Genomic DNA, 57,671 nt, shown 5'->3' on the forward strand with positions numbered 1-57,671 from the left:
ACTATTTTTAATAAAGAAACGTTGAAATAAATAGGAAACCTTTATATATGCTATGATTAAAAATAGATTTACTACTGTAGTAATCATATTGGTATTGTTTTCTTGCTTCTTAAGCTATTCACAAACTAATAAAAAAGAGTTTCACTCTTTTAATTCCTACAGTAATTGGGGAATTTCAATTACCCCAGTTTTTTTTAAAAAAGCTTCTTCTAATCCAAAATTTGGGAATATTAATTTGAATAATACTCCCATGTTAAGCGGACAGTTGGGTTTTAAATACAGGTTTTTTAAATACAGGAAATTAAACTTTAATGCGGGTTTGAAATTTAACCTATTGCCATTAATGAATTCTAATTTTAAATTATCTAATGAAGATGTTTATGAAAGCTTCAACGGTTTTCAAGAATACATAAAAGAATATAGCAGAATATATTTGTCAATACCTATAGAGGCAGAGTATAAAGTTAAAATTAATAGAAGAATAATTTTTAATTCCAGTATAGGAATAGACGTATTCTATTTAACCAGATCAAGAGATGAATTTTCAATTCAGATTTCGTCCGATGAGCTTAATGAAACTAGAGAAATTTTTGCTACTTATCAAGAAACTCAAAATAATCAATTACAAGTAAGTAGTTTTTTTGGTGCAGGAGTATATTTTTTGTTTAATAAATTTATGCTTCAAGTCAATATAATTTATAACAAGAACTTTCAAAATTTATTAGAAGGGGAATATCAATTTGGGAACTTGTTGGTTTCAGAACCTACAAGAGGAGATTATAAAGTTTCAGGAGATTTTATAGGGCTTTCAACAACTATTTATTTCAAGAAGAGAAAAAAGAAGTGAAAAGAGTAGTTTTAATAGTACTTCTATGCACATCATTTATTTCTAATACTCAGAACGAAGAAATAGATTTTTATGATTATTTTGATTTATATAGTGATTGGGGTTTTTCAACATCTATAATTTCTTATAGAAAACCATTTTTTCAAGGAAATAATATTACCGAAATAATTGGCGATAACTACAAAGGAACACAGTTAGGTATTAGATATCATTATAAAAAAAATAAGGAATGGAGTTTTAATACGGGGTTATTATTCAATTATATGATGCCTTCAAAAATGTATTTCATATTAGATAATAATGCCTTAAATAACATTCATGGAAATTTTAATAGTGAATTAAAAGGCAAATTTTATGTGCAACTGCCAATAAGTGCGGAAATAAAGAAAAGATTAGGGTATAATATTCATTTCAATTTTAATATGGGATTTACATTTTCATACTTTAATGAGGGCGATCACCGCATAACATTTGAAGATGAAAATTCTAATACATTAGAAACAAATGAGGTTTTTACTATGGATTATAATGATGGTAGCTTAATTCATGTGAGTGCTCTATTTGAATCAGGCATATACTGGATGTTTAAAGGCTTTATGATTAAAACTAATTTAATATATAATAAGGCTTTTGAAAATACTTATACAGGTAATTACAGATTTAAAAACTTGAGTGACAATGAAAGTGTAGATCGAGAATTTAAAACCTCTGGAGACTATTTTGGGTTTTCTACAACAATATATTTTAAACGTAAAAACTAAGATTTATGCTTTATTTTCTCCCAATTTGTATCTGCTTTTTTAACCAACTCATTGGGCTTTTCTTTTAACCAACTATCAAAAGTATTCGTAAAAAACTTATCATAAAACAGATATAGCTTACCATTTCGTATTTCAAATGTTTTTGGATTGATGGTGACTTTTTCTCCTTTATCTGCCATAGCATAGGCACACCAACCACCATATTGAGGAATGTATTTTTCAGGGTTAGCTTTAAAAATTTCTAGATTAGCTTGCGATGAAAATTTATATCTCGCATTATCGTAAGTAAAAACGTAACCTTTCTTACCCTTTATAGCTTTATTCGAAAAATATGCTACCACGTCGTAACCGTTAGCGACATATCCTGTTTCTTTATTATAATCTATCTGTTGGCTAAAACCTAAACTTGAAATAAATAGAAATACAAATGATACCAAAATATATTTTTTCATAATAGAACATGTTTAAAAGCTTTGACGGTTATTTATAATTAATATTACAATTAAAGTATCTTTTAATCTATAAATTTAAACCCGCGTAATTAATTCCAGATAATTTATGCATTTCATAATCAAAAGTCGATAAGTCATTATGATTGAATTTAGAAATATCGTCATAACCACAAGCTCTTGCGATGACCTTAATTAAGTTATTAGTTGCATCAAAATAATTATGTAGCTGTTTTGCTGATGATTCTATGATCAAGCGACTTCTCAGAGATTCTTTTTGCGTTGCTATACCCACAGGACAATTATTAGTACCACAAGCACGCATACCTAAACATCCAATAGCTTGTAAAGCCGAGTTAGAAACAGCAATTGCATCTGCTCCTAACATCATTGCTTTCGCAAAATCTTCGGCGATACGTAATCCTCCAGTGATAACCAGTGTAATATCGGTTGCTCCAACTTTGTCTAAATATTTTCTAGCTCTTGCTAATGCAGGAATGGTTGGTACGTTAATATTATCTCTTAAAATGGTTGGAGCGGAGCCTGTTCCACCACCACGACCGTCTAAAATAATATAGTCGATGCCCACATCGAGTGCAAACTGAATGTCTTTTTCAATATGACTTGCCGCAATTTTAAATCCTATTGGAATACCTCCAGTACGCTCTCTAACTTTCTCAGCAAAATCTTTAAAGTCTTGCACATTCTTAAAATTAGGGTTTGCGGCAGGAGAAATAGCAGCTTCTCCTTCTTTTAATCCGCGAACTTTTGCTATTTCTGCACTTACTTTATTACCTGGTAAATGCCCACCAGTTCCTGTTTTTGCACCTTGACCCCCTTTAAAATGAAATGCCTGTACATTATCTAATTTATCCCAAGAAAAACCAAATTGTGCCGAAGCTAACTCGTAAAAATATTTTGAATTACTTGCTTGTTCTTGTGGTAACATTCCGCCTTCACCAGAACAAATTCCTGTTCCTGCTAGTTCTGCACCTTTAGATAAGGCGATTTTAGCTTCACGTGATAAAGCGCCAAAACTCATATCACTCACAAATAGTGGAATATCGAGATGCAATGGTTTTTTAGCTTTTGGCCCAATTACTACTTTCGTAGTGACTTCTTGGTGATCTAACAGTGGTAAAGTTGCTAATTGTGCAGGTAAAAACTGAATATCACTCCATTTAGGTAATGTATTTCTATCTACTCCCATAGAAGCAGAAAAACCGTGATGGCCTAATTTTTTTAATCCATTTTTAGCAAGCTCTTTAATGTATCCTGTATAAGGTTCAGTATCTTCAGGATGCGTATCAGCATACGAACCTAAATACTCATTTCTATTAAAAGGTTGTGGATGTTCAATTTCAAAAGCTACTATTTCATTTTCGTCTATCAAAAGTGAATCACCTTCTATGTATTCTTGAAATTTATGAAGCTGCTCATCATTATTATATTCGCTTATTCCAGTGTCATAGCGGTAGTCCCAACCATGTACACCGCAAATAAGATTTTGCCCATCAATGTGACCATCAGCTAATAAGGCACCTCGATGATGGCATCTACCATAAAGCACAGAAATGCCTTTCTCATGTTTAATGATTACTAGATCGGTGTTTTTTACTAAAGCGTAAGCAGGTTGCTTTTCTTGAAGGTTAGAAACTTTAGCAATTTCAATTTTAGTAGTTGTCATAAAGAGGTATTTAGTTAGAACAAGAGAACTTCTAATTTACAACTTTAAGACGAAATGTAGTTTAACTAATTACAAATGGAATTATTAAACCTAAAACAATCCGTGAATTTCGGCATCTATTTTATCTATCACAACACCTAAGTCTTCGGGTTTATCAACAAAGTTTAAATTATCTACATCAATGATTAATAACTTTCCTTTTGTATATGTCGTAATCCAAGCTTCATAGCGTTCATTTAAACGACTTAAATAATCGATGCTAATGGTATTTTCATACTCTCTACCTCGCTTATGAATTTGCCCAACCAATGTTTGAATATTAGCTCTCAAATAAATTAGTAAGTCTGGTGGAGCGACTAACTTTTCCATCAATTCAAATAACGAAGAATAGTTGCTAAAATCACGATTTGTCATTAAGCCCATGGCATGTAGGTTGGGAGCAAAAATATGAGCATCTTCATAAATGGTTCTATCTTGGATAATATTTTTACCACTTTCTCGAATCTCTAAAATCTGTCTAAAACGACTATTTAAAAAGAAAATCTGAAGATTAAATGACCAACGTTCCATTTCGGCGTAAAAATCATCTAAATAAGGATTTTCTTCAACAGATTCAAAATGTGGTTTCCATTTATAGTGTTTGGCTAAAAGTTTTGTGAGTGTGGTTTTTCCGGCACCAATATTTCCGGCAATTGCGACGTGCATTCGTAGTGTTTTAGTTAGTTTAGTTTATTTGAGAGCCTAAATTTAGTCATTTTTTTAAAACTTCATATTTGTACACTGTATTTGTGTCAAAAAAATAAGCTTTATTGTTTTTGACGTACATATTTATTGTTTTATGATTCGGAGTAAAGTTTTCTAAATGTTGAATACGATCTCTATTTGCATAGTACAAGCTATTTTCTTTGAAATAAAAATAGCCATCATCGTAAAGATAAATATTCTTAGCTGGTAGGAAGGAGCTCCTTATAAAACTTCCAAATTCATTAAAGGTTAACTGTTGATTTTCAGAAAAAAGGTAACAGAATTTATAATCACTTTTTATATAACTTACTTCGAAATTATCGTTAAAAAAAGATAAAGGTTGTGACTCGAAAATTAGTGTATTATCTTCATAATTCCATAAAGAAAGCGTATTATCGTCATTACTAAATAACCATATATTATTATTTGATGATATACCGACAAAATTTACATTTTTTGAAAATTGTTCAGTAGTAAGATTAATAGCATCTATGTACTCATTTAGCCGATTGTCTAATAAAACAATCGTATTAAAACCTCTATAAAAAACGATTATTTTTAACGGATTTGTAATATCAATCGAAGTAATTGTTCCTAAAGAAGTGTTTGTATATGAATAAACTTTTTCGGATGTCTTTTTGTATAATGTGTTTTTATTTTGGTAGTAATAATTTTCAAAATCATCTACGCCAATAAACTTTTCAGCTTTAAGCGAAATAGAATCTAAAGATTTTAACTCAAAATCTTGAGCAATAACAGTTTTAAATGTTAGTGTGAAAATGAAAATTAATAATCGCATTAAGGCAAAATACTAAATTTTAGCAAATAAGCTTGTATCCATAACCGCGAACATTTAAAATTTGTAGTGAAGAATCTTTTTTTAATTTTTTACGGAGCTTTGTTATAAATACATCCATACTCCTTGCATTGAAAAAATCATCATTACCCCAAAGTCTTTTAAGTATAAATGATCGATCTAAGACTTCGTTTTTCTTCTGAAACAAATGAAATAATAGTTCTGATTCACGATGTGTTAAGTGTTGTTTATGGTTTTGAAAATAGAGTAATTGATTTTTATAGTTAAAAATATATTTACCGATATTTATTTTTGACAAATCCTGTTGTAAGCTAATTCTATTTAATAATGATCGAATTCTAACAATAAGTTCCTCCATAGAAAAAGGCTTTTTAAGATAGTCATTCCCTCCATAATTAAAACCTTCAAGAACATCTTTAGTTTGTGATTTAGCGGTTAGAAAAATAATTGGAATAGTAGGATTCTCTTCACGAATCTCTTTTGTCAAAATAAAACCATCTTTTTTAGGCATCATCACATCTAAAACCAAAACATCAGGGTCATTATTTTTATATAAGCTGTAAGCTTCCTCACCATTTTTTGCTAAAAAAACTTCAAAATTTCTAGTTTCAAGGCTTTCTTTTACAATTTGCCCTAGGCTAGGTTCATCTTCAGCTAATAGTATTTTTATAACCTCACTCATTTGGCAATGAAATTTTAAAAACGGTATTATTTATTTTTGATGTAACACGAATAGAACCTTGATGTTTTTCAATGATTTTTTTGGTATAATACAAACCAATACCAAAACCTTTTACATCGTGAATGTTGCCTTTTGGAATGCGATAAAATTTATCAAAAATTTTATCTAATTGATTCTTATCTATACCTGAACCATTATCAGCGACAGAAATTTCGATTGTATTTAGTAGTGAAGTTATATTCACCTCTATAATGTTGCCTCCATACTTAATGGCATTATCAATAAGATTTGAGATAGCGTTTTCAAAATGGAAGAGATCAATTTTTATAAAGAGTTCTTTCACATTAGTTGAAAAATTTAGGTTTTTGTTATCTGCTAACATTCTGCGTCTATGAACCAATTTTTCAATTAAATTTACAAGATTCTCAGGTTCTTTATTTAATAATAATTTTTCACTGTCAAGCGTTGCGGTTTCTAACAATTTCTCTACCATGTCGTGCAACTTAGTAAGCTGAAGGGATGAAATTTTCAAATAGTTTTTCGTTTTTTCCTTGTCGTCAGTCACGTTAAAATTTTCTAAAGCTTCAACAGCAGTTGAAACCGTAGCAATAGGTGTTTTAAATTCGTGTGTAATATTACTTATTAAATCATTTTTAATTTCTGCTAATTCTTTTTGTTGATTTATGATTTTTAACAAATAAAACAAACTAGAGATAACAGCTAATGAAAATATTAATGATAACAAAATACCAGTAGAACTTCTTTTCAATGTTTCTATTGTTGGGTCATTATATAGTAGTTCTAAGCGTTTTTCATTATTGAAATATGTAGATTTTGAATCGGTTTTGAGTGTTTTTACAACTTCTTTTGTTAGATTATAACTGTAGTAAATAGTATCATCCTTGTATAAATTAAAACCATAATCTATAGCTATTTTTTTATTAGATAGTTTTGATTTTAGTAATGAATCAATTTTTTCAAAATCTAATGAATCGTTATGAATGGCAATAAAAACTGTTTGTAAACCTTTAATGAGTTTTAAACTATCGACAGATTTTTGACCTTTAAATATTTGATTGCTAGTTATTTTGTTATTCGTAGCACCAATTGTTATACCTGCTTTTTTATCATTAGAAAATTGATTGAATTCTGTAATTCTTTGGAAAGTATCTGTTGAATTTGATTTGAGATTCTTATTAACGCTATTTATTACGGAATCTATTATTTTAGATTTTATCTTTTCGATATGAGCTTTACTATCACCTTTTATATCTGTTGCCTTTAATTTTAAAAGTAAGCTATCTTTAGGTTTTTCATCGTTACTAGAAATTGCTAAAATTTTATTCCAAACTTGCTTTTTTTTGTTATTTAAAACATTGTTGTTTGAGTTAACAATTGTAAAAAAATGATCTTTTGATAAGCTTGTATAATACATTTCAACTGCATCATCTAAACTGATTTGAATTTCATTAAGAACACGTTGTTTATTTTCTTCATAGTTTTTATAATTCCAATAGAATTGTACGGCAATAGTTATAAGTATTGTGGTTATAATTAAATAGAGAATCCAGTTATATTTTTTGGTTTTCATGTATCAAAAGTAAATAGATAACCGTAATAAAAATAACGACTTAACATTCGTTAACACTCATTAACTCAAAAATTTATTTTTTGAATACACTTTTGTAACATTCAAATAAAATAATTATTGAAATGAAAACCATTTTTTTACTATTTGTATTTACAACTTCTATAGTTCTTGCCCAAGATTTTCAAGGGAAAGCGACCTATAAAACACATAGAAAGGTTGACCTTAAAATAAGTGAAGGTAAAAATGCCCCCAATGAAGAGATGCAAAAGCAAATTCAAGAGCAACTAAGAAAACAGTTTCAGAGAACATTTACTTTAAATTTCACCAAAGAGGAATCTACCTATAAACAAGAAGAACAATTGTCATCTCCGCAGCCACCTACAAATGGGGTTAGTATTGTTATTGCAGGCAATGGAGGAGGATCTGATATCTATTATAAGAATATTAAAGAAAATAGATATGTTAATAAAACCGAGATTATGGGTAAACGGTTTTTAATTAAAGATACCTTGTCTAAAAGAGAATGGAAATTATCAGGAGAAACTAAGAATATAGGAAAGTATACATGCTATAAAGCTACTGCAGAAAGAATTATTGAATATACTGATTTTTCAGTACAAGATGGTAAAACAAAGGAAGATAAAAAGTCAAAAAAAGTAGTCACCACAGCTTGGTACACACCTCAAATCCCTGTAAGTAATGGACCAAGAAACTATGGAGGATTACCGGGTCTTGTGTTAGAAATAAATGATGATAAATTAACAATAGTTTGCTCAGAAATTATTTTAAATCCAAAAGAGAAAATTAAAATAGTTGAACCAACTAAGGGAAAAGTAGTTACTGAAGGTGAGTATGAAAAAATAATGGATAAAAAGCAAAAAGAAATGATGGAGCGTTATAGAAGTAGAAGAAAAGATGGTGATGTTATGGAAATTAAAGTACGTGGCTAATTAAACCTTTAGCTTTTAATTAAGTCTAACTCTTTTAGAAAAGAGTTAGACTTTAAACAATATTAAAAGTTAAAAGTATGAGATATATTATTTCGAGTGTCTGGTTGTTTTTTTCACTAAGCCTAATAGCACAATCAAATTTCCAAGGAAAAGCTGTTTACCAGTCTAAAACCACCATGAATATGGATGATTGGGGCGGAGGTCAATTATCTGAAGAAAGAAAAAAAACAGATTATGGAGCGGATGAAATCAATGTTGGAAAAGACCTATATTTTAAATTTCAATGCTACCTCGTCATTATATAAGGAAGACGAAAAGCTAGAAGCACCTGGTCAAGGAAGAGGTTTTCGTTTTGGAGGATTTGGCGGGTCTGGGGTGACCTATAAAAATATTAAAGAGGTGATTATGTTGGAGTCAACAGAGTTTTTCGGTAAGAATTTCTTAATAAAAGAGACTCTTGAAAAACCATCTTGGGAACTGGGAAGTGAAACAAAACAAATAGGTAATTACACCTGTTTTAAAGCTACGCTCACAAAAAAAACGGATGAATTGGATTGGACATCAATGCGAAGAAGAAACAGAAATAATAATGATAAAAAGAAAGATACATCTAACGTTAAGAAAATTTCTGATGATATAGAGATGCCAAAAGAAATTACAGTAACAGCCTGGTACACACCACAGATTCCTGTTAGTAATGGACCTGGAGTGTATTGGGGTTTACCAGGGTTGATTCTAGAAATTAATGCAGCAAGAACTACTATTTTATGTTCCGAAATAGTTATGAATCCTAAAGAGAAAATCGAAATAACTGCTCCAGATAAAGGAAAAGAAGTAACTAGAGAAGAGTATAAAGAAATCGTTAAGAAAAAGATGAAAGAAATGCGAGAAATGTATGGTCGTGGAAGAAATAGAGGAGGATTAAGACGCACAAATTAATACTATAAATCCATCATACAATAATTCATGAAAAATAAAGTAATTAAGGTACTACTTTTTTTAGTAGTAGGTACTTCTTATGCCCAAATTAAAGTTCAAGGGGTAGTGAAAGATAGTATTGGTAACCCTTTAGAATTAGCAAATGTTATTGCTATTAATCAAGAAACTAAAAAACTTGATTCCTATGCTATTACAAATAGTAAAGGTGAATATCTTTTAAACGTATCAAAGGAATCTTCTTACAAGATACAGGTGAGTTTCATTGGCATGAAATCATTAGAAATTATTTTAGCTACCAAAAATGAAAATATAAAAAAAGACTTCACGCTAAAAGCTGATAATGTTTTAGATGAAGTAGAGATAAAATATGAAATGCCAGTCACTATAAAAGGTGATACTATTGTTTATAATGCTGATTCGTTTAAGACTGGGTCAGAACGTAAACTAGAGGATGTTTTAAAAAATATGCCTGGAGTAGAAATTACCGATAATGGTGAGATAGAAATAGAAGGAAAGAAAGTAAGTAAAGTAATGGTAGAAGGGAAAGATTTTTTTGATGGTGATACCAAATTAGCTACTAAGAATATTCCTTCGAACGCCGTTGATAAAGTACAAGTACTCAAAAATTTTAGCGAGGTAAATCAATTAAGAGGTGTTACCAACAATCAAGATAATATCGCATTAAATATAAAACTCAAAGAAGGTAAAAAGAATTTTTGGTTTGGTGATGTAACAGCAGGAATAGGAACATCAGATAGAGATGACCTTTATTTAGCACAACCAAAACTTTTTTATTATAGCCCAAAGTTTAGTGTGAACGTTATAGGAGATTTGAATAATATTGGTGAGGTCGCTTTCACCCGAAGAGATTATTTCAATTTCACAGGAGGTTTTCGCGCTCCAAGTAGAAGTAGTGGTACCAGTATTAGTTTAGGAAACAATAATTTAAACTTTTTAACACAACAAAACGATAGGGCACAAGAGATAAATACAAAGTTTGGAGCGTTAAATTTCAGTTATTCACCAAAAAAGACTTTAGACATTAGTGGTTTCGGAATCTTTACGAGTTCTAGAATAGACTTACAAGAAAATAACGCTATTACCTATTCTGATAATGATTTAGGAATTCCTGATGAAGATACTGAGAGTAATACACATCAAAAAAGTGATTTGTTTTTAGCTAAAATGAGCGCTAAATATAAACCTGACGCTAATAATCAATTAGATTATGATGTGTTGGCTAGAACCTCTAAAGAATCTCAAAGACAAGATTTATTTTCTACTGTTAACGGAACAATTCTCGAAAACGAAAATTCTAATCCTTATAGTGTGAATCAGAACTTTAATTATTACTACACATTAAATGAAAATAACATATTTGCACTTGAAGCACAGCATCTTTTGCAAGATGAGGATCCCTTTTATAATGCCTTTCTAGAAAATAAGAATCAATATTTAGGTACTGCTAATTCCATTGGTTTTGATAATGATCAATCAGACTATAATATTGCACAGAATAAACGCGTAAAATCTAATCAGTTTGATGCAAAACTCGATTACTGGAATATATTAAACGCAAAAAGCAATATTAATTTTACACTGGGTACTATACTAAGCTGGCAAAATTTTGATTCGAGTATATTTCAATTCTTAGATAATGGTAGCCTATTTGATCCAACACCTACAATTAACGATGGGCTCAATACAAATGATGTATTATATAATTTCAGTGATTTATATGTAGGTATTCATTACCGTTTTAAAACGGGTATCTTTACATTTACCCCAGGGTTTTCTGCGCATACGTACAGTTTTAAAAATGAGCAATTTGGCGAGACAGAAAGTGATGATTTTATTAGAATTTTACCAGACTTTAATGTAAGATTACAATTAAAGAAAAGCGAGACACTCACCTTTGATTACAGTATGCAAACACAATTTACAGATGTTAATCAATTTGCAAGAGGTTTGGTTATGAATAACTACAGCTCGTTTTCAGCGGGAGAACCTGCGTTAGAAAATGCGCTTTCTCATGTTGCAAGACTATCCTATTTTAGTTTTAATTTATTTAATTACACCAATGTTTTTGGAAATGTGACTTATACAAAATCAATTGATAGAGTGCGCTCTTCAGCGATTTTTGTACCTAATAGTGTTGTAAGGATAAGTACTCCTATAAATTCACAGTTTGCAGACGAATCTGTAAGTGCCTTTGGGCGTTTTGAGCGAAGGTTTGGTAAGTTTCAAGCCCGATTGAACGGAAATTTTAGTTATAATAAATTCAATCAGTTTATCAATGAAAGGCGATCAATTAATGAAAACTACACACAAAGTTACGGTGCACGATTACGAACGAATTTTAGAGAAGCGCCAAATGTATCTTTGAATTATCGATATACTGTAAATGATAATGATTTAGGATCAACAAGAACCAAATTTTTTACGAAAGCACCATCAATCGAACTTGATGCTTTTATTTTTAAGTCACTTACGTTTATCACCAATTTTTCCTATACTAACTTTAGCGATGAAGACGGAACTTTGAATGATTATGATTTTTGGGATGCTTCTTTATCGTATAGAAAAAACACTGATAGTAAATGGGAGTACGAAGTGAAAGCAACCAATATTTTAGATACAAAATCGCAAAATAGTACAAGTTCAGGTAATATTTCGGTAAGAGCCACAGAATATTTTATACAGCCTAGATTTATAACCTTTCGTTTAAGATATAGACTATAATTTTTTTGCTAAAGTGTAACCACTTTTATGATGCTAACGTCATAACTACTGAAACAAATAATAATTTAAAAACAGTATTATGCAAGAAGAGATATTAATTCCATTAGCATTTTTTGCCTCAATTTTCGGAATATTATATGTGTATTTAAGCACTCGAAACAGAGAACGTATGTCTATGATCGAAAAAGGAGTAGATCCATCAATATTTGCCACGAAAAGAAACTATTCAAACATGACTCTAAAAATTGGAATGTTAGCTATAGGAATAGCTTTAGGTATATTTATAGGTTCTTTATTAGATGAATATACAACACTTGAAGATGAGGTAGGTTATTTTTCAATGATTTTCCTTTTCGGAGGATTGGCATTAGTAATTAATAGTATTTTAGAAGAACGAAGAGCTAAAGATAAATAGTCTGCACTAACCATTTCTTAACATAAAAGGCATCTTTTAATACTAATTAAAAGGTGTCTTTCTTTTTTTAACTAATAAATATAGATAGGTAGCCCCTGCAAATCACATTATAGCCACTAGGCTTTCTAACAAAATATTCCAAGGCGTATAAAGATAATCTCATTGAATTGTGATTTCTATTGCAATAAAAGATACTTTTTAGGTATTCACAAATAATTTAATATCTTAACCATCGCAAAATCAACTAAACTATGTTAGAATTAGCTGGGATTATTATTCTTGGAATATTAGCGCAATGGGTAGCTTGGAAACTTAAGATACCTGCTATATTACCGCTCATTTTAATAGGGCTATTAGTTGGTCCAATTGCTGCTGAGTTTTTATCTGCTGATAAAACAAAATGGATAGAACCTATTTGGAATGGTAAAGAAGGATTATTCCCAGGAGAAAGTTTGTTTTATTTCGTATCATTAGCCATTAGCATCATTCTTTTTGAAGGTGGTTTGACGTTAAAAATGAGTGAAATAAAAAATGTGGGACCAGTAATTACCAAGTTGATCACATTTGGTTCTATCGTAACATTTTTTGGTGCGGCTCTAGCTGCGTACTATATTTTTAACCTAAGTTGGGAAATTTCTTTTTTATTTTCTTCGCTAATTATTGTGACAGGTCCTACCGTGATAACTCCAATTTTAAGGAATATTCCGCTAAAAAAAGATGTATCTGCTGTTTTAAAATGGGAAGGTATTCTTATTGATCCCATCGGGGCATTGGTAGCAGTATTGGTTTATGAGTTTATTAGTGTTGATGCTGGTGGTGAGTTTACAAAAACGGCCATGATTGAGTTTGGTAAAATTGTACTTTTCGGATCTACTTTTGGTTTTACATTTGCCCATGCCTTGAATTTTATAATTAACAGAAAATGGGTGCCGCATTACCTTTTAAATGTGTTTGCTTTAGCTGCTGTACTTGGGGTTTTTGTCTTGTCAGATGCTTTTGCACATGAATCAGGACTTTTAGCAGTAGTGGTTATGGGAATGGTTCTAGGTAATTCAAATTCACCTTATTTAAAAGAACTTTTATACTTTAAAGAATCATTAAGTGTTTTACTTATTTCTATACTCTTTATTTTACTGGCGGCCAATATAAATATGGAAGATTTAATGCTAATTTACAATTGGAAAACGGCTGCTCTATTTGCAGTGGTTATTCTTGTTATAAGACCTTTAGGAGTCTTTTTAAGTACAAACGGATCTGCACTTAAGTTTAACGAAAAACTATTTATAAGTTGGGTTGGCCCCAGAGGTATAGTAGCTGCTGGTATCGCTTCTCTTTTCGGATTAAAATTAGCAAAAAAGGGAGTTGTAGGAGCTGAATATATTACACCATTGGTGTTTATGATCGTTCTCGGAACCGTTTTGTTAAATGCTACTACGGCTAGACTGTTTGCCAAAATGGTTGGAGTATTCTTAACTAAATCTAACGGAATTTTAATTGTAGGAGCAAGTCAATTATCAAGATTAATAGGAGAATATTTAAAAGATAACAATCGTCATGTAGTATTGGTTGATAGCAATTCTAACAATATTGAGAAAGCCAAGAAAATGGGATTAGAAGCGTTTAAAGAAGATATCTTTTCTGAAAATTTGTCTAATAATGTTGAGTTAAGCGACGTGGGGTTTCTTTTAGCTCTCACAGGAAATGCTGAAATAAACACCTATGCTATTACTAAATTTAGAGATCAGTTTGGAGAAAACGGAAGTTTTAGATTAATTACTTCTTCAGAAATGAATGATCCTGAAAGTAATCCTAAAGAAGGATTGTTTTCGCATACAGATGATTTTGTGAAACTATCTGAAGTGGTAAAAGCATACCCTCAGATAAATGAAGTTGAGATTAATTCTGAAGATCATTTTAAAGAATTATTAAAAATGACCAAAGAAAATGACCATGCTGTTCCACTTTTTATTAAAACTAAATCAGGTGATTTAGAAATTATTCCAGCGTCTCACGATGTTATAAAAATAGATGATAGTTCTCACTTGGTATATATGGGTAAAGATTTTTTAGTTGAAAACTAATCTTACTTGCCTATTATATGAATTTCAGTAAAATCTTTATCAACAGTCATAGAATATGTGCCATTTTTTTTGACATGTTTTAAAGAAATTATTTCATTATCAATTTCTATTTCTTTTATATCAAATGGTAAGCCATGTATACACAATTTAAAAGTTTTATAGTTAGCACTATATTTACCTTCTTTATGTTGCTGTAAAATAAGTTCATTAGATTTCCCTAAAAGTTTAAATGTTCTTAAACTATACCTACCTTTTGTATAATCGTAACCATCGTGAGCATCGTCAAAAAGTTGTGATTGCTCTTTACCTTGCTTATAATAAATATCGAGTGTTACTTCTTTTATTTTTTTCTCATCAACATATTGTTGTATAGGATATTTAGGAATAATAGCACCTTCTTTTATAAATAAAGGCATACTATCAATCTCAGCATCTACCCATTTTTCTTTACCGCCTTCCACAACTTCATCAGTCCACCAGTTGTACCACTTTCCTCTAGGTATGTACATTCTACGTCCTTTAGCATTGGGTTCTTGTACAGGGCAAACTAAAATACTATCACCAAATATAAATTCATCAGTTCTGTAGTGTGTTTGATGGTCTTCTTGATCAAACATTACTAATGATTTAAGGAGGGGAGTACCATGATTAATCAAATTCCAAAACATAGTATATAAGTAGGGTAATAGTTGATAACGTATTTCTACAAATTTTCTAACAATATCAGTTACATCATCATCAAAAGCCCAAGGTTCTTGATCACCATGATCGCCAGATGAATGTACTCTACAGAATGGATGAAAAACGCCTAACTGAATCCATCGAGTAAATAATTCACCTTGTGGCTGCTCTGCAAAACCACCAATATCACTTCCAGCAAATGAAAAACCTGACATTGCTAATCTTTGTGCTTGTACATTGGCGATCCAAAGATGCTCCCATGTTGCTATGTTATCTCCTGTCCAAGTAGAAGTATAACGTTGGGTACCTGAATAGGCCGCTCTGGTAATTACAAAAGGTCTTTTGGGGTAGGCAAACTTTTTTAATCCGTGATAGGTAGCTCTTGCCATTTGCATACCATATATGTTATGAGCTTTTCTATGACTGCAAGGATTTCCATCATAATCATGTCGCACATCATTGGTAAAAGTTTTATTAGGTACTTCCATTACAGCTGGTTCGTTCATATCGTTCCAAACACCTTTAACACCGATCTCTTCTATCAGTTCTTTGAATAATCCACTCCACCAATCTCTTACTTCGGGTTTAGTAAAATCAGGAAAATAACATTCTCCAGGCCAAACTTTACCTTTCATATAGGGACCGTCGGCTCTTCTACAGAAATAATTTTTTTCTAGTGCTTCTTTAAAAACACTATATTCTTTATCTATTTTAATTCCAGGATCAATGATTACTACAGTTTTAAATCCATCATCAGCTAATTCTTTCACCATTCTTTTAGGATCGGGAAAATGTTCCTTATTCCAGGTGAAGCAACGGAAACCATCCATATAATCAATGTCAAGATAAATGGCATCACAAGGAATTTTTAATGCTCTAAATTTATTAGTGATTTGTTTGACTTCACTTTCAGGATAGTAGCTCCATTTGCATTGATGGTAGCCAAGTGCCCATAGTGGAGGCAATTGATGTGGTTTTCCGGTAAGGTCTGTATAACTTTCTACTACATCTTGCATTTTAGGACCGTAGAAAAAGTAATAATTCATTTCACCACCTTGAGCCCAAAAACTTGTTACATTTCTTCTTTCTTGACCAAAGTCGAAGTAAGTTCTAAACGAATTATCAAAGAAAATACCATAGGCTTTATTATGATGTAAACCAGTGTAAAAAGGAATAGTCTTATAAATAGGATCAGTTTCTTTACCATATGCATAAGAATCTGTTACCCAGTTTTGAAAGCGTTTTCCTTTAAGATTAAGGTGTTCTGGCTTATCTCCTAAACCATAATAACTTTCACGATCATTAATGACTTTACTCATTTTAACGATGTTACCACCATATTCATAACTTTCTTCCCAGTGAAAACCTGCTTCATCTTGACTAATCAAAGTATTATCTTTTGCATCATAAATTGATACAGACATATTTTCTTTCAAAATTTTGCAGATCAATTTTGAGGTAGTAATTAAAAAGCAATTATTATTGTTTTCTATTTCTAGTTTATTATAACCAGTACTCGCATATTTGGTAATAGCATAAGAAAAATCTTTTTCAAAAATTCCTGTGGTGGTATAACGGAATCGTAACACACTATCTCCAACAACTTTTACCTGTAAAATAACATCGTTATCGCTATAAAAATAAAGCGTATCTACATTTTTTTTAAAATCAACTATTTTAGAAGGAAATAAATTACCCTTAGATTCTAACTCAGTATTTACAATCATGAATCAAGATATTATATTATGTAAAAGAACGGAAAAGTTTAGAAATTATAAAGGCTTCTATCTATGAATATTAACGAAAACGTTTTAGTTGTTTTTATATTTAAAAACAACTAGTCCCAAAGGAGGAATAGTAATCTCTGCTGAAAATTTTCTGTGGTGCCAAGCTATATTTTGAGTTTCAACTATTTTATTCTTGTAGTCACCAGTACCAGCATATTTTTTGAGATCACTATTAAAAATTTCTTTTAAATCACCTTTTTTGGGTAACCCAATTCTATATTTTTCTTTTGGGTCAGGCGTCATATTGCAAACTACAATTATAATTTCATTATTTTTTTTACCTTTTCTTATGTACGCTATAATAGAGTTTTCAGAATCATCATAACTTATCCATTCAAATCCATGGTTAGAAAATTGTTTTTCAAAAAGAGCAGCTTCTTTCTGGTAAAAATTATTTAGATCTTTTATAAAAGTTTGCAGACTTTTATGAACCTTGTATTTTAACAAATGCCAATCTAAACTTCGTTGAAAATTCCATTCTTCACTTTGACCAAATTCTGCTCCTTGAAATAATAATTTAGTGCCTGGATGTGTAAACATATACCCATAGAGCAAACGAAGATTTGCAAAACGTTGCCATTCATCTCCAGAAATTTTACCTAACATTGAACCCTTTCCGTGTACTACTTCATCATGAGATAAAGGCAGCATAAAATTCTCTGTAAAGGCGTAGGTTAAACTAAATGTCAATTCATTTTGATGAAATTTTCTGTGAATAGGATCTTTTGAAAAATATTGCAGCGTATCATGCATCCATCCCATCATCCATTTCATACCAAAGCCTAATCCGCCAATTGAAGTTGGTTTAGAAACCATTGGAAAAGAGGTAGATTCTTCCGCAATCGTTTGAACATCTGGAAAATTACCATATACTGCTATGTTTAGCTCTTTCATAAAGTCTATAGCTTCCAAATTTTCACGACCTCCATATTTATTAGGCTCCCATTCACCTTCTTCGCGAGAATAATCTAAAAATAACATCGATGCTACGGCATCTACGCGTAAACCATCGGCATGATAAACATCTAACCAAAAAAGAGCATTACTTATTAAAAATGATTTTACTTCGTTTCGACCATAATTAAAAATTAAGCTTTTCCAATCTGGATGAAACCCTTTTTTTCTGTCAGGATGCTCATATAAATGCGTGCCATCAAAAAAACCGAGCCCATGGTCGTCTTCAGGAAAATGAGATGGAACCCAGTCTAGAATTATTCCAATGTTATTTTGGTGTAATTTATCAATTAAAAATTTGAATTCATCAGGAAAACCAAATCGTGACGTTGGCGCAAAATACCCTGTAATTTGATATCCCCATGATGGGTCATAAGGATATTCCATAATAGGCATTAGTTCTACATGGGTAAAGTTCATGTCTTTCACATAATTCACCAACACATCAGCCAATTCTACATATGATAAAAAACGACCTTCTTCAACATGTCTTTTCCAAGAGCCTAAATGTACTTCATAAACAGATATAGGAGCTTCTAAATTATTTATGCGATGTCTTTTTTGCATCCAGTCATCATCTTTCCATGTATATGAGTCTTTCCATACAACTGAAGCTGTTTTTGGTGGATGTTCTGATCGTTTAGCAAAAGGGTCTGCTTTTTCGGTAGCTACATTATTAAGATTACTATAGATCTTATATTTATAATTATCACCTTTTTTTACTCCAGGAATAAAACCTTCCCAAATACCACTTTCATCCCATCGAACATGTAATTTATGCTCTCCTTCAGACCAATAATTAAAGTCACCTATCACATATACTAATTTTGCTGCGGGAGCCCAAACGGCAAAATAGGTACCCTCAATACCATTAACAGTAAGCACATGAGAACCCATTTTCTCATATAACTTATAATGTTTGCCTAATTTAAATAGATTAATATCAAAATCAGTAAATAAGCTGTAAGGCGTAACTTTTGGCATATTAAATAATAGTTCCTTTAGGTATAACGGCTCCTTTCTTTATTACTACAATGCCTTCTTTTATAGAGTAAGTGTCAGTCTCTTTGTCTTCTAAATGTTTTCCGCCATTTATTCGAACATCGTCACCTATACGACAATTTTTATCTATGATTGCATTTTTAATAAAACAACGCTCACCAATACCCATAAAAATATCTACTTTATTTTCTTCAACATCTTTTAGTGATTCATAGTAATCTGAACCCATCATATAGGTGTTTATTATAGTAGATTCTGCACCGATTCTTGATCTAATCCCGATTACAGACTTTTGTATCGTTGCTGCATTAATTAAACAACCTTCAGCTATTACTGTTTTATCTAAAGAAGTTCCCGAAATTTTAGTAGTTGGAAGCATTCTTGCACGCGTATAAATACGTTTAGATTTATCATACAAGTCAAATTTTGGAATAGCATCTGTCAAACCAATATTAGCTTCAAAAAATGAATCGATGTTTCCAATATCTGTCCAATACCCTTCATATTGATAACTTAACGTTTTGTGTTTATTGATAGATTGAGGAATAATCTCTTTTCCAAAGTCCATTGTATTCGGATCATCCATTAGCTTTATTAATAGATCTCTATTAAAAATATAAATACCCATAGAAGCCAAATAATTTCTACCTTCTTTTTTCATTTCGTCACTAACTTCTGAAGTCCAATCAGGAAGTAATGAAGCATCGGGCTTTTCAATAAAAGAAGTTATAACGTTCTTTTCATCTGCTTTTAAGATTCCAAAAGAAGTAGCATCTTTTGAATTAACAGGGATAGTAGCGATAGATATTTTGGCTTTACTTTTTATATGTTCTTGTAGCATGAGCTTATAATTCATTTGGTACAACTGATCTCCTGATAAAATCAATGCATATTCAAAATCATGATTTAGAAAATGATGCAGACTTTGTCTAACAGCATCGGCAGTACCTTGAAACCATTTATCACTCGCCATAGTCTGTTCAGCAGCCAGCACATCTACAAAAGCCGAACTAAAAAAACTAAAGTGATACGTATTTTTAATATGTCTGTTTAATGAAGCAGAATTAAACTGCGTTAAGACATACATTCTTTTAATATCAGCATTTATACAATTAGATATAGGTATATCTACTAATCTATATTTTCCTGCAATGGGTACTGCAGGTTTTGAACGATCTTTGGTTAAAGGATATAGTCTTGAACCTTGACCTCCTCCTAAAATAATGGCTAAAACGTTATTGCTTATCATAACTAACTGATTATAGATTTGTATAAATTAATATAGGCTTGAGCAGAAGTATCCCAAGAATGATTAATACGCATGATTAATGTACGATTTTTTTTAAACTTGGTTTGATTCTCGTAAAAAATTGTTGCTCTTTTAATTTCATTTAAAACTGCATTAACGGAAATTTTATGATGTAAAAAACCAAATCCATCATCGTCGATATCAACTACTGTATCTTTCAAACCTCCAATAGCATGTACAATGGGAATGGTGCCATATCGTAAGGCATACATTTGATTAAGTCCACAAGGTTCTACTCGAGAAGGCATTAATAGATAATCGGCTCCTGCGTAGATATAGTGAGATAGTTGCTCATCATAGCCAATATGTGCGCTGAATTTACCTTTATATTTTTTAGTTAACTCTTTTAATTTGTTTTCAACTGCATTATTACCTGAACCTAATAATAAAATAGAAATATCGTGTTCGTTTAGTGCTTTTTCAAAAATTTCTGGGAAAAGATCGGCACCTTTTTCGAAAACTAACCTTCCTATAAATGCAAAAAGTGGTTTTTTAACATCTAAATTATAGGTATTACAAAGCCATTTTTTAGAAGCTTTTTTACCAGATTGAACAGTGGTTCGTTTATAATTTTTCAGTAAAAAAGGATCTGTTTCGGGGTTCCAAACATCAGTATCGATACCGTTAAGAATACCAGAGCATTTAGTACTTTCATGACTTAAAAGACTCTCTAATCCGTTTGCGCTTTGTTTTAACTCTTTCATATAACTAGGTGAAACAGTAGTAACTCGCCATGCACACTTTATGGCTGTTGCAAGTGGATTTATGCAATTGTTCCAATCTAATAAACCAATGTTGTTTTTGTCAAAAGCAGGAATTAGACCTACCTGTTCATGTGAAAACCATCCTTGGTATTGGGCATTATGAATAGTTAAAACAGACGGAATTTCTCTTAATATTTTGTATCTGTCGCTGTGCGACATCATAAAAGGAATAAGCCCAGTATGATGATCATGACAATGAATTATTGAAGGTGGTTCTTTTAATGTTAATACCCAATCTAATGCTGCAATTTGAAAAGCAAGAAATCGTTCTGTATCATCTTCTGAATATACATAATCGGTATCTAGATAACTAGGCACATCTACAAAGAAAATTTCATATCCTAAGTTATTCTTCTCAAGTTTTAAAATTTTAAAAGTGAGTTTGTTAGAACCAAGTAAAAGAGTTGAGCTATATACAGATTTACATTTGTTTTTTTTGGTAAAATTATTTTTATAAAAAGGCATCATTACCTGACTGCTGATGCCTAATTTATTTTGATAAATTGGTAACGCACCAACAACATCTGCTAAGCCACCGACTTTAGCGATAGGATAACATTCAGCACTGATATGAACTACTTTCATTAGTAAGTTTATAGTTCTATAAATTTACTAAATGTTTTTAATCAATACTTTAAATTACTATTGTTTTTAAGGAAACGATTTCGTAAAAATGCTAGTCATTTAGCTTCAATACGGCCATAAATGCTTGTTGTGGTATTTCAACATTACCTACTTGGCGCATACGTTTTTTACCTTTTTTCTGCTTCTCTAAGAGTTTACGTTTACGAGAGATATCACCACCATAACATTTAGCCGTTACATCTTTACGGAGTGCTTTTACGGTTTCTCTTGAAATAATCTTAGCACCAATTGCCGCCTGAATAGGAATATCAAATTGTTGACGTGGAATTAGTTCTTTTAGTTTCTCACACATGCGCTTGCCAATATTGTAAGCATTATCAGCATGTAATAAGGCAGAAAGCGCATCTACATTTTGGCCATTCAATAACACATCTACTTTTACTAATTTAGAAGCACGCATACCAATAGGAGAGTAGTCAAATGAGGCATATCCTTTAGAAACAGTTTTTAAACGATCATAGAAGTCAAAAACAATTTCAGCCAAAGGCATGTCAAAATTTAATTCTACACGTTCGGTTGTTAAATAGGTCTGATTGGTAATTTCACCTCGCTTTTCTATGCATAAACTCATTACTGGACCTACAAAATCTGATTTTGTAATAATAGATGCTTTGATATAAGGCTCTTCTACGCGATTTAATTTTGACGGATCTGGTAAATCACTTGGGTTATTCACCAAGATTTTCTCATCCGGTTCTTTATTGGTAAACGCATGATACGAAACATTCGGTACGGTAGTAATTACCGTCATATCAAACTCTCGTTCTAAACGTTCTTGAATGATTTCTAGGTGTAACATTCCTAAGAATCCACAGCGAAATCCAAATCCTAATGCCGCAGAACTTTCAGGTTGAAAAACTAAAGAGGCATCATTTAACTGTAACTTTTCCATAGAATTACGAAGTTCTTCATAATCTTCAGTATCAACAGGATAAATACCTGCGAATACCATGGGTTTTACATCTTCAAACCCATCAATTGCAGTGCCTGTTGGTTTTGCAGCATCTGTTATAGTATCTCCAGCTTTTACCTCGCTTGCTGCTTTAATACCAGTAATTAGATAACCAACATCTCCAGTTTTTATAACCTGTTTAGGCTGTTGTTTTAATTTTAAAGTACCAACTTCATCAGCAAAATATTCATTATCTGTTGCCATGAACTTAATACGTTGCCCTTTTTTTATTTCACCGTTCATAACTCTAAAATAGGTTTCAACACCACGATACGAGTTATAAACAGAATCAAAAATCAATGCTTGTAAAGGCTCATCTGGGTTTCCTTTAGGAGCTGGAACACGTTCAATAATTGCTTTTAAAATGTCTTGAACACCAAACCCTGTTTTTCCACTAGCAGGAATTACTTCCGAGGCATCGCAACCTAACAGATCGACAATATCATCGGTCACTTCTTCAGGATTTGCACTTGGCAAATCAACTTTGTTTAATACTGGAATAATCTCCAAATCATTCTCAAGTGCTAAATACAAGTTAGAAATAGTTTGCGCTTGAATACTTTGGGCAGCGTCAACAATTAAAAGAGCACCTTCACAGGCTGCAATAGATCGAGATACTTCATAACTAAAATCAACATGTCCAGGAGTATCAATAAGGTTTAAGGTATATTGCTCACCTTCGTATTCGTAATCCATCTGAATAGCATGAGATTTGATTGTAATACCACGCTCACGCTCCAAATCCATATCGTCTAATAACTGATCTTGCTTTTCGCGATCGGTAATCGTACCTGTATATTCCAATAATCTATCAGCCAAGGTGCTTTTTCCGTGGTCAATATGTGCAATAATGCAAAAATTACGAATGTTTTTCATGCCCTAAAATAAGTGCACAAAGATACTTAAATAAGTTATAAGATAATGCGTATTTTTATAGAACTAATATTATCATTACTATGAAATTTAGACGTATTAGAAAACGTAAAAAACCTAATAATAAACGCTCTCTTATTTTAATAGTTTTATTATTGATAGTAATTTATGTATGGTTACATGCAGAAGAAATACTAGCTAATTATTTTAATTGATGAAATTACTAATTACAGGCGCTACAGGGTTAGTTGGATCAGAAATTACGAAACACGCTTTAGCGAAAGGGTATATGGTACATTATTTAACGACGCGTAAAAATAAAATTGTTGCCCAAGAAAATTATAAAGGTTTTTATTGGAATCCTACTACAACTGAGATTAATGTTAATTGCCTTGAGGGTGTTACTAAAATCATCAATCTAGCTGGAGTCACCATCTCTGAACGATGGACAAGTGATTATAAGGAGGAAATTGTCTCGAGTAGGGTGAACTCTATTCAGACATTATATAAGGTACTCTCAGAGAATAAGCATACCGTTACTCAATTTTGTTCTGCATCGGCATTGGGTATTTACCCATCGTCAATAAGTTCAAGGTATGATGAAGATGAAACTAAAATTAGTGAAGGTTTTTTAGGGAAAGTGGTACAAACCTGGGAAAATGAAGCTGATACCTTAGGTGAATTAGGAATTGCCGTTACCAAAATACGTATTGGGATTGTTTTAGCAAAGAATGGAGGTGCGCTTAAAGAAATGGCCAAACCTATAAAACAGGGCATAGGTGCTGCTATTGGTAGTGGTAAGCAATGGCAATCTTGGATTCACGTAAAAGATTTAGCAACTATGTTTTTATTTGTTCTTGAAAAAAAACTGACAGGTATCTACAATGGTGTTGCTTCAAACCCAGTTACGAATCAAGAACTGACGAAGGCATTAGCTAAAAGTTTAGATAAGTCGATTTATCTGCCCAATGTTCCGAAATTTGCAATAAAGTTGGTACTCGGTGAAATGGCTGCAATTACCCTTGAAAGTCAGTATTTGTTAAATGATAAAATTAAAAATGCTGGGTTTGAGTTTGAATATAACGATGTTACTAAAGCATTAAACGATATCTATAATCGTGAATGACAAACCGAACATATGGCAACAACTTAAAACTGTTTTAGTGTTACCGTTTATGGTTGTGGTTATTATTCCAGCGGGTTTATATTTTTTAGTTAAAGGGCAATTATTTTCTCTAACTACTAAAACTCAGTTAAGCTTGGGTTATTTATTTTTAGTTATGGGTTTTTTTCTGTTTATACAATCGTTACGATTGTTTATAACAATAGGAAATGGCACCTTAGCACCTTGGCAACCAACTCAAAAACTAGTAGTTAAAAGTTTGTATCAGCATACTAGAAACCCAATGATATTAGGGGTGTTATTTATTATTTTCGCAGAAGCATTATTATTAAATTCATTAGCAATTTTAATCTGGGGGATGTTGTTTTTTCTTAGTAATACTCTTTATTTTATTAAAAAAGAAGAACCTGATTTAGAGAAGAGATTTGGAGAAGAATACATTCTTTATAAAAAAAATGTACCACGATGGTTTCCAAGATTTCCCCCTTGGAAATGCAAATAAGAAATGACGTCATCTCGAAATGAGTGAAACGATTGAGAGATCTAAAGTAAGATTTCTCAGTTTGTTCGAAATGACTATTTTTAGCTAGAAAGTGCTACCAACTTATGTACCGTTCTCCAATTGCGTGTGGAAGCTCGAACTTTTAATTTACTTTCAAAAAAATTATTACTCATTTTAGGATTGCCTGCACCATTGCCTGCATAATAATAGATCAGCCTATTATTAATTCTATATTCTTCAGGACTATAATCATAGGTTGCTAACACATGAATATGTTGCTGTTGCGGTTGTTCTTGTAAAAACACTACGTAGAACTTTTTAGGGTCTTTGGTAGCATCTTTCTCATAAGGATTATTCGAAATAACATATTGCATTTCTTTTGGAGTACGTATAATAACGGCAACATCAAATCCATAATCATCTGATAACATTTGATGAATAATTGTTTCTAATTTTTTTGAATCTTTTTTTTTAGACTTAAAAACAATATTCCCGCTTTGTATGTACGTCACAACATTTATAAAACCTAGTTTTTCAAAAGAGGCTTTTAATGCTATCATTTTAATCTTCTTCTGACCACTTACATTGATGCCTCGAAGTAAACAGATAAAAGTTTGCATTACTTTTTTCTATATTTTTCAAACCAAGCGAGTACATGATCTACTTTGGTGATGAGCTGACTAGGTTTTCTTGCAATACCGTGGTAAGCTCCAGGAATTTCTACCAAGGCTGTTTCTTTTTTTCTAATTTTTAAAGCACCATACAATTGTTTCGCTTCGGATAGCGGTGTACGTAAATCTGAAGTACCAACCATGACTAAAGTGGGTGTTTCAATATTTCCTACTAATGATAAAGGTGAAAATTTCCAGTAAGTTTCAAAATTTTCCCATGGTTGTCCAGGATAACGATAATCTGCATAATAAAAATAATTATCGGCTACCAAGGTTTTGCTAATCCAGTTCATTACGGGTTTTACAACTGCAGCGGCTTTAAAACGATTGTTTTTACCGATCATCCAAGCGGTCATAATACCACCAGCGCTTCCACCTGTTACATATAATTCGTTAGGATCAATAAATCCTTTGGCAATTATGGCATCGACACCATCCATAACATCGTTATAATCTTCACCTGGATACTTATGATATAAGAGGTTGCCGAATTTCTCTCCATAGCTGGTACTTCCACGTGGATTCGGATAAAAAACTACATAACCAGCGGCTGCATACAGTTGTATTTCTGGTGAAAATCGGTCACCATAATTAGCAATAGGACCGCCATGATTTTCAACAAGTAAAGGATATTTTTTTGAAGTGTCAAAATTGGGTGGATACACAATCCATCCTTGAATTTTATTAGCATCTACAGATGAATTATACCATATATCTTCTGTTTTTCCTAAGTTACGATATGCTAGTATATCTTTATTTAAATGTGAAATTACTTGTGGTTTTTGTCCTTTAGAAACGATTGCTATTTCTGCAGGATGATAGGGCGTAGTATAGGTATAGGCTATGGTGCCATTTTTTGAGATTGAATACGATCCACCACCATAAGGGCGGCCAATAGAAGTACCACCCAGATTATCGGCGATATTGGTTATTTTTCCCGAAAGGGTGGTGTATCCTATTTTAGTATTGCCTTTATCGTCATATTGAAAGTACAGCCCTTTACCATCATTACTCCAGTTTAAATTAGATTTTCCGCGGTCTAAATTAGTGTTAATCATTTGTTTATTAGATCCATCAACATTCATCAGATAAATTTTATTAACTTGATAGGTTTGTACTTTATCATCATAGCCTAAGTACGCAATCTGTTTTCCGTTGGGTGAAAATGCTAAGCCAAAATCAGGGCCATTTCTATCAGTTAATGATGTTATATTTCCCGAAGCTATGTCTAGGGCATAAATTTCAGAATTACGAGTTTCGTACTCCCAATTATCATTAAGATTACTGCTAAAGAATAAAACTTTAGCGTCATTTGACCATTGAGGAGTGCCAAAATTTTTATCTCCACTGGATATTTGTCTAGCGGTACCACCTTCGGCATCGACAATAAATAAATGTCTGAATGCGGGTTTGATATATCCAGAACCATCAGCTTCATATTTTAAACGTGTAGTTACTCTTGGATGAGCTGCCCATTTAGCACCTTTAGGCTTTTTAGGAGGTTTTACGAGAGAAGGTTGTTTACTATCTACTTTCATGGTAAATGCAATTTGCTTTCCGTCAGGGGACCATGATAACCCGCTAGGAGATTTTTCAAGTTGCGTCAATCGTGCTATCTTATTGGTATGAAGCCAATAGACAAAAATTTCAGACCCTTCTTTGGTATTGCTGGTAAACGCAATCTTATTTCCATCTGGAGACCATTGAGCATTCGATTCGTTAACATCATTATTGATTAATTTTGTATGGTTCGCTCCATTTGAATCCATCATCCATAAACGTGACGTACGACTATCATTCATAATATCAAAACCACTTCTTTGATACACTATTTTAGTTCCGTCAGGAGAAATTTGTGAATTTTGAACCCATTCTAACTCGAAAATATCTAAGTTTTTAAAAGAGGTTTTTTCTTGTGATTGAAGGGTCGTTACTATAAGAAAACAGCATAAAAATACTAAGCTCCGCATGGTATAAAATTTTGAAGCCTAAAGTTAAGAAAAGATAAACGCAAATAGTAATTAATCTTTAAAATACCAAAATGGAATTCTTGAAAAAGTCACTTCGGTAGTATCTTTTTCGCTGTATGAATCTCTTCTAAGTGATAATATATGCCTACCTTCAGATAAACTTTTAATATCTAAATAGGTTTCAAATCCAAATTGATTCGTTGCGCTTTCCCCTAAAAGAAAGTCTGACGAATATTTTACAGAATCTATATATATTTTGTACGTTTCATTAAATGTTTTAATATAGATTCTTTTTAAACTATCCTGCTTGCTAAACTTGATATTAGATTTTGAAAATTTGATTCTTGAGGATAGGCCGCGAAGGTCTTTTTCTGGTTTCAACCCTTTATTACGCTTATACATGCGATTTTCAATACTTTTTGAAAAAGGCATAAAAATTTTTAAATGATTATCTTTAATAACCTTCGAAGGAATGGCTGCCATTCTAATAAATTCATCTTTTTCTGTAAGCATATTTTCATAATTACTATTACTTACAAAATATTCATTAGATAAATCTGAACTCCTCGGTTTACTAAAATAGTTTGATTGCTTTTCTTCAATTGATGTAATAAATAGTAAAAGAATATAAAAAGGAACCAGTATTATACTAATGCGCTTACCAAATTTGTTGTCTAAGAAATTGTAAATTAACGGACGGTATAAAAAGGATAGCGTGATAAAACTAAACACCCAATAAAACGGAAAGTAAATTTTAGAAAGCCATTTCTTTTTCTTTAAAAATCCCTGTGTTATAAAATCAATAAACGTAAGTAACATCCCCAATACTATGAAAAGTATAATGGGTATGCCAAGTACTTTTTGTAACCAATCAGGTAATGCTTCATTGTTTATTATGAATTCAGTTGTTAAAGCTATCGATATTATAACAAGGGCAAAACCGAGTATATAAAATATTAACAGAAATGAAACGGCAAAAATGACACTACAGTAGTTTTCAAGAGAGGCAATATATTTATCAAAAGAACCAATTTTTTTCTTTAGATACTTTGTAAATTTAGAGCTATAATTGAGTGCTTCATAATCAATATCTCCAGAGATATAACGAAGCCCTAAAGCTCCTATCCATAAACCCCGTAAGATTACATGAAGTACTAAATTAAAAATTAATATGGCTGTCGAGACCCCTAAAAAGATAAATACTTGAGCTCGATACATAAGATTTTGACTTTGTGCCTCTTGAATAGCAAGTTTTATTGGCTCCCAGGCCTGAAAAAGTCCAAATATGGCAAAACCAGAAATAAGTAATTCTAATTGCCAACTCTCTTCCTGAAGTTTTTGTAATAGTTTTTTAAAGGCTGGGTTATTAAAGTCTTTACTCAAAATAGTTAGTTTAGGGTGTCTAAAATACTAAATATTTAAAATTCATTTTTAATGACTTAAATTCTCTTTAGTGTTATGTTTATCGCTAAATGAAAGTTGTTTGTAGAATCTTTTATAATAAAAGTAATAGGTTTTGTATCTTTAAAAAGGTAAATAATAAAAACTAATTAATGGATAAGTCGATTTTAACAAAAAAACTCCAAAAGATTTTTTTAAATGGATTGTTAGTTTTAATACTAATAAGTTGTGGTAATCAAAAAAAAACTCTTTTTAATGGTGAAAATTTAGATGGATGGACAAACTATGGTACAGAAAAGTGGTATGTAAAAAATGGAGAATTAATTTGTGAAAGTGGCCCCGATGCTCAGTATGGATACCTGGGGACAGATACCTATTATAAAAATTTCATTCTTACTTTAGAATTTAAACAAGAAGCCGATGGTAATAGCGGTGTGTTTTTTAGATCTACCGTTGAAGGCACTAAAGTGAGTGGTTGGCAGGTAGAAGTCGCACCACCAGGTAAAGATAGTGGAGGTATTTATGAATCTTACGGTAGAGGGTGGCTTATAAAACCTAACCCTGAAAAAGATAAAGCGTTAAAAATGGGAGAATGGAATACAATGAAGATAAAAGTAGATGGAGATACTGTAACAACTTGGTTAAATGATACTGAAATGGTACATCTAACTGATGAAAAAATAGGAAAAGGAGAAGGAGGAATTGCCTTACAAATACACGATGGAGGCGGTATTAAAGTAAGATGGCGTAATATATATATAGAAGAACTAGAATAAAATAACCCGATGAGAAAAAACATACTAACCATATTATTTTTAACAACCTTATTTCTTTCCTGTAAAGAAAATAGAAAGGAAGAAGTTTCTAAAGAAGTTAAAAAAACAGAACCAGTATCAGAATGGATTTCTTTGTTCGATGGAACCAGTACTAAAGGCTGGAGAGCTTATAATGGTGATAGCTTACCTCCAGGCTGGATTGTCAAAAACGGAGAATTAACGTTTGATACAGAATTAGGTTTAGAACAAGATTACAAAGGCGGAAAAGATATTATTTATGGTGACGAAGAATTTGACAATTTCGAATTATATCTAGAATGGAAACTCCCTAAAGGAGGGAATAGCGGAATTTTTTATCATGTAAAAGAAGGATATGATGCACCTTATGTGGCATCACCAGAATATCAACTAATAGATGATATAAACTATGCGAAAATTCATGATCTTACAGCATATAATAAAAGCTTAGGTTATACCGAGAAGCCAGAAGAGCTAAAACCATTACAAAAAACAGGATCAGACTATGCCATGCATCCTGCAAGTGAGGATAAAGTTCTAAATCCTGTTGGTGAATGGAATAGTTCTAAAATAGTATTTACACCAGAAAAAGTGGAACATTGGCTTAATGGAAAAAGGATAGTCTCATTCGTGCCTTGGGATGAAGCATGGTATGAAAAGAAGAATTCAGATAAATGGAAAAATAGTCCTGACTATGGAAAATTTAAAAAAGGGTATATAGGATTACAAGATCATGCTAGCCCGATTTGGTTTAGAAATATTAAAATAAGAAAACTATAAAGTGTCATGAATAAAAGAGAATTTCTTAAAAAATCTGCAATATTAGCTTCATCTACGGCTGTTATGCCTTCTTTAATTTTATCTTGTAAAGAGGCAAAAGATAAAATTGAATCTGATAATACCATTACACGATTAAGAACAGCTCATGTAGGCGTTGGTAATATGGGTAATGAAGATTTACGAGATATTTCTTCTCATGAGAAAGTAGATGTAGTTGCCTTGTGTGATGTTGACGCTAATTATTTAGCGGCAGCTAAGAAATTGCACCCTAATGCTAAAACATATGCAGATTATAGAGTGATGCTTAAAGAAATGGAGAATGAAATTGATGCTGTAATTGTTTCAACGCCAGATCATACACATGCACCAGCGTCATTGCTAGCAATGGATAAAGGCAAGCATGTATATTGTCAAAAACCATTAACGCACCATGTGACAGAAGCTAGAGAGATGAATCGAGTAGCGAAAGAGAAGAACTTAGTTACACAAATGGGAATTCAAGTACATTCTTTTTACGATTATAAATTAGCTACTTTATTAATTCAATCTGGTATTATTGGGAAAGTACATACAGTTAGAGCTTGGTCGCCTAAAAATTGGGGTTATGACGGACCTGCTCCCGAAGGTAATGATCCAGTGCCCGAAACACTAGATTGGAATCTTTGGTTAGGAACATCTGCTCAAAGACCTTATAAAAAAGAGGTGTATCATCCAGGAAACTGGCGTAAATTGGTAGATTATGGATGTGGAACATTGGGAGATATGGGTGTTCATATTTTTGATACACCCTATAATGCACTTAATCTAGACGTGCCGATGACAATTAAAAATGAGTGTAGAGCACCAAATGGGTTTGGCTATCCAGAAAATAATATCGTTACATATGAATTTCCCGGTACAGAATACACAGGTGAGAAACTTACTTGGATTTGGTACGATGGTCCAGGAGCACCGAGAAATCATGAAGATTTAAAATTGCCTGGTGAGCCTAATGAAAAAAGTAGTGATAATAAAGGAGAACAATCTGTAAAAGACAAAATTTCTTTAGATGCAAAAGTAGCCGATGAAGGAAAATTGCCTGAACAAGGTGCCATGTTTATAGGTGAAAAAGGACGCTTGCTATTACCTCATTTTATGCAGTTACCAAAGAAAATTGTGGATGGAGAGTATGTAGATATTTCAGAAGAAATCGTCGAAATAGAAAAGGTGCATAATATGGGCAAACCAATTCGCAATTATGCCTCTGAAGGGCCAAAACATTACCATCAGTTTGTAGATGCCTGTTTAGGTAAAGATGAGTGTACAGCTCCGTTTTCTTATGCCGCGAGACTTACTGAAACTATTTTATTAGGAGTGATTGCTGGACGTTTTCCTAACCAGACATTACACTGGGATAGTAAAGTTGCCAAGTTTTCTGAAGAAGAAGCTAATCAGTATTTAGGAGCTAAATATCGAAAATTTTAACAAGTATAGTTTTAAAACAAATAAAGCCTATCATAAAACGATAGGCTTTTTCATTGAAATACTGTAATCTAAAATATTATAATACTTTAACGTTTACTGCGTTCAATCCTTTTCTTCCTTCTGTTAAATCGAATTCTACCTTGTCACCTTCACGAACATCATCAATTAAACCAGAAACATGTACAAAATGCTCTTTCCCAGATTCGTCTTCAGTAATAAATCCAAACCCTTTTGAGTCATTAAAAAATTTTACGGTACCTGTACCCATAATAAAAAAAATAATAAATTAATAAAGTACAAAGGTAGTATATTGAAATTCAATAAAATGTAGTTTTTTTAATTTTATTTTTAAAAACTAATAGTTTCAGCTTATTTTCAGTCTATAAAATAGACTTGAAAATTTTTACCATCTTTAATTTTATAGATGCGATTTTTCGTAAAATTACGAATTTAGCATTTGCCAAAGTTTATCTTTTAATTCGATTAAACCGAATTGTGCAATAGAGGAGATAAAAATATGATCGATTTTTTTAGGAAGTTCTTTTTCTATTTCTTCTTTTAGTTCTTCATCAAGCATGTCAGATTTTGAAATAGCTAATAGCCTGTCTTTATCTAGTAGTTCTGGGTTGTGCTTCTTTAATTCGTTAAGTAAAATATCATATTCTTTAGCAATATCATCAGAATCTGCAGGCACCAAAAATAGCAAGGTTGAGTTACGTTCTATATGACGTAAGAATCGATGACCTAATCCTTTTCCTTCAGCGGCACCTTCTATGATACCAGGTATATCTGCCATTACAAAACTCTGAAAATTGCGATATTCTACAATTCCTAGATTAGGTTTAAGGGTGGTAAATGCATAATCGGCAATTTTGGGTTTTGCAGCGGTTATGACTGAAAGTAGCGTAGATTTACCAGCATTAGGAAAGCCTACTAAACCAACATCTGCCAATAATTTAAGTTCTAGTTGAAACCAACCTTCTTGACCAGGAATTCCTGGCTGCGCATAACGAGGTGTTTGATTGGTAGCTGATTTAAAGTGCCAATTACCACGACCGCCCATACCACCTTCTACCAAAATTTTTTCTTGATGGTCTTCAGTAATTTCAAAAAGCTGTTCATTGGTTTCGCCATCACGAACTATAGTACCTAATGGAACATCAATATATACATCTTGCCCATCTTTACCAGTGCTGCGCTGCTTACTACCATCACCACCGTGTTCTGCTTTGAAGTGCTTCTTGAACTTCATGTGGTAAAGTGTCCACATATTTTTATTACCGCGTACAATTATATGACCGCCACGACCACCATCACCACCATCAGGACCACCTTTTTGAATGTATTTTTCGCGATGCAAATGCACAGAGCCTTTACCTCCTTTACCAGAAGAAGCAAAAATTTTAATAAAATCTACAAAATTGCCTTCAGTCATTTATTTTGCTTTTAGCTGTTTGCTATTAGCTAAAAGCCAATAGCTCATAGCTTATAATTTATCAATTACTTCGCTTAAACGTTCAGTAATATCTGCTATGCTACCTACGCCATTTACACCATAATATTTGTTCTGAGCTTCGTAATAATGTTGTAATACGGCAGTTTTGGTATTGTATTCATTAAAACGATTTCTAATTTTGTCTTCGTCTTGATCGTCTGGCCTTCCACTTGTTTTACCACGTTCTAAAAGTCGTTTAACCAGTAAATCTTCTGGTACTTCTAAAGCAACCATACCATTAATACTTTCTCCTTTTTTTTCTAAGAAGGTATCTAATGCTTTTGCTTGATCTTCAGTACGCGGAAATCCGTCAAAAATAAATCCATTTACATCAGCATTTTTAGCTACTTCAGCTTCAAGCATATTAATGGTTACTTCGTCAGGCACTAAATCACCTTGATCCATATAAGACTTCGCTAACATACCCAATGCTGTTTTGTTTTTGATATTATATCGAAATACGTCTCCGGTAGAAATGTGTACCAAGTTGTATTTCTCTTTTAAAATATCGGCTTGAGTTCCTTTACCTGCCCCAGGAGGACCAAATAATACTATGTTTGTCATTTGTTGTGTTGTATGTTGATATATGCTTTTTAAATTCCTCCCTAAACCATTATAGTCTAAGCCATAGCCTACGATAAACCTATCTTCTATAGAAATACCAATATAATCTATTGGAAGTCCTTTGCGAAAGACATCGGGTTTAAAAAATAAAGTTGCTATTTTTAATTGTTTAAGGTTTTGATCTCTAAAGATTTCATAAATATGCTCGAGCGTAGTTCCCGTATCAATAATATCTTCGAGTATAATTACTGTTTTTCCTGCTAGATTTAATTCTTTATCAATACCAATTAATTGCTTTACTTCTTCTGTTGTTTTATCTCCTGTATATGAGGCTAATTTTACAAAGGTTACCTCGCAATCATCTTCATAAGCTCTAATAAAATCGGAAGCAAAAACAAATGAACCATTCATAATACCTATAAAAAGAGGAATTTCTCCTTCTTGAAGATCATCCTTGATCCAATAAACCATTCTTTTAATAGCTTCAGCTATTTTTTCTTCAGAAATATAAGGTTTGAAGTATTTATCTTGAATTTTTACTACACTCATATTGCAAAGTTAATCATACTAAAAAGATAAAACCGCTTTGATATGCTGAACCTCAGTTACTCAAAGCGGTTTTACATATTATTAGACTAAGTTTATTTCTTTTTTGAAACTTTAGTTATGGTATCATACATAATCGGCGATGCAATAAATAATGATGAATAGGTACCTACAATTACACCAATAATCATTGCAAACATAAATCCTTTAATAGAATCTCCACCAAAAATGAAGATTGATAATAATACGATTAATGTAGTTAATGATGTGTTGATCGTTCTTCCTAATGTAGTACTTAAGGCTTTATTTACAGTATCTGCAAAAGGCCATGTTGGGTGCTTTTGAGCGAATTCTCTAATGCGGTCAAAAATAACTACTGTATCATTTAATGAGTACCCAACTACTGTTAAGATGGCTGCAATAAATGATTGACCAATTTCCATGTCAAATGGTAAAACTTTCCAGAATAATGAGAATACAGCGAGTACAATTAATACATCATGAAATACAGCTACAACAGCACCTAAACTATATTGCCATTTTCTAAAACGTAATAAGATATATAAGAATACGATGATTAATGATCCTAAGATTGCCCAAACGGCTTTCTGCTTAATATCATCAGCTATAGTTGGACCCACCTCAAAATATTTCATGATTCCTATCTTATGATCTTCAACTTGATCTGAACCAATTTTAAAATTGTCTAGCGTAGCCCCATCAGGTAAATATGATTGTAGGCCTTTAAATAAAAGCTCTTGAATTTCATCACTCACGTTAATGTCATTGTCATCAACTTTATAGTCTGTGGTAATCTTTAACTGATTAGCACCACCATAGGTTTTTACTTCAGGAGCATCACCGAACACCTCTTTTAAAGAAGCTCTTGCCTCTTGAGCACTAATATTTTGATCAAAACGAACTGTATAGGTACGACCCCCTTTAAAATCAACACCTTGGTTGAAACCTTGTGTGAAAATAGAACCTAAGCCTATTAAAATAACAATTGCTGAAAATATATAGGCAAGTTTTCTTTTCTTTAAAAATTCTACGCTCATATTCTGGAACCAACCTTTGGTAATGCTAGTATTAAAGGTCATACCATAATCTTTGTTCGCCGCCCAATCAATTAATAATCTTGTAATAAATACAGCAGAAATTAAAGAAGTAATAATACCAATCATTAAGGTTGTTGCAAAACCTTTGATAGGTCCCGAACCAAAAATATAAAGAATAGCACCTGTTAAAAATGTAGTTACATTTGCATCGATAATCGCCGAAAGTGCACCTTTTAAACTAAACCCTTCAGCAATAGCGTCTTTTAATACTTTTCCACGTGCTAAGGCTTCTTTAATTCGTTCATAGATAATTACGTTTGCATCAACGGCCATACCAATAGTAATGATAATACCTGCAACGCCTGGTAAAGTTAATACAGCGCCAAAAGCTGTTAATACTCCAAAAATGAATAAGATATTTAATATTAAAGCAATATCAGCAAAGATACCTGCCTTACCATAGTAAAAGATCATCCATATCAATACTAAACTCAAGGCAATTAAAAAGGCAACTACACTATTATCGATAGATTCTTGCCCTAAGGATGCTCCAACCACCGAAGATTCAATAATTCTTGCCGCTGCTGGTAGTTTACCCGATTTTAAAGCATTTGCTAAATCTTGTGCTTCTTCTATACTAAATTGACCAGAGATAGATGTTCTTCCACCTGAAATAGGTTCATTTACATTAGGTGCAGAGTAAACATAATCATCTAATACAACAGCAACAAATTTACCTACATTTGCTTCTGTCATTTTAGCCCATTGTTTTGAACCTTTACTGTTCATACTCATGCTGACCTCAGGATTGACACCTAATTGATCGAATACTTGACTTGCATCTGAGATTACATCACCATTAATAGGAGCTACATCTTCACGATTCGATTTAATAGCATATAGGCTAATTATTTCTGAATCTTGATTAGGTTTGGCATCCCATAAAAATTTAGCGTACGTCATTTCGGTAGGCAGTAATGCTCTTACCTCTTTCATAGCTAAATACTTATTTACTTTAGCTGTGTCTTTTACATTCGCATATGCTATTGAAGAACTTCTTTGCTGTGCGTTTTGAGGAATGTTAGGAGATAAAACTGCAAATAAAGGATTTGCTACAGCAGCATCAATAGAATCTTTAGCTGTATCACCTAATAAGGCATCTAATTCTTCATCTTTAGAAATGGTAGTGTCTTGTTTTACTTCAGTAGGGGTTTCATCTTTCAATAATTCTGCAAGTTTTGTATTTGCTTGAATAAAGAAATTAGCGGTTTCCCCATTTTCATATACTTCCCAGAATTGTAACTCTGCTGTACTTTGTAATAATTTTTTTACACGATCAATATCTTTAGCGCCAGGTAACTGAATAGAGATTCTACCAGACTCACCAACTTGTTGAATACTGGGTTGCGTAACTCCAAAACGATCAATTCTACTACGTAAAACCTCGAAAGCTGTACTAATAGAACCTTTTACTTCATCTTTAAGTATTGGGATCACTTCATCATCCGCCATTTTGAAGTTGATCTTATCTTTTAAAGATTTATTACCAAAAATACTTGGGTCTCCTAATTTTACAGAACCATCACTAACTTTATCAAAAGCATCTAAGAATAAGGTTAGATAATCACTATCACTATTCTTTTGAGCTTCAGTAGCATCTGCTAAGGCTTTATTGAAAACTGGGTTTTTAGAGTTGTTCGCTAGTCCCATTAAAATATCTCTCACAGATACTTCTAAGGTTGCATCGATACCCCCTTTTAGGTCAAGACCTAAGTTAATGGCGCGATCTCTTATTTCTTTTCCGGTATATTTTGTGTATCCATAATTTGCGATAGGCAAATTTGCGATAGAATCTAAATAAACCTGCTCTTTCTGCGCATTACCATCGGCATATGCTTTCGCATCATCTTCAAGTCTATTATTTACCCATGTAAATGATAAATAGTATAAACATATCAATCCAAAAATGATAGCCAATACTTTTATAAGTCCTTTATTCTGCATTATCTTTTCTGTTTAAAAAATCTTCAATTTGTAATTAACGCGCAAATATAGTATTTCATAAAAGAATACCCAATTGTTTTATGCTTTTTTATAAGTGTATTGTTCTCATGGAATTACCTGAAAATTTGACATTTAACAACTTTGAAAATAACGTTATCAGGATTAATATTTTAGTATATTCGCTTATATAAATTTTTAGTATGTCACACCAAACTGATATTGAGATTGCACAAGGCAATCAGATGCAACATATTAAAGAAGTTGCAAAAAAAATAGCTATTGAAGAAGATGATCTTATCCTTTTCGGAAAGTATAAAGCAAAGCTTCCGTTACGATTAATTGATGAAGAAAAAATCAACCAAAACAACCTCGTTTTGGTTACTGCCTTAACACCAACACCTGCAGGGGAAGGAAAAACAACCGTTTCTATAGGATTAAATGAAGGACTAAATAAAATAGGAAAACAAGCTACTGTTGTTTTACGTGAACCGTCATTAGGACCCGTTTTTGGGATTAAAGGAGGTGCTGCAGGAGGAGGATACTCACAGGTAGTGCCTATGGAAGATATCAATCTACATTTTACGGGTGATTTTAATGCCGTTGAAAAAGCAAATAATTTACTATCAGCTTTAATTGATAATAATTTACAAAGCAAAACTAACAATTTAAATATTGACCCGAGAACCATTGCCTGGAAACGTGTAATTGACATGAACGACCGTGCGTTACGGCAAATTACCATTGGTTTAGGTGGTATTTCAAATGGAATACCTCGTGAAGATGGCTTCAATATTACACCAGCTTCTGAGGTAATGGCCATTTTGTGTATGGCAAAAGATATGGAAGACCTAAAAAAGCGTTTAGGCGATATTTTTGTTGGATTTACCTTTGATAAAAAAGCAATTTTTGCCCGTGATTTAAAGGCGCAAGATGCTATGGCGATTTTGCTAAAAGATGCTATTAAGCCTAATTTAGTACAAACGTTAGAGCACAATCCTGCGATTATACATGGTGGCCCATTTGCCAATATTGCGCAAGGAACAAATACTATAATTGCTACTAAAATGGGGCTTTCATTATCTAATTACGTAGTAACCGAAGCGGGTTTTGGAGCGGATCTAGGTGCAGAAAAGTTCTTAAATATCAAATCTGCTTATGCAGGATTGAATCCTAAATGTGTAGTGTTAGTTGCTACTGTTAGAGCATTGCGTCATCATGGTGGCTCACCAAAAGAAGAGTATAACACACCAAGTTTAGAACGTGTAACAAAAGGTTTTGAAAACTTAGAAAAGCATATAGAAAATGTGCGTAAATTTAATATTGAACCTGTAGTTGCTATTAACAATTTTATTAGTGATACTGATGAAGAAATCAATTTTGTAATTGAAAAATGTGCGTCTTTAGGAGTTCAAGCTGTAGTTTCTAAAGGATGGGCAGAAGGTGGTAACGGAACACAAGGTTTAGCAAAAGCTGTTGTTGATGTGGTAGAAAATAAAGCAACTATTTTTAAACCTTTATACGATTGGAAGTCTCCTGTAAAAGAAAAAATTGAAACTATTGCTAGAGAAATTTATGGTGCTGACGGTGTAGATTTTGATACTAAAGCGGAACTTAATTTACGTAGAATTGACCGATTAGGATTTAATGATTTTGCTATTTGTATGGCAAAAACACAAAAATCATTCTCTGATAATGATAAATTGGTTGGTCGTCCAACAGGATTTAGAATTACTGTACGAGAAATTGAAATTGCTGCTGGAGCACAATTTTTAATACCAATACTAGGCAAAATGATGCGTATGCCTGGTTTACCAAGCACACCAGCGTCAGAAAATATGACCATTGATAATCAAGGTGTAATCTCTGGATTGTCTTAAATTATTTTTAATTGTAAATCTATGGGAACTAAAAAAAGCGGCTTGAAAAATTATGCCTTTGAATTCCTTTCAATTTTTATTGGAATTTCATTAGCTTTTGCTTTAAATAATTGGAACGATAATAGAAAAGAGAGAGAGTCTGAGAGAAAGATTTTAATTGAAATAAAAAATGGACTTAAATTAGATTTTGAAGATGTAAAAACAAATATTCTAGGGCATAAAAAAGGAGTAGAGGCTTGTAGATATTTCAGAAAATTAATTGATAATAAAGTTGTAAATAAGGATTCTTTAGCTGCATATGATTTTATGCTATTAAGAAGTTTTATTTCTATTCAAAATAAATCAGGATATGAATCTTTAAAATCTAATGGACTTAAATTAGTTCAAAATGATTCATTGAGATTTAAAATAATAGCATTGTATGATTTTCACTACGAAATATTAGAAAAAATAGAAGAAGATTATCTAGAGATGCAATTTTATCCAAATCATTTTGAATCATTCAATACTATTTTAGCAGAAAATAGGGTATTTGATTCTAATGGTAAATTAAAAGAAATAATTCAGCCTATCAAATTATCAAAGATTAAAAAGAATAAACTTTTAAATCGCTTAATAAGCATTGAAAACAATAGAGTATTTATTTTACAACAATATTTTAGAGTAGAAAAGAAAATTCTTGAACTGATTAAAGATATAGAATCTGACCTCAAATAAAAAAATCAGCCAATAGGCTGATTTTTATAATTTTTTTGAAACTTAAATTAATCTACAGTAGCTGGTTTAGGTTGTTCCATTTTAGAATATCCTTCAGGCACTGTCATGTTAAATTTACTATCCTCTACTTTTTCACCTTTAACTTCAGTTACTTCAGATGTGATCGTCATTGGAAATCCACCCTGTACAACATTCATTGTCATGTGCATTGGGAATCCTTTTATTTTATCTCCTAAATCCGCAGTATTTTGAGTAGGGGCTACAATCTTTTCAGTAGTATAGATAGTCATTTTTGTATCTACACCATCTTTTTTACCAGAAACAGTATATCCTTTACATACATAACCCGCAACAGTTTTAGTATCTCCTGTTTCTGTAATGGTTAATTTATCTAATTCTTCATCTGAAACATTTATTTCACGCTCTAAATATTTTTTACCCATCATTGGGTTGTCCATAAGAACTAAAATCTTTTTAGCATCTTTATCTACAACCGTAGTAGTGTTACCGGCCATAGGGTTTTTCATTTCAGATCTAGATTTACCAGCTTTAAAATACGTATTCATGGTAAGATCACCCATCATTGCTAGCGAAGCATTTACCTGATCATTGTCACTAGACATAGTCATCTTCATAGTAACCATACCTTCTTTTACTGTGTCTTGTGCAAATGCATTCAGACTTAGCATTGCTACAAATAGTAGAATAATTTTCTTCATTATATAAGTTTATGTTTTATTATGGTGTAAAGATAACCAAAAAGTTTGCCAAAAAGTTTTGAGAAAATAAAAAACCTCTTTTATTGTTTAATGAAAGAGGTTTGATTTGATTAGAAGTAAGAAGAACTATAGTTCTAATAATCCGTTTGTTTTTTTGACACCTGTAGCCGACTCTTGTAAATGTGCTTTTTCAGCATCATCAAGCGTGATGTCAACTATTTTTTCAATTCCGTTTTTTCCTAATACCACAGGAACTCCGATACAAAGATCAGACAATCCATATTCACCGTCTAATAAAGTAGAGCATGGAAAAATCTTTTTCTGATCACAAGCAATAGCTTGCACTAAACCAGAAACTGCCGCGCCAGGTGCATACCAAGCAGAAGTACCTAACAATTTTGTAAGTGTGGCGCCACCAACCTTAGTATCTTCTTTTACTTGATTCAATCTCTCTTGTGTGATGAATTCTGAAACTGGTACTGAGTTACGTGTTGCAATACGGGTTAAAGGTACCATGCCTTTGTCTGAATGGCCACCAATCACCATACCATCTACGTCAGATATAGGAGCGTCTAAAGCTTCTGCTAAGCGATATTTAAAACGAGCAGAATCTAGGGCACCACCCATACCAATAATTCTATTTTTTGGTAATCCTGTTGTTTTATGTACTAGGTAGGTCATCGTATCCATAGGATTCGATACCACAATAATAATAGTGTTTGGTGAATGCTCAATTAAACTTGAGGAAACCGATTTTACAATACCTGCATTAATACCGATTAATTCTTCACGCGTCATACCAGGCTTACGCGGAATTCCTGAAGTTATCACACAAATATCTGAATTAGCAGTTTTTGAATAATCACTTGTTGTACCTACTATCTTCGTGTCAAATCCGTTAAGAGAAGCTGTTTGCATTAAATCCATGGCTTTCCCTTCAGCATATCCTTCTTTTATATCTAATAAGACAACTTCTGAAGCAAAATCTTTGATTGCTATATATTCTGCACAACTCGCCCCAACGGCACCTGCACCTACTACTGTTACTTTCATTTATTACTTTTTTATTTTATAAAATTTAATCTTTATATATCTATATTAGCATATACGGCATTATTTTCAATAAATTCTCTTCTTGGTGGCACATCATCTCCCATTAGCATAGAGAAAACTCTATCTGCCTCAACACCATTATCTATAGTTACGAGGCGCATGGTTCTATATTCAGGATTCATAGTTGTATCCCATAGCTGTTCAGCATTCATTTCACCGAGACCCTTATAACGTTGAATAGGAGCACTACCGCCAAATTTTTCTACAATTGCATCACGCTCCTCATCATTCCAAGCATATTCTTTTTTAGCACCTTTTTTTACTAAATAGAGTGGAGGTGCTGCAATATATACATAACCTTCTTCTATTAACTCTCTCATATATCTAAAGAAGAATGTTAAAATCAATGTAGCAATGTGACTACCATCTACATCGGCATCACACATAATGACAATTTTATGATAGCGTAACTTTTCGAGATTTAAAGCTTTACTATCTTCTTCGGTACCAATGGTAACACCTAAAGCTGTAAACATATTTTTGATCTCTTCATTCTCAAAAACTTTATGTTGCATTGCTTTTTCAACATTTAGAATTTTACCACGTAAAGGTAAAATAGCTTGGAAATTACGATCACGGCCTTGTTTTGCTGTACCACCTGCTGAGTCACCCTCAACTAAAAAGATTTCACATTTTTCTGGCTCACTCCAAGCGCAATCTGATAATTTACCAGGTAAGCCGCCACCGCTCATCACAGTCTTACGCTGTACCATTTCACGTGCTTTACGTGCAGCATGACGTGCCTGTGCAGCTAAAATTACTTTTTGAACAATAGTTTTAGCATCATTAGGATTTTCTTCTAAATAATTAGTCAGCATCTCAGAAACGGCTTGACTTACCGCGGAAGTTACCTCTCTGTTTCCTAATTTGGTTTTGGTTTGCCCTTCAAATTGAGGTTCAGCTACTTTTACAGAAATAATAGCTGTTAGCCCTTCACGAAAATCGTCACCAGCAATATCAAACTTTAATTTGTCTAGCATTCCTGAAGACTCAGCATATTTTTTTAAGGTACCTGTTAATCCTCTTCTAAAACCAGATAAATGTGTTCCTCCTTCATGTGTATTAATATTATTTACGTATGAGTGCAGGTTTTCAGTATATGACGTATTATATACCATAGCAACTTCTACAGGAACGCCATTTTTCTCACCTTCCATAGAAATCACATCAGATGTTAATTGCTCTCGTGTGGCATCAAGATAGCGAACAAATTCTTTAAGCCCTTCGGTACTATGAAAATCTTCTCTAATAAAGTTACCTTCATCGTCTTTTTCACGTTTATCAGTAATAGAAATTTTTATTCCTTTATTTAAAAAGGAGAGCTCCCGCATACGGGTTGATAGGGTTTCGTAACTAAAATCTATTTCTGCCTGAAAAATGGTGTCATCAGGTGAAAAAGTAACTGTTGTTCCATTTTCGTTAGAATCACCAACAGTTTTTACAGGGTATAATGTTTTTCCCTTTTCATATTCTTGCTCCCAAATTTTACCATCACGATAAACAGTAGCCTTTAAATGATTTGATAGTGCATTAACTACAGATACACCAACACCATGTAAACCACCTGAAACTTTATAAGAATCTTTATCAAATTTACCACCAGCGCCAATCTTGGTCATTACCACTTGTAAGGCAGAAACACCTTCTTTTTTGTGCATACCCACAGGGATACCACGACCGTTATCTTTTACAGTAATTGAATTGTCTTCGTTAATCCAAACATCTATAGTATCACAATGACCCGCCATGGCCTCATCTATAGAGTTATCTACCACTTCATAAACCAAATGATGAAGTCCTCTAATTCCTACATCACCTATATACATTGATGGACGCATTCTTACATGCTCCATGCCTTCTAATGCCTGAATACTATCGGCAGAATAATTCGCTTTTTTAGCCTCTTCGCTCATATTTTTCTTCTCTCTTTTTTACGTAATTTCAAAAACATACAAATATAAGAAAACACGCCCGTTTGAGCATGTTTTTTGAGTTTCATAATAAGGGAAGTTATTAACAATAATTAATAAAAATGAAGATAAAAGTTAGTGTTATGTATATAAAAAAGAATTAGCCCAGAAGTTTAAGGAAAACTCGGGCTAATTCTCAGACCTACTATGAGCATTTAATAGATTTAAATATGCATGGTACTACCCCTAATATTATGCTTTCATTTCTATATCTTTTTGCTCTAGTACTTTACCAGCTTCATCAAGTTTTACTTTTATCCATTTACCGTCTTTGTCAACTAGTTTTGCATAAAATTTAACAGCCTTATCTTTTTTAAATTTATACGCTTTTTTAATTTCATAGCCAGCATATGTTTCACTTAATGTTTTTTGTATAGCTTCAGGTAAATCTGCCACCGCTACTTCTGTTTTCTCTTGTTTTTGCTGAACCTTCTCAACTACTTCTTCTTTTGCTTCTTGAGCAAAGCTTAGAGTTGTTGCTAAAAGAAAAAAGCTTAACGCAAATAATACACTTAATTTTTTCATGATGAATCGTTTTTAAAAATTAATATTTAGTTTTTGTTTGTTGTTTCAAATGTAGTACTTGAATCTAAAGAAAATCTGAACGAAGTGTAAACGATTCTAATATTTATACAACAAAAAACTCGCTGGGAAGCGAGTTTTTTAGAATAATAATAACAATACTGTTATTAACAAAATTTAGAGTAATATTTTAGTTTCTGTTGTTTCAATTTTTTAAAAGAAATAGTCTAAAATACAATGAAGTTATCTTAGACTATTTCACCCTACAAGCCATTAACCGAATTAGCTTTTTATCTGATTGATTGTTTTTTAATTTTTCCCCTTATGCCATTAATTGAAAAATAAAAAAAGTGAATAAAGAATTCAATCAGTATTTAGCTTATCAATTATTATGACACAAACATACAGTAAGAATCTAAAGAAAATCTAAAGATTTAAAAGCGTATCATAATTTGATGTTGACTTTCTAAATAGGTGTAGTCAATTTTCCAATGATTGATATCACATATTTTTTTTACAATAGCCAAACCTAACCCAGAAGAATCAGAAGAATTACTGTCTTTTTTAAAACGGTTAAATAGACTGTTTGGCTCTATGTTCGGTTCTTCGCCACTATTAGAAATGAATAAATATTCTGGTTTTAGTTCGCAGTAAATGTTACCATTATCTATGTTGTGTTTGATAGCATTAGAAAGTAAATTTCGAATTAACATATCTATTACTATACTATTCGTTATTAATAAAGTATTTGGTTCTAATTTTGTCTTTACAGTAAGTTTTTTTTGCAAAATAAAATCTTCATAAACGTCAATTTTATTCGCTATAAATTCGGTTAGATTTATTTCTTCTTTGTTATCAAATTGTCTGTTCTCAACCTTGGCAAGTGTTAGTAATGTCTTATTTAATTTAGAAAGTCGTTTTCCTGCTTGATAGATTGATTGTAATTGCTCACTTTCTTCTTTGTTTAAATTTTCTGACTGTAGTAATAGTTCAACCTTCGATTGCATGATTGCAAGCGGAGTTTGCATTTCGTGTGAAGCATTTTCTGTAAATTCCTTTAGACTGCCAAAATCAGAACTTAATTTTTCTGTTAAACTTTCTATAGACTCATTAAGGTCTTTGAATTCATCAATATCAGACTTCTGCAATTCAATAGGTTTTTGATCTTGAATTGAAAAGTCTTTAAGAGTTTTTAAATTTTCACGAAACGGACTCCAAATTCTTTGGGCAATTCGCGTATTTAAATATGATAAACCAGTAAGTAGCAACAAACTAATTAATACTGTTGCTATGGTGATTATTGTAATAAAATCTTGATTTCTAACTAATGAATTTCTTGTTACAATTTTATAACGTTTTCCTTGTAATGTTTCATAAGCTGTTAACTGACGATATTTTTCATATTCGTCAGCTCCTGCTACATCTATTCCATGAAAAATAAGTGTATCCTTATATATAATAGTATCTTTAGGATATAATTTATTTTCAGCGCTTGTTAATTCTTCGGGCTCATCAAAAATTGTTAGAGGAGAATCATATTTAATTACTTTGGCAATCACTTCTTTATTATAAAGTAATTTTTCATCTAAACGTCGGTTCATTACTGTTGTTAAAGTAATAAGCAATAAAATACCTCCGACAAGAAAAATAATTATCGATAATAGTAAATAATCTCTACCCGTTTTTTGAATTAACTTCATTTAGATGAAAAATAGAAAGCTAAGTTATTCAGAAAATTTATAACCTAAACCATACATCGTTTGCACATAATCTTTTGAGCCGTATTTTTTCATTTTTTTTCGAAGATTGCCCAAATGCGTATAAATAAAATCAAAACTATCTGCCATTTCAATTTCGTCACCCCATAAATGTTCGGCAATCGATTCTTTCGTAACAACCTTGTTTTTATTTGAAATGAAGTACAGTAACAGGTTGTATTCTTTTTTTGTTAATGTAATAGGTTTTTTATCAATAGTAACGGTTTTTGAAGCAGGATCTATTTGAATTTCATTAAAAGTTATAAGATCACTTCCTCCGAAATTTCTACGACGTATTAAAGAATTAATCCTAGAATTTAATTCTGCAAGATGAAAAGGTTTTGTTATATAGTCATCAGCACCTAGATCTAATCCTTTTAACTTATCATCTAAAGAATCTCTAGCAGAAACTATCAAAACACCTATTTTAGAATCTTTTTCTTTGATTAGTTTTAATAGATCAATACCACTACCGTCTGGTAAATTAATATCGAGTACAACTACGTCGTAATTAAAACTAATGAGTTTATCTTCGGCATCGAAAAATGTAGAAGCTTCTTCACAAATATAGTCTTCGTTTTTGAGGTAACTTGAAACTGAATCTAGTAATTCAACTTCATCTTCAACAATTAATATTTTCATCTAGGCGTTTTTATTTAAATGAAAATGACTTGTTTTTTAGGGAGTCGTAAAGTTACATATAACTATTTAACAAAAGTAAATACGGCCTCAAAAATAATTCGAAACCGTATTTATAACAAAAACACAACTATTTAATAAGCATCGTCATGTACCATCGTGATGGCACGACCACTTGGCTCATTCATATTTTTAAAACTCTCGTCCCATTCTAAAGCCGTAGGTGTACTACAGGCGATAGAAGGTACAGAAGGTACGGTTAAGGCAGCAGCTTCACTAGAAAAATGTTCTTCAAAAATACTTCTGTAATAATATTCTTCTTTAGTGGCTGGCGTTTGTTTTGGAAAACGGAAAGCTGCATTGAACATCATTTCATCACTCACTTCGGTTTCAACAAGCTCTTTAAGAGAATCAATCCAGTTATAACCAACACCGTCGCTAAATTGTTCTTTTTGCCTCCAAGCTACAGATTCAGGTAAATAGTTTTCAAAAGCTTTGCGTAGCACCCATTTTTCCATACGTTCACCATTAATCATTTTATCTTGAGGATTGATGCGCATGGCCACATCCATAAATTCTTTATCTAGGAAAGGAACACGACCTTCAATACCCCATGCCATTAAACTTTTATTGGCGCGTAAACAATCATATTGATACAATTTATCTAACTTACGTACAGTCTCTTTATGAAATTCTTCTGCGTTTGGTGCTTTGTGGAAATATAAGTATCCGCCAAATATCTCATCGGCGCCTTCACCAGACAATACCATTTTTATACCCATAGATTTAATCACTCTCGCCATTAAATACATAGGTGTAGAGGCTCTTACTGTGGTAATATCATAGGTTTCTAATTGATAGATTACATCTTTAATAGCGTCTAATCCTTCCTGAACTGTAAAGGTGATTTCATGGTGAATCGTACCAATATGGTCAGCTACTTTCTGTGCAGCAGCTAAATCAGGAGAACCTTCTAAACCAATTGAAAATGAATGTAATTGAGGATACCAAGCTTCTTTTGTATCGCCTGATTCTATCCTCTTGGCTGCGTATTTTTTCGCTATGGCGGATGTAATGCTTGAATCGAGTCCTCCAGAAAGTAATACCCCATAAGGAACATCAGACATCAATTGACGGTGTACAGCGGCATCTAAAGCGTCATGTAATTCATCGATACTGGTTTGGTTTTCTTTTACAGCTTTATACTCCATCCAATCACGAGTGTACCACTTTTTTAGCTCACCATTTTTACTATATAAGTAGTGTCCTGGAGGAAAAATTTCAATTTTGTTACACACGCCCTCTAAGGCTTTTAATTCTGAAGCAACATAAAAACTACCGAATTTATCCCATCCTATGTATAAAGGTATAATACCCATATGATCACGCGCAATTAAATACGCATCATTCTCTACATCATAAAGAGCAAAACCAAAAATTCCGTTAAGGTCATCTAAAAAGTCAGCACCCTTTTCTTTATATAAGGCTAGTATAACTTCACAATCAGACTGGGTTTGAAAACTATAACTACTTTCAAAATCTTTACGGATTTCTCTATGATTGTAAATTTCACCATTAGCAGCTAATACCAACTTTTTATCGTCACTAAATAAGGGTTGTTTACCCGATGCCGGATCAACAATTGCTAATCGCTCATGGGCTAAAATCGCTTTTTCACTGCTATAAATACCGCTCCAATCTGGCCCACGGTGACGAATTTTCTTCGACATTTCTAATAGCTGAGGTCTCAACGTCTCTGCCTCTTGCTTCAAATCAAACGCACATACAATTCCACACATAATAGTTCTTTGTTTTTGTTATGATGCAAATATGATTCATATATTATAATATGTAAACTAAAAAGTTTATATTAGTTTCAATATGTTATTTTAATTCATTAAAAAATGATAAAATGTAATATTTACTATAAATTTTTTAATCATTTTTGACAGATGTAAACTTTAGTAAAAAGTATATACTAAAAGAATCGGTTTTAACGTTATGAATACTCAACAGGGTTATTTATGGTAAAAACGTACATTGTATTCGTCGCTACATTTTTGTTTGTTTTCTTATGTTCTTTCGAGATAACTTCACAAAGTTTTAATACTTTAGATAAAGTGCCTCATGATATTTCATATTATCGTGAAAGTAGAGTTACCAAGCCTTTAGTAAAAGTGCTTTATGGAAGGCCTTCGAAAAGCAAAGAAAAAGTCTTTGGAGATCAGATTCCTTATGGAGAAATATGGAGAACGGGTTATAATGAAGCTACCGAAGTAAAGTTCTATAAAAATGTAAAGTTTGGCAATCAAACCGTAAAGGCAGGTACCTATACTTTATTAACAATACCAGGAGAAAAATATTGGAAAGTAATTTTAAGTTCGCAATTAGATACATGGGGAGCGTTTCAGTATAATCCTACTTTTAATGTAGCAGAAATTAGTGTTCCAGTAAAGAGAGGCGAGACCTTAGAAACATTTTCTATTGCCTTTAAAAAGCAACTTGATTCAATTGAAATGGTATTGGGTTGGGATGCTACCCGAGTAAAAGTGCCACTACAATTCGAACAAAAGACAACTGAACTGGCTTACAATAAAGCAGAATAAATTTTAATTCACTTTTTCTCCATTCACAAAGGTTTCTAATACTTCTGTACTAGGAACTTTATCAATAGCAATGGTCATTATATCTTGATCTAGTACAACAAAGTCTGCAAATTTACCAACTTCAATACTCCCTTTTTCGCTTTCTTCAAAATTAGAATAGGCCGCCCAAATAGTCATGCCTTTTAATGTTTCTTCTCTTGACAAAGCATTATTTATTTGATAACCATCTTTTGGATAATTATTCAAATCTTTTCGTGCCACAGCAGCATAAAATGTTAAAAACGGACTTACTTTTTCGACTGGAAAATCGGTGCCTAATGCTATCTTACCGTATTGTTTTAAAAGATCTTTATAGGCATATCCACCTTTTATTCTCTCGACTCCTACACGATCTTCTGCCCAATACATATCGCTGGTAGCATGTGTAGGTTGTACTGAAGGAAGAATATTTTTAAAAGCGTCAAAATCTTCTGGAGACACAATTTGAGCATGCTCAATTTTCCAGCGTCTGTCTTTTTTATCTTTTAAAACACGTTTATACGTTTCTAATAAAAAGTGATTTGCAGAATCACCAATGGCATGGGTATTCATTTGAAACTCAGAATTAGCGATTCGTTCAGCTGTATTTTCGAGAAAATCTACCGTACTTACCAAAGCACCAAAGTGATTTGGCTTATCACTGTAAGGTGCACGCATTGCCGCACCACGAGATCCCAAAGCTCCGTCACCATAGACTTTAAAAGCACGCACGTTTAAACGATCGGTTTTACTAATGCCCTTATTTAAATAATAATCTAAATTTTCTGGATATGCGGAAGCCATTGCATACACACGCATTTTCAAATCACCAGTCTTTTGTAAACTATCAATAAGTTCTATAGTCTCTCTTGAGAGCCCAGCATCGTCAACCGTAGTAAGGCCTAGACCAAAGCAAATTTTTTCGGCATCTTTTAAACCTTGAATATTTTCTTTCGTAGTTGGTTGCGGAATTTTTGAAGTAATTAAACGCATAGGTCTATCGATAAAAATTCCTGTTAGTGTTCCATCTTTTTTTAAGATATCACCTCCTGAAAATGTTGTTTCTGTGGTAACACCTGCCATATCTATAGCTTTTTGATTTGCTAATAAGGCATGTCCGTCAACTCTCGTGATTGCAACAGGTGTATCAGGAAATAGTGCGTCTAGCTTTTCTTTGGTAGGAAACTCTTTAACTTCCCAATCGTTTTGGTCCCAGCCTCTACCTGTTATATATTGCACATTTTTCTCCTTTTGAAAGTCAACTAGCCTTTGCAGTACTTCATCATAACTTTTGGTCCCGGTAAGATCAACTTTTTGCTGCTGCATGCCCAATCCATAAAAATGACAATGCGCATCGATAAATCCAGGGAAAACCGCTTTCCCTTCAGCATCGAGTGTTTTAAGAGTTGTATATTTTTTCTGAATTTCATCAGTACTTCCTGTAGCAACTATTTTTCCATCTTTTACAGCAAAAGCTTCCGCTTTAGCGAAATTGTCGTTGACCGTATAGATAGTTCCGTTAATAACTAATAGATCAGCCTTCTCTTTTGGGTTGCAAGCAAGCCCTACAAGAAGAAATAGAAAAGCAAGTTTTTTCATGATACATTGGTTTAAAGTTTTACAAAGGTAAGGTTTACAAAAATTTTATTGTAAAGCGTTAATAATATGCTGTTCTTCAGCTTTGGCATACTCATATCCAAATTGGTAAGCTTTCATAATGCCTTTCGAATCTAAAAAACCAATATTCTTTATATTATTAGGTAAAAATACATAACTACACTGTTCGTATTTTGCTGTATTATTAGCAACCAAACCTAAATGATGTACGCGATTCAAAAGTTTTAAAGAAGTTTTTATTTCTTTTCTGTTAATTTTTTCTGCCGGATTAATATAACTGCCAATAATCCTATCACATTTTCCAATTAATGGCTCCGTTGGGAAATTATTCATAACACCACCATCACAATATAATTCATTATTAATTTGTAAAGGTGAAAATATAGGAGGGAGTGCAGATGATGCCACAATGGGTTTTATCAGTTCGCCGCTATCAAAAAAGGTCAAGGTACCTTCTAATAGATTGGTTGCTGTTATGGTGAGCGGATATTTTAAACTTTCGAAAGTGTCATCTGGAAAGTATTTTCTAAAATACGATATATATTTTGCGCTATCCATTAAACCTGGTTTGCCTCTAGCGAAATGTGAAAATTTAAGAATAGGAGTTTCTTTAAAAAAAGAGAGCATTTCTTCGGGAGTATAACCGCCAGCATATAAACTTGCAATCATTGCACCAGCACTTGTGCCCGAAATTCTATTAGGTCTTATATTGTTTTCTAGTAACACTTTTATAAAACCAATATGAGCCATGGCTCTTACACCACCACCAGAAAGCACCAAACCTAAATCATTGTTCACAGATCTACAATTTTTATAATTCAAAGTTAAAAAATATCACGGTTAAAGTGCTACTTTATAAGTGTAATTAACTTCATAATGTTACATATAAAATGTAACTTTGCCACTTCGTAAAAAGTACGTCATTGCGAAGCAAATTAAGAATTTACTGTGGCAATCTCATTAAAATAGATTACTACACCATTTTACTCCTTGTAATGACACGAAAAGATAGATTATGAGCTACCATTTTAATGAGATAGAGCAAAAGTGGCAAGACTACTGGGCAAAGAATCAAACGTTTAAGGCAGAGAATAATTCTGATAAACCAAAATATTATGTGTTAGATATGTTTCCTTATCCTTCGGGAGCAGGATTACATGTTGGCCATCCGCTAGGGTATATTGCGAGTGATATCTATGCCCGTTATAAGCGCCATAAAGGATTTAATGTATTACATCCGCAAGGGTATGATTCGTTTGGATTGCCTGCCGAACAATATGCGATTCAAACTGGGCAGCACCCTGCGATAACAACCGAAGCAAATATTAAAACGTATCGTCGCCAATTAGACCAATTGGGTTTTTCATTTGATTGGAGTAGAGAAGTACGTACCTCTGATCCGAGCTATTATAAATGGACGCAGTGGATTTTTATTCAACTCTTTAATTCGTGGTATAATAAAGATGCCGACAAGGCTGAGGATATTTCATCGTTGGTCTCCGCATTTGAAAAAGATGGAAATACTCAGGTTGCCGCTGCTGCGGATGATGATATTGAACTTTTTTCAGCTGATGAATGGAATGCCTTTTCTAAGGTTAAAAAGCAAGAGGTCTTGCTAAAATATAGATTAACATTTTTATCGGAAACTGAAGTAAACTGGTGTCCTGCTTTGGGTACGGTATTGGCCAATGACGAAATTGTAAATGGGGTTTCAGAACGCGGGGGTCATCCTGTGATTCGTAAGAAAATGAAGCAATGGAGCATGCGTATTTCTGCCTATGCACAACGCTTATTGGATGGATTAAATACGATTGATTGGCCGCAACCCTTAAAAGATATTCAACGTAATTGGATTGGTCGATCAGAAGGAGCGATGGTGACTTTTAACGTCATTGCGACCCCGAGTATTCGGGAGAAGCAATCTTTTTCTTACAATGAGATTACTTCGTCGCAAACTCCTCGTAATGACGAAGGCGACCGTCATTCCGAACTTGATTCGGAATCCCATCCTTATAAGATCGATGTATTTACTACGCGACCCGATACTATTTTTGGGGTGAGTTTTATGACGTTGGCACCAGAACATGAGTTAGTGTCGAAAATTGTAACTCCAGAACAAAAAGAAGCGGTTGATTCTTATGTCGAAGCTACTGCAAAACGTAGTGAGCGGGACCGAATGGCCGATGTAAAAACCATTTCGGGTGTCTTTACAGGAGCGTATGCCTTACATCCTTTTACAAAAGAGAAAGTGCAAATTTGGATCGGGGATTATGTCTTGGCAGGCTATGGTACAGGAGCCGTAATGGCAGTGCCTTGTGGTGATGAACGCGATTATGCTTTTGCAAAACATTTTGATATACCGATACCAAACATTTTTGAAGGTATAGATATTTCTGAAGAAGCGTTTACAGATAAGTCAACTACCATTATTGCAAACTCAGATTTTTTAAATGGATTGAATTATAAAAAAGCAACTAAACGTGCCATTTATGAGCTAGAACAAATAGGGCAAGGGCAAGGAAAAATAAACTATCGTTTGCGCGATGCGGTATTTAGTCGCCAGCGATATTGGGGAGAACCCTTTCCAGTATATTATAAAGATGGAATGCCCCAAATGATTAATCCAGAGCATTTGCCTATTGTATTACCTGAGGTAGAAAAATACTTACCTACAGAAGATGGGCGACCACCCTTAGGAAATGCCGATGTTTGGGCTTGGGACACAAATACAAATAAAGTAGTTTCAAATGATCTACTTGTCACTTCGAGCGGAGTCGAGAAGTCTCAACAAAACAACGGTATTTACCCATTAGAGTTAAATACCATGCCGGGCTGGGCTGGGAGTTCGCAGTACTTTAATCGCTATATGGATCCGCAGAATGATCAAGAAATTTTTTCGCAAGAAGCGATTAACTATTGGCAAGATGTTGACTTATATATTGGTGGTGTGGAGCATGCTACTGGGCATTTATTATATTCTCGTTTTTGGCAAAAATTTATGTTCGATAAAGGCTTGGTGCCCAAAGAAGAGTTTGCTAAAAAACTAATTAATCAAGGAATGATTACGGGGACGAGTGCTTTTGTTTATAAGTTAATTCCAAAATATTTTGCAGAATTTATTGATGAAAACGGAGATATTTTAGAAAAAGGATTTGAAACAGGAGCTATTTATGCTATAATATCTAAAAATTTAAAAGAAAGATACGAAAGAGAAGAAGAAATAGATATTCCTGAAAAACTTCAAAATCAAATAAAAAAATATGAATTAGCAAGTTCTGATGATAAATGGAAAGTGAATTTTTCTAAGTTTGATTTTTTACCAATACACGCCGATGTGTCTATGGTAAATTCTTCAGATGAGTTAGATATTGAAGCCTTTAAAAATTGGAGACCAGAATATAAAGATGCTGAATTCATTTTAGAAGATGGTAAATATATCGTAGGTCGTGAGGTTGAAAAAATGTCGAAGTCTAAATACAATGTAGTGAATCCTGATGCCATTTGTCAACTATATGGAGCGGACAGTTTACGCTTATACGAAATGTTCTTAGGGCCGTTAGAGCAATCAAAACCTTGGAACACGGCTGGTATTACAGGTGTACATGGTTTCTTAAAAAAATTATGGAAGCTCTATCACGAAGGTGATACCTTCCGCGTAAGCGATGACCAACCTACAAAAAACAACTTAAAGACATTACATAAAACCATTAAAAAAGTAGAGGAAGATATTGAGAACTTCTCTTTTAATACGTCGGTATCTACGTTTATGATCGCTGTAAATGAGTTGACTGCCCAAAAATGTTCGAGTAGAGCGATTTTAGAGCCCTTATTGATCTTAATTTCTCCGTATGCACCCCATATTGCCGAAGAGTTATGGAATAAGTTAGGGCATGAAGATTCTATTGCTTTTGCACAATTTCCAAAGTTTGAAGCGAGTCATTTGGTAGAAAGCACCAAAAATTATCCGATCTCTTTCAATGGTAAAATGCGTTTTACGTTAGAGCTTTCTTTAGATTTTAGTAAAGAACAAATTGAAGAAGCAGTAATGACACATGAAAAAACACAAGCACAGTTACAAGGCCGAGAACCTAAAAAAGTTATTGTAGTACCTGGTAAAATTGTAAATATAGTAGGCTAATGGCTTTTAATTATGAAATAATAGGTATCGCAGCTGCAATTTGTACAACAGCATCTTTTGCGCCTCAAGCTTATAAAATATATAAGAGAAAATCGGCTAAAGAAGTTTCGTTAACTATGTATTTAATTATGTTTATGGGCTTAATATTATGGCTTATCTATGGTATATTAATACATAGCTTGTCTATTAAGTTAGCAAACTCGGTAAGTATTTTATTAGTAGGAATGATAGTTTATTATAAGTTAAGAGATAAATAATTTTAATAGAGTCATCTAATTTCAAGGCTTTTTATTAAATTTGATTGTTATGAAATCAATCAGGTCAATTTTTATTTGTTGTTTTTTTATTATTGGTGTTTTTCAATTTTCATTATCGCAAGAATTATTTATAGGTAATGGGGCTGAACTCTACTTGAAAAAGGACTTAGCGTTTACCACCAGTAATACACTAGTTACTATCGGAGGTACAGGTAAATTTTCTCTAGAAGCGGGGAGTAATTGGGGAAATAATACCGAGTATGTTAAAGGTGAAGTATCAGCATTAGGTACAGGAATAACAAAACTACCTATAGGTAATAATGGAATATATGCCCCTGTAGAGGCAGATCATACAGGTGATATTTTTGCTACATATTTTAATGCTGCACCGACATCGGGTACAAATGGTACAAATGTTAATGCCGTTTCTGATATTGAATATTGGGAATTAAAAGGAAATGCTGTAATTACACTTCCATGGAATACTAGTAGCAATATTACAGATTTAGTCAATAATAATGGTGGTGTCTTGAATTCTGTAGCTATTGTTGGTTATAATAGCGGTACTTGGAATTTAGTAAGTGCCACACAAACAAATACAGTTACTGGAAATTTATCTGATGGTACTGTAAAAAGTGATACAAGTAACCCTGTAAACCTTGATACTTATACTCAATTTAGTTTTGGTATTGATAACCAAGTAGTATTGGGAGTAGATGATTTGTTTATAACGAATGGTATCACAATATTTTCTAATCCAGTTCAAGAGCAAGAGATTAGATTTTCATTTCAGAATGATATTTCTAATTTAGATGCTGTTTTATATGACGTTACGGGGAAACGAATAAAAAATTACAAAGGTATAATTACCTTCAATGGTGTTGGTTCTTTAGATAGAACAAGTGTGAAAAGTGGTATATATTTTTTGAAGTTTATCCATGAGGGTAAACAAGGTGTTAAAAAATTAATTTTAGAATAATCTACATACTATGAAAAAAAAAATACTAGTACTTATAACGTTGGCTATATCTTCATTAGGGTTTGCACAAATTGGTATAGGAACGACTTCACCTGATGCTTCTGCAGTATTAGATATGACCTCCACTAGCCAAGGGGTGTTAATTCCAAGGATGACAACAACTCAAAGAGAAGCAATTGCGACGCCCGCATTAGGATTACAAGTATATGATACAGATACTAATACAATTTGGTTGTATAATGGTGTCGCCTGGATGAATGCAACTGGAGGAACTGGGAAGTTTATAGATGGGGCTACTTCAGATATAGCTTTTTACGACGGTAGAGTTGGTATAGGGAGAAATAATTTTTCTTCAGTGCATAAATTATTTGTAGAAAATAGCACAACTGCTGATTCACAAAATAACTTAGCAAGATTCGTTGCACAATATGAAGGTACTGGAAATAGCACATCAACTTATGGAGCCATTTTTGATGTAATAAATGCAGGTACAGGAACTATTAATTATGGAATTGGATCTTGGAATACTATAGATAATTCTTCAACAGGATCAATTACTACTGCCGAAGTAGAACGTTCAGATCTAAATAATGCATCAGGTGGTTCTATTGGCACTGCTTACATAAACTCTTCAATAGTAGATAACGATGGAGCTATTACAACACTTTTAGGTAACTTTATTTCTTATGGAGGTACTG

General features: G+C 32.7%; 47 protein-coding genes (1 of these 47 running past the window's edge). 20 read left to right on the top strand and 27 right to left on the bottom strand.

The genetic code is table 11. The features are described from left to right. Window positions 1–343 precede the first annotated feature (343 nt). Window positions 344–847 carry a hypothetical protein gene (locus AC1EUY_RS04405; RefSeq protein WP_480194293.1) on the top strand — a complete coding sequence of 168 codons (504 nt, stop codon included), beginning with the start codon at window positions 344–346 and terminating at the stop codon, window positions 845–847. Further along, a complete protein-coding gene (locus AC1EUY_RS04410) occupies window positions 844–1,608 on the top strand; it encodes a hypothetical protein (RefSeq protein WP_480194294.1) in 765 nt (254 codons plus the stop codon). The genes AC1EUY_RS04405 and AC1EUY_RS04410 overlap by 4 nt, the downstream gene beginning before the upstream one ends. On the opposite strand, the gene AC1EUY_RS04415 is transcribed toward AC1EUY_RS04410, so the two are convergent. The 6 genes from AC1EUY_RS04415 to AC1EUY_RS04440 all read right to left on the bottom strand — a co-directional run bounded on the left by AC1EUY_RS04415 (window position 1,605) and on the right by AC1EUY_RS04440 (window position 7,578). Further along, complete coding sequence (locus tag AC1EUY_RS04415; RefSeq protein WP_480194295.1) at window positions 1,605–2,060, bottom strand: YHS domain-containing (seleno)protein; 456 nt, start codon at window positions 2,058–2,060, stop codon at window positions 1,605–1,607. The two genes, AC1EUY_RS04410 and AC1EUY_RS04415, sit on opposite strands and share 4 nt — an antisense overlap. A 67-nt stretch (window positions 2,061–2,127) precedes the next feature. Continuing rightward, window positions 2,128–3,744 (bottom strand): glutamate synthase-related protein, encoded by a 1,617-nt coding sequence (locus tag AC1EUY_RS04420; RefSeq protein WP_480194296.1) that lies wholly within the window; start codon window positions 3,742–3,744, stop codon window positions 2,128–2,130. A gap of 90 nt (window positions 3,745–3,834) precedes the next feature. After that, complete coding sequence (locus AC1EUY_RS04425) at window positions 3,835–4,449, bottom strand: deoxynucleoside kinase (protein ID WP_480194297.1); 615 nt, start codon at window positions 4,447–4,449, stop codon at window positions 3,835–3,837. 46 nt (window positions 4,450–4,495) lie between these two features. Next, window positions 4,496–5,287, bottom strand: a complete 792-nt coding sequence (locus AC1EUY_RS04430; RefSeq protein WP_480194298.1) for a hypothetical protein — start codon at window positions 5,285–5,287, stop codon at window positions 4,496–4,498. A 19-nt stretch (window positions 5,288–5,306) separates the two neighbouring features. Then, on the bottom strand, window positions 5,307–5,987 hold the full coding sequence (locus AC1EUY_RS04435; protein ID WP_480194299.1) for a response regulator transcription factor: 681 nt from the start codon (window positions 5,985–5,987) through the stop codon (window positions 5,307–5,309). Next, complete coding sequence (locus AC1EUY_RS04440) at window positions 5,980–7,578, bottom strand: sensor histidine kinase (RefSeq protein WP_480194300.1); 1,599 nt, start codon at window positions 7,576–7,578, stop codon at window positions 5,980–5,982. The genes AC1EUY_RS04435 and AC1EUY_RS04440 overlap by 8 nt, the downstream gene beginning before the upstream one ends. A 122-nt stretch (window positions 7,579–7,700) precedes the next feature. On the opposite strand from AC1EUY_RS04440, the gene AC1EUY_RS04445 reads away from it, so the two are divergent. The 6 genes from AC1EUY_RS04445 (at window position 7,701) to AC1EUY_RS04470 (ending at window position 14,705) form a co-directional block, all read left to right on the top strand. Next, on the top strand, window positions 7,701–8,528 hold the full coding sequence (locus tag AC1EUY_RS04445; protein WP_480194301.1) for a GLPGLI family protein: 828 nt from the start codon (window positions 7,701–7,703) through the stop codon (window positions 8,526–8,528). A 77-nt stretch (window positions 8,529–8,605) separates the two neighbouring features. After that, window positions 8,606–8,833 (top strand): hypothetical protein, encoded by a 228-nt coding sequence (locus AC1EUY_RS04450; protein ID WP_480194302.1) that lies wholly within the window; start codon window positions 8,606–8,608, stop codon window positions 8,831–8,833. Further along, the gene (locus AC1EUY_RS04455; protein ID WP_480194303.1) at window positions 8,763–9,467 is read left to right on the top strand and encodes a GLPGLI family protein; all 705 of its coding nucleotides are present in this window, start codon (window positions 8,763–8,765) and stop codon (window positions 9,465–9,467) included. Before AC1EUY_RS04450 ends, AC1EUY_RS04455 begins: the two co-directional genes overlap by 71 nt. Window positions 9,468–9,494: 27 nt before the next feature. After that, window positions 9,495–12,209 carry a carboxypeptidase regulatory-like domain-containing protein gene (locus tag AC1EUY_RS04460; RefSeq protein ID WP_480194304.1) on the top strand — a complete coding sequence of 905 codons (2,715 nt, stop codon included), beginning with the start codon at window positions 9,495–9,497 and terminating at the stop codon, window positions 12,207–12,209. Between the two features lie 79 nt (window positions 12,210–12,288). Beyond that, entirely contained in the window at window positions 12,289–12,624 is a 336-nt protein-coding gene (locus AC1EUY_RS04465) for a DUF6249 domain-containing protein (RefSeq protein ID WP_480194305.1), read from the top strand. A gap of 251 nt (window positions 12,625–12,875) precedes the next feature. Continuing rightward, complete coding sequence (locus AC1EUY_RS04470; protein ID WP_480194306.1) at window positions 12,876–14,705, top strand: cation:proton antiporter; 1,830 nt, start codon at window positions 12,876–12,878, stop codon at window positions 14,703–14,705. Between the two features lie 2 nt (window positions 14,706–14,707). Here the strand turns inward: AC1EUY_RS04470 and AC1EUY_RS04475 are convergent, their stop codons facing one another. From AC1EUY_RS04475 to lepA, 5 genes are all read right to left on the bottom strand, one after another. Next, on the bottom strand, window positions 14,708–17,113 hold the full coding sequence (locus AC1EUY_RS04475) for a glycoside hydrolase family 31 protein (protein WP_480194307.1): 2,406 nt from the start codon (window positions 17,111–17,113) through the stop codon (window positions 14,708–14,710). A gap of 84 nt (window positions 17,114–17,197) precedes the next feature. Then, entirely contained in the window at window positions 17,198–19,111 is a 1,914-nt protein-coding gene (gene glgB / locus AC1EUY_RS04480; protein ID WP_480194308.1) for a 1,4-alpha-glucan branching protein GlgB, read from the bottom strand. A 1-nt stretch (window position 19,112) separates the two neighbouring features. Beyond that, complete coding sequence (locus AC1EUY_RS04485; RefSeq protein ID WP_480194309.1) at window positions 19,113–20,378, bottom strand: glucose-1-phosphate adenylyltransferase; 1,266 nt, start codon at window positions 20,376–20,378, stop codon at window positions 19,113–19,115. Window positions 20,379–20,380: 2 nt separating this feature from the next. Beyond that, the gene (locus AC1EUY_RS04490) at window positions 20,381–21,787 is read right to left on the bottom strand and encodes a glycogen synthase (protein WP_480194310.1); all 1,407 of its coding nucleotides are present in this window, start codon (window positions 21,785–21,787) and stop codon (window positions 20,381–20,383) included. Between the two features lie 91 nt (window positions 21,788–21,878). After that, window positions 21,879–23,675 carry a translation elongation factor 4 gene (gene lepA / locus AC1EUY_RS04495; protein ID WP_480194311.1) on the bottom strand — a complete coding sequence of 599 codons (1,797 nt, stop codon included), beginning with the start codon at window positions 23,673–23,675 and terminating at the stop codon, window positions 21,879–21,881. A gap of 211 nt (window positions 23,676–23,886) precedes the next feature. Between lepA and AC1EUY_RS04500 the strand changes: the two genes are divergently transcribed. Together AC1EUY_RS04500 and AC1EUY_RS04505 are read left to right on the top strand one after the other, a co-directional pair. Further along, window positions 23,887–24,798 (top strand): TIGR01777 family oxidoreductase, encoded by a 912-nt coding sequence (locus AC1EUY_RS04500; protein WP_480194312.1) that lies wholly within the window; start codon window positions 23,887–23,889, stop codon window positions 24,796–24,798. After that, window positions 24,791–25,297 (top strand): methyltransferase family protein, encoded by a 507-nt coding sequence (locus AC1EUY_RS04505; protein WP_480194313.1) that lies wholly within the window; start codon window positions 24,791–24,793, stop codon window positions 25,295–25,297. Before AC1EUY_RS04500 ends, AC1EUY_RS04505 begins: the two co-directional genes overlap by 8 nt. Before the next feature lie 80 nt (window positions 25,298–25,377). Here the strand turns inward: AC1EUY_RS04505 and AC1EUY_RS04510 are convergent, their stop codons facing one another. From AC1EUY_RS04510 to AC1EUY_RS04520, 3 genes are read right to left on the bottom strand one after another with little or no spacing between them, the layout of a single operon-like run. Further along, window positions 25,378–25,917, bottom strand: a complete 540-nt coding sequence (locus tag AC1EUY_RS04510) for a DUF1697 domain-containing protein (protein WP_480194314.1) — start codon at window positions 25,915–25,917, stop codon at window positions 25,378–25,380. Then, the gene (locus AC1EUY_RS04515; RefSeq protein ID WP_480194315.1) at window positions 25,917–27,938 is read right to left on the bottom strand and encodes a prolyl oligopeptidase family serine peptidase; all 2,022 of its coding nucleotides are present in this window, start codon (window positions 27,936–27,938) and stop codon (window positions 25,917–25,919) included. The genes AC1EUY_RS04510 and AC1EUY_RS04515 overlap by 1 nt, the downstream gene beginning before the upstream one ends. 51 nt (window positions 27,939–27,989) lie before the next feature. Further along, complete coding sequence (locus AC1EUY_RS04520; RefSeq protein WP_480194316.1) at window positions 27,990–29,321, bottom strand: hypothetical protein; 1,332 nt, start codon at window positions 29,319–29,321, stop codon at window positions 27,990–27,992. 170 nt (window positions 29,322–29,491) lie between these two features. Here AC1EUY_RS04520 and AC1EUY_RS04525 point away from each other — a divergent pair, with 170 nt between their 5' ends. Genes AC1EUY_RS04525 through AC1EUY_RS04535 form a run of 3 tightly spaced genes read left to right on the top strand, consistent with a single transcriptional unit; the run spans window position 29,492 to window position 32,377 of the window. Next, window positions 29,492–30,115, top strand: coding sequence for a 3-keto-disaccharide hydrolase (locus AC1EUY_RS04525; protein ID WP_480194317.1), 624 nt, complete (start codon window positions 29,492–29,494; stop codon window positions 30,113–30,115). A 9-nt stretch (window positions 30,116–30,124) separates the two neighbouring features. Next, window positions 30,125–30,913, top strand: coding sequence for a 3-keto-disaccharide hydrolase (locus tag AC1EUY_RS04530; protein ID WP_480194318.1), 789 nt, complete (start codon window positions 30,125–30,127; stop codon window positions 30,911–30,913). A 6-nt stretch (window positions 30,914–30,919) separates the two neighbouring features. After that, complete coding sequence (locus AC1EUY_RS04535; protein ID WP_480194319.1) at window positions 30,920–32,377, top strand: Gfo/Idh/MocA family protein; 1,458 nt, start codon at window positions 30,920–30,922, stop codon at window positions 32,375–32,377. Window positions 32,378–32,453: 76 nt separating this feature from the next. Here AC1EUY_RS04535 and AC1EUY_RS04540 read toward each other — a convergent pair whose 3' ends face one another. From AC1EUY_RS04540 to secDF, 4 genes are all read right to left on the bottom strand, one after another. Beyond that, the gene (locus AC1EUY_RS04540; protein WP_480194320.1) at window positions 32,454–32,645 is read right to left on the bottom strand and encodes a cold-shock protein; all 192 of its coding nucleotides are present in this window, start codon (window positions 32,643–32,645) and stop codon (window positions 32,454–32,456) included. Window positions 32,646–32,819: 174 nt separating this feature from the next. After that, window positions 32,820–33,812, bottom strand: coding sequence for a GTPase ObgE (gene obgE / locus AC1EUY_RS04545; protein ID WP_480194321.1), 993 nt, complete (start codon window positions 33,810–33,812; stop codon window positions 32,820–32,822). A gap of 51 nt (window positions 33,813–33,863) precedes the next feature. Continuing rightward, window positions 33,864–34,985: an adenylate kinase gene (locus tag AC1EUY_RS04550; RefSeq protein ID WP_480194322.1), complete on the bottom strand. Its 1,122-nt coding sequence runs from the start codon at window positions 34,983–34,985 to the stop codon at window positions 33,864–33,866. A gap of 92 nt (window positions 34,986–35,077) precedes the next feature. Further along, entirely contained in the window at window positions 35,078–38,044 is a 2,967-nt protein-coding gene (secDF, locus tag AC1EUY_RS04555; protein ID WP_480194323.1) for a protein translocase subunit SecDF, read from the bottom strand. A gap of 200 nt (window positions 38,045–38,244) precedes the next feature. Between secDF and AC1EUY_RS04560 the strand changes: the two genes are divergently transcribed. Together AC1EUY_RS04560 and AC1EUY_RS04565 are read left to right on the top strand one after the other, a co-directional pair. Then, on the top strand, window positions 38,245–39,921 hold the full coding sequence (locus tag AC1EUY_RS04560; protein WP_480194324.1) for a formate--tetrahydrofolate ligase: 1,677 nt from the start codon (window positions 38,245–38,247) through the stop codon (window positions 39,919–39,921). A gap of 21 nt (window positions 39,922–39,942) precedes the next feature. Further along, window positions 39,943–40,638 carry a hypothetical protein gene (locus AC1EUY_RS04565; RefSeq protein ID WP_480194325.1) on the top strand — a complete coding sequence of 232 codons (696 nt, stop codon included), beginning with the start codon at window positions 39,943–39,945 and terminating at the stop codon, window positions 40,636–40,638. A 47-nt stretch (window positions 40,639–40,685) separates the two neighbouring features. Here the strand turns inward: AC1EUY_RS04565 and AC1EUY_RS04570 are convergent, their stop codons facing one another. From AC1EUY_RS04570 to asnB, 7 genes are all read right to left on the bottom strand, one after another. Beyond that, window positions 40,686–41,357, bottom strand: coding sequence for a DUF4412 domain-containing protein (locus AC1EUY_RS04570; protein WP_480194326.1), 672 nt, complete (start codon window positions 41,355–41,357; stop codon window positions 40,686–40,688). Window positions 41,358–41,483: 126 nt separating this feature from the next. Beyond that, window positions 41,484–42,410 (bottom strand): malate dehydrogenase, encoded by a 927-nt coding sequence (mdh, locus tag AC1EUY_RS04575; protein WP_480194327.1) that lies wholly within the window; start codon window positions 42,408–42,410, stop codon window positions 41,484–41,486. A 32-nt stretch (window positions 42,411–42,442) separates the two neighbouring features. Next, the gene (gyrB, locus tag AC1EUY_RS04580; RefSeq protein WP_480194328.1) at window positions 42,443–44,383 is read right to left on the bottom strand and encodes a DNA topoisomerase (ATP-hydrolyzing) subunit B; all 1,941 of its coding nucleotides are present in this window, start codon (window positions 44,381–44,383) and stop codon (window positions 42,443–42,445) included. Window positions 44,384–44,632: 249 nt separating this feature from the next. Next, the gene (locus AC1EUY_RS04585) at window positions 44,633–44,965 is read right to left on the bottom strand and encodes a hypothetical protein (RefSeq protein ID WP_480194329.1); all 333 of its coding nucleotides are present in this window, start codon (window positions 44,963–44,965) and stop codon (window positions 44,633–44,635) included. A gap of 431 nt (window positions 44,966–45,396) precedes the next feature. Next, complete coding sequence (locus AC1EUY_RS04590) at window positions 45,397–46,662, bottom strand: sensor histidine kinase (RefSeq protein ID WP_480194330.1); 1,266 nt, start codon at window positions 46,660–46,662, stop codon at window positions 45,397–45,399. Window positions 46,663–46,686: 24 nt separating this feature from the next. Next, on the bottom strand, window positions 46,687–47,361 hold the full coding sequence (locus tag AC1EUY_RS04595) for a response regulator transcription factor (RefSeq protein WP_480194331.1): 675 nt from the start codon (window positions 47,359–47,361) through the stop codon (window positions 46,687–46,689). Between the two features lie 131 nt (window positions 47,362–47,492). After that, entirely contained in the window at window positions 47,493–49,157 is a 1,665-nt protein-coding gene (gene asnB / locus AC1EUY_RS04600; RefSeq protein ID WP_480194332.1) for an asparagine synthase B, read from the bottom strand. A gap of 225 nt (window positions 49,158–49,382) precedes the next feature. On the opposite strand from asnB, the gene AC1EUY_RS04605 reads away from it, so the two are divergent. Continuing rightward, complete coding sequence (locus AC1EUY_RS04605) at window positions 49,383–49,964, top strand: DUF2911 domain-containing protein (RefSeq protein ID WP_480194333.1); 582 nt, start codon at window positions 49,383–49,385, stop codon at window positions 49,962–49,964. Window positions 49,965–49,967: 3 nt separating this feature from the next. Here the strand turns inward: AC1EUY_RS04605 and AC1EUY_RS04610 are convergent, their stop codons facing one another. After that, a complete protein-coding gene (locus tag AC1EUY_RS04610) occupies window positions 49,968–51,581 on the bottom strand; it encodes an amidohydrolase (protein ID WP_480194334.1) in 1,614 nt (537 codons plus the stop codon). 45 nt (window positions 51,582–51,626) lie between these two features. Next, window positions 51,627–52,397 carry a patatin-like phospholipase family protein gene (locus AC1EUY_RS04615; protein ID WP_480194335.1) on the bottom strand — a complete coding sequence of 257 codons (771 nt, stop codon included), beginning with the start codon at window positions 52,395–52,397 and terminating at the stop codon, window positions 51,627–51,629. Window positions 52,398–52,614: 217 nt separating this feature from the next. Here AC1EUY_RS04615 and AC1EUY_RS04620 point away from each other — a divergent pair, with 217 nt between their 5' ends. The 4 genes in view from AC1EUY_RS04620 to AC1EUY_RS04635 are tightly spaced (at most 49 nt apart) and all read left to right on the top strand, a layout consistent with a single transcriptional unit that may run on beyond the window. Next, a complete protein-coding gene (locus tag AC1EUY_RS04620) occupies window positions 52,615–55,737 on the top strand; it encodes a leucine--tRNA ligase (RefSeq protein ID WP_480194336.1) in 3,123 nt (1,040 codons plus the stop codon). Continuing rightward, a complete protein-coding gene (locus tag AC1EUY_RS04625; protein ID WP_480194337.1) occupies window positions 55,737–55,994 on the top strand; it encodes a SemiSWEET family sugar transporter in 258 nt (85 codons plus the stop codon). Before AC1EUY_RS04620 ends, AC1EUY_RS04625 begins: the two co-directional genes overlap by 1 nt. 49 nt (window positions 55,995–56,043) lie before the next feature. Next, the gene (locus tag AC1EUY_RS04630; protein ID WP_480194338.1) at window positions 56,044–56,973 is read left to right on the top strand and encodes a T9SS type A sorting domain-containing protein; all 930 of its coding nucleotides are present in this window, start codon (window positions 56,044–56,046) and stop codon (window positions 56,971–56,973) included. A 10-nt stretch (window positions 56,974–56,983) separates the two neighbouring features. After that, window positions 56,984–57,671 carry the 5' portion of a hypothetical protein gene (locus tag AC1EUY_RS04635; RefSeq protein WP_480194339.1) on the top strand. It continues 290 nt past the right edge of the window, so the window shows 688 of its 978 coding nt (coding positions 1–688); its start codon is at window positions 56,984–56,986; its stop codon lies off the right edge, out of view.

It is taken from the genome of Maritimimonas sp. 2210JD6-3 (assembly GCF_056591795.1).

Bases quoted from the DNA above. Each gene is read 5' to 3' on its own strand.
- AC1EUY_RS04405 (WP_480194293.1), top strand. From the start codon at position 344: ATGAATTCTAATTTTAAATTATCTAATGAAGATGTTTATGAAAGCTTC.
- AC1EUY_RS04415 (WP_480194295.1), bottom strand. From the start codon at position 2,060: ATGAAAAAATATATTTTGGTATCATTTGTATTTCTATTTATTTCAAGT.
- AC1EUY_RS04420 (WP_480194296.1), bottom strand. From the start codon at position 3,744: ATGACAACTACTAAAATTGAAATTGCTAAAGTTTCTAACCTTCAAGAA.
- AC1EUY_RS04425 (WP_480194297.1), bottom strand. From the start codon at position 4,449: ATGCACGTCGCAATTGCCGGAAATATTGGTGCCGGAAAAACCACACTC.
- AC1EUY_RS04430 (WP_480194298.1), bottom strand. From the start codon at position 5,287: ATGCGATTATTAATTTTCATTTTCACACTAACATTTAAAACTGTTATT.
- AC1EUY_RS04435 (WP_480194299.1), bottom strand. From the start codon at position 5,987: ATGAGTGAGGTTATAAAAATACTATTAGCTGAAGATGAACCTAGCCTA.
- AC1EUY_RS04440 (WP_480194300.1), bottom strand. From the start codon at position 7,578: ATGAAAACCAAAAAATATAACTGGATTCTCTATTTAATTATAACCACA.
- AC1EUY_RS04445 (WP_480194301.1), top strand. From the start codon at position 7,701: ATGAAAACCATTTTTTTACTATTTGTATTTACAACTTCTATAGTTCTT.
- AC1EUY_RS04450 (WP_480194302.1), top strand. From the start codon at position 8,606: ATGAGATATATTATTTCGAGTGTCTGGTTGTTTTTTTCACTAAGCCTA.
- AC1EUY_RS04455 (WP_480194303.1), top strand. From the start codon at position 8,763: ATGGAGCGGATGAAATCAATGTTGGAAAAGACCTATATTTTAAATTTC.
- AC1EUY_RS04460 (WP_480194304.1), top strand. From the start codon at position 9,495: ATGAAAAATAAAGTAATTAAGGTACTACTTTTTTTAGTAGTAGGTACT.
- AC1EUY_RS04465 (WP_480194305.1), top strand. From the start codon at position 12,289: ATGCAAGAAGAGATATTAATTCCATTAGCATTTTTTGCCTCAATTTTC.
- AC1EUY_RS04470 (WP_480194306.1), top strand. From the start codon at position 12,876: ATGTTAGAATTAGCTGGGATTATTATTCTTGGAATATTAGCGCAATGG.
- AC1EUY_RS04475 (WP_480194307.1), bottom strand. From the start codon at position 17,113: ATGATTGTAAATACTGAGTTAGAATCTAAGGGTAATTTATTTCCTTCT.
- glgB (WP_480194308.1), bottom strand. From the start codon at position 19,111: ATGCCAAAAGTTACGCCTTACAGCTTATTTACTGATTTTGATATTAAT.
- AC1EUY_RS04485 (WP_480194309.1), bottom strand. From the start codon at position 20,378: ATGATAAGCAATAACGTTTTAGCCATTATTTTAGGAGGAGGTCAAGGT.
- AC1EUY_RS04490 (WP_480194310.1), bottom strand. From the start codon at position 21,787: ATGAAAGTAGTTCATATCAGTGCTGAATGTTATCCTATCGCTAAAGTC.
- lepA (WP_480194311.1), bottom strand. From the start codon at position 23,675: ATGAAAAACATTCGTAATTTTTGCATTATTGCACATATTGACCACGGA.
- AC1EUY_RS04500 (WP_480194312.1), top strand. From the start codon at position 23,887: ATGAAATTACTAATTACAGGCGCTACAGGGTTAGTTGGATCAGAAATT.
- AC1EUY_RS04510 (WP_480194314.1), bottom strand. From the start codon at position 25,917: ATGCAAACTTTTATCTGTTTACTTCGAGGCATCAATGTAAGTGGTCAG.
- AC1EUY_RS04515 (WP_480194315.1), bottom strand. From the start codon at position 27,938: ATGCGGAGCTTAGTATTTTTATGCTGTTTTCTTATAGTAACGACCCTT.
- AC1EUY_RS04525 (WP_480194317.1), top strand. From the start codon at position 29,492: ATGGATAAGTCGATTTTAACAAAAAAACTCCAAAAGATTTTTTTAAAT.
- AC1EUY_RS04530 (WP_480194318.1), top strand. From the start codon at position 30,125: ATGAGAAAAAACATACTAACCATATTATTTTTAACAACCTTATTTCTT.
- AC1EUY_RS04535 (WP_480194319.1), top strand. From the start codon at position 30,920: ATGAATAAAAGAGAATTTCTTAAAAAATCTGCAATATTAGCTTCATCT.
- AC1EUY_RS04540 (WP_480194320.1), bottom strand. From the start codon at position 32,645: ATGGGTACAGGTACCGTAAAATTTTTTAATGACTCAAAAGGGTTTGGA.
- obgE (WP_480194321.1), bottom strand. From the start codon at position 33,812: ATGACTGAAGGCAATTTTGTAGATTTTATTAAAATTTTTGCTTCTTCT.
- AC1EUY_RS04550 (WP_480194322.1), bottom strand. From the start codon at position 34,985: ATGAGTGTAGTAAAAATTCAAGATAAATACTTCAAACCTTATATTTCT.
- secDF (WP_480194323.1), bottom strand. From the start codon at position 38,044: ATGCAGAATAAAGGACTTATAAAAGTATTGGCTATCATTTTTGGATTG.
- AC1EUY_RS04560 (WP_480194324.1), top strand. From the start codon at position 38,245: ATGTCACACCAAACTGATATTGAGATTGCACAAGGCAATCAGATGCAA.
- AC1EUY_RS04565 (WP_480194325.1), top strand. From the start codon at position 39,943: ATGGGAACTAAAAAAAGCGGCTTGAAAAATTATGCCTTTGAATTCCTT.
- AC1EUY_RS04570 (WP_480194326.1), bottom strand. From the start codon at position 41,357: ATGAAGAAAATTATTCTACTATTTGTAGCAATGCTAAGTCTGAATGCA.
- mdh (WP_480194327.1), bottom strand. From the start codon at position 42,410: ATGAAAGTAACAGTAGTAGGTGCAGGTGCCGTTGGGGCGAGTTGTGCA.
- gyrB (WP_480194328.1), bottom strand. From the start codon at position 44,383: ATGAGCGAAGAGGCTAAAAAAGCGAATTATTCTGCCGATAGTATTCAG.
- AC1EUY_RS04585 (WP_480194329.1), bottom strand. From the start codon at position 44,965: ATGAAAAAATTAAGTGTATTATTTGCGTTAAGCTTTTTTCTTTTAGCA.
- AC1EUY_RS04590 (WP_480194330.1), bottom strand. From the start codon at position 46,662: ATGAAGTTAATTCAAAAAACGGGTAGAGATTATTTACTATTATCGATA.
- AC1EUY_RS04595 (WP_480194331.1), bottom strand. From the start codon at position 47,361: ATGAAAATATTAATTGTTGAAGATGAAGTTGAATTACTAGATTCAGTT.
- asnB (WP_480194332.1), bottom strand. From the start codon at position 49,157: ATGTGTGGAATTGTATGTGCGTTTGATTTGAAGCAAGAGGCAGAGACG.
- AC1EUY_RS04605 (WP_480194333.1), top strand. From the start codon at position 49,383: ATGGTAAAAACGTACATTGTATTCGTCGCTACATTTTTGTTTGTTTTC.
- AC1EUY_RS04610 (WP_480194334.1), bottom strand. From the start codon at position 51,581: ATGAAAAAACTTGCTTTTCTATTTCTTCTTGTAGGGCTTGCTTGCAAC.
- AC1EUY_RS04620 (WP_480194336.1), top strand. From the start codon at position 52,615: ATGAGCTACCATTTTAATGAGATAGAGCAAAAGTGGCAAGACTACTGG.
- AC1EUY_RS04625 (WP_480194337.1), top strand. From the start codon at position 55,737: ATGGCTTTTAATTATGAAATAATAGGTATCGCAGCTGCAATTTGTACA.
- AC1EUY_RS04630 (WP_480194338.1), top strand. From the start codon at position 56,044: ATGAAATCAATCAGGTCAATTTTTATTTGTTGTTTTTTTATTATTGGT.